The organism is Nocardia sp. NPDC056564, from assembly GCF_042793755.1.
In the GTDB taxonomy this organism is placed as follows: Bacteria; Actinomycetota; Actinomycetes; order Mycobacteriales; family Mycobacteriaceae; genus Nocardia.
This window is the reverse complement of the sequence record NZ_JBHTUR010000032.1, coordinates 1-54904: the sequence shown is the minus strand read 5'-3', so window position 1 is coordinate 54904 and position 54904 is coordinate 1. Positions and strand designations below refer to the sequence as shown.

Here is a 54904-nt window from a genome sequence, read left to right as displayed (position 1 = left end):
ACATGCGATACAGCGCGGTCAGTTCGCGCAGCCCCGCCGCGGCCACCGGTTCCTCGGCGGAGGTCATCCGCAGCGCCTTGCGCAGCAGCATCGAGTCCAGGTCATCGGGGGCGGGCCGGAATTCGAGCTTCGGCAGGTCCGGCAGCCGGGCCGAATCGCCGTACGGATCATCGACATCGGCGCTCGCCTGCAGATCGCGTTCGATGCCGCCGATGAGGGTATCCAGGTCCAGGCCGCGCAGCGCGAGGATCTCGCGGGGACGCTCGTCCAGGCGTTCGGCGAGCAGGTAGCAGACCGCGGCCACGTGCTTGCACGGCCACCCCGGATCCGGGCAGGTGCAGGTGAAATCCAGGTCGGCGGCGGTGGTCGGCAGCAGCAGCGGGCCGAGCGCGGTCGGCAGCGCGCCGGACGCGATCTCGGCGAGCATGCCCGGTGCGTCGCGGATGGTCTCGATGAGCAGCTCGAGTTCCTCCTCGCGCAGCGGACGAACGGTGAACACCGCGGTGAACGGACGCGGTTGGCTGCCTTGCACTTCCGCGGTCACCGAGCCGGGCTCGATCCGGTAACTCACCACCTGACCGGCCCGGGCGTAGGTGCGCCCGCGCGACATCCGCCCGGCGTCGGCCATCCGCTCGACCGCGTCGATGAGCGCCTTCCCCCACCAGGTCCGGCCGAAACCGCCACGGCGACTGCGGGCCTCGACCCCGCCGCGCACCGGGCGGCGCTTGCCGTACTCGTTGTAGTCGATGTAGGGACTCATTCGCCGACCGCCTCCGCACCGAGGGTGAACAGCTCACGCAGGTCGTCGGTGCTCAACTCGGTGATCCAGTTCTCCCCCGCGCCGACGGCCAGATCGGCGAGTTGTCGTTTGCCGTTGATCATCTCGTCGATCCGCTCCTCGATGGTGTCGACGCAGACCAGCTTGCGCACCTGCACGTTGCGCTGCTGACCGATCCGGTACGCCCGGTCGGTGGCCTGGTTCTCCACCGCCGGGTTCCACCAACGATCCAGGTGCACAACATGGTTGGCGGCGGTGAGATTGAGCCCGGTGCCACCGGCCTTGAGCGACAACAACATCAGCGGCGGGCCGTCCGGCTGCTGGAACCGGGTGACCATGGTGTCGCGGCGCGCCTTGGGCACCCCGCCGTGCAGGAACGGGATCTCCGTGCCGAACCGCTCGACCAGGTAGGGCGCGATCAGCTCGCCGAACTCGCGGAACTGGGTGAACAGCAACGCCTTCTCGCCGTCCGCGAGCACCGCGTCGAGCACGTCCTCCACCAGGGCGAGCTTGCCGGACCGATGGCTGCCCCGGTGCAGCACCCCGGAGCCGTCGCCGAGGAAGTGCGCCGGATGGTTGCACACCTGCTTGAGCCTGGTCAGCGCGCTGAGCACGGCGCCCTTGCGGGCCATGCCCTTCGCGTCCTCGAGCTTGGCCAGCATGTCGTCGACCACCGCCTGATACAGCGCGGCCTGCTCGACGGTCAGGTTGGCCCGCACCGTCATCTCCAGCTTCTCCGGCAGATCGGTGATCACCGCGGGATCGGTCTTCACCCGGCGCAGCACGAACGGCTGGGTGATCATCCGTAGCCGGCTGATCGCATTCTCGTCCCGCTCGCGTTCGATGGGCACGGCGAACCGGGCACGGAAGGTCTGCGGGCTGCCGAGCACCTTGGGCACCGCGAAATCCATGATCGAGCGCAGCTCTTCCAGGCGGTTCTCCACCGGAGTCCCGGTGAGCGCCAAGCGATGTCGCGCGGGCAGGCCGCGGGCGGCGCGGGACTGCCTGGTGCCCGCGTTCTTGATGTGCTGCGCCTCGTCCAGCACGATCCGGTCCCACGACTGCCGCTTCAGCTCGTCGAGGTCGCGCGCGAGCAGGGAGTACGTGGTGATCACCAGGTCGGCTTCGGCCACTGCGGCATCGAGTTCGTCACCCGAACGCCGGCCGGCCCCGTGGTGCACCCACACCCGCAGGTCCGGCGCGAAACGTTCGGTCTCGCGTTGCCAGTTGCCGACCACCGACATCGGGCACACCAGCAGCGTGGGACCCGGCATGCCGTCCGGCCGGACGGCTTCCGGGGCGTCGAACCGGACAACGCCCTGCTCCGCTCCGCCGGCCGACTTGCGCCGCCGCGCCTCGTCGAGCGAAATCACCACCGCCCCTTCGGCACTCGCGTCTACCGGGGTACCGGCACGACGCTTCGCCGTGCTCTTCTTCGGCGGCCCGGCACTCGCCGCCGCCTCACGCTCGTGCACCAACAGGGCGAGCACCTGAACGGTCTTGCCGAGCCCCATGTCGTCGGCCAGGATCGCGCCGAAACCCATGCGGCTCATGGTCGCCAACCAGGCGAGGCCGCGTTCTTGATAGGGACGCAGCTGAGCCTTCAAGCCGACCGGTGCAGCGATCGGCTCGAGCTCCCTGGTGCGATCCAGGATGTCGGCGGCCCAGCCGGTGGCGGTGACCTCGGTGACCGGGACCTGTTCGACGCGACCGCCGGCGAGTTCCCCGATCAGGTCGGCGAAGGTGATCTCCGAGGTGTCGGTGTGCGCGGCGACGTAGCGAGCCGCCGCGGCGAGCACCTTGTGGTCGGCCTGCACCCAGTCGCCGCGCAGCTGGACCAGATCGGACTTGCTGCGGACCAGCCGTTCCATCTCGGCCTTGGTGAGGATGGTGTCGCCGAGCGCGAGCTCCCAGCGGTAGGAGACGAGTCCCGGCATGCCGACGGTGCTCTCGGCGGCGGGCACCGCGCTCTCCACCCGCAGCCGCATGGTCGGCGCGCTGACGTTCCAGGCGCGCGGCAGCAGCAGCCGCACGCCTGCGGCCTGCAGCGCGTGCGCGCCGTGCTCGACCAGGTCGACCACGACCTCGGTCGGCAGCAACAGGTCCATCGAGCGCGGGTCGCTCGGCAGGTCGCGCAGTCGCGGATACGCCCGCTGCGCCTCGCCGAGCTTCTCCACCGCGATCCGCAGCAGGTTCGGATCGGCGTGCAGCAGAACAGGATTCGGCGCCTCGCCGTCAACCTGAAGGCATACCTCCAGCCGCCACAGCGCCACCGACTCGTCCGCGGTGCCGAGCTCGCCGTCCGGTTCCAGCAGGCGCAGCACCAGCTCCGGCTCGTCCCCGGTCAGGGTGGCGCGCCACTGCTCCAGCGTTTCGGCGACCCGATAGCTGCCCGCGTCCAGGGGGATATCCCGGACCAGCGCGTCCACCAGCGGGTGATCGGCGTCCAGCGGGTCGATCAGCGTTCGCGCGATCGGGTCGGTGAGTTCGGTGACCAGGTCGTCGAGCAGCGCGTTCGGCCGGCCGGCCACCCGCAGCGCGGCGGGCATCGCCACGGCCAGCTCGGCCAGCCAGGCCCGCTGCCGCTCGCCGCCGACCAGCCGCCAGCGCACCCACCACTGACCGTCCTCCCGGCGCAGCTCCGGCACGATCCGGCCTGCCCGCACCCAGCGCTCCACACCGTGTGCGACGTGCGCGAGAAAGCGCAGGTCACCCGCCACCGACTCGGCCGGGAGCCGCTGACGCAGGACCGTCGCCGCGGCCGCCGGGGCCAGCGCGTGCGCGCGCACCTGCTCGGTGCCGGTGCCGCCAGGACCGGTGACCAGCACGTCGGCCCGGTGCCGGAATTTGGACGCGCGCAATACGCCGCCCAACGGGTCGGGCAGCGGGACGGCGACCGGCGGGGTAGACGGATCCGGCGCGGTGCGGGACGCATCGTGCCAGAGCAGCAACCCCGACCCCGGCGACCACAGACCGTGCAGCATCAGCCCATCCAAGCAGGTGGGTCCGACACCGATCCACGCGCCGCGATCACACTTTTCTGGATTTCTCGACGCGGGCGGAACATACTTGAATATCCGCTGGTCAACGGAGGCAATCATGACGATTCTGCTCCAGGTCCTCGAGCAGAGCTTCACGCCGACGACGCCATGGGAACGGCGCAAATTCACCTTCATCAACGCCGAGAAGATCGTCGGCATGCGGCTCGACGGTCAGTCCGGCGTGTGGCTGGACCTGTCCCGCCCCGGTGAATCGCAGCGCCTGGCCAGAACCCCCGACTCGCACGACGCCATCGCCTTCCTGCTCGCCACCTTCGCCAAACTCGCCGAGTGCGAGGAGCGCGGCGGCTCCTGGCTGATCGGGCACGACGGCGCCAATTCCGAGTCGATCTCGGCCACCCGGTTCCCGCCGCGGGCAAGCGAGGTCGCCGACGACGACCTGCTGGCCCGCGCCTGGTTGTGAGGGTTGTGTCGCTCCAGCTCTGATCACCGCTCGCCCTTCAGGTATTACGAATGTCGGCCCCTGCGTGTACATCTGGCGCCATGGACATTCGGCGTTGGCTCGTCGGCGCGCTCGTGGCGATGTGCGCCGCCGGGTGCGCTCAGCTCGGCGCCGGCCCGGTCGCGCCCGCGCCGGGCAGTCCGACCAGGGCCGAGCTGGAGCAGTTGCTCGCCGGCGTGCGGGTGGTGCCGGACCGGCCGCATCCCGGCGGATACGACCGTGGCTGCAAGGCGGGACAGGGGTGTGTGTTCGGGCCGGCCTGGACCGACGACAACGACGGTCCCGGCGGGCACGATGGCTGCGATACCCGGAACAACGTGCTGGCCAGGCAGCTCGCCGGGGTGAGTTTCCGGCCGGGGACGCACGATTGCGTGGTCGTCGGGGGCACGTTGACCGATCCGTACACCGGCAAGCAGATCCCGTTCAAGAAGGCCGACGCCAACGACGTGCAGATCGATCACGTCTTTCCGCTGGCCGCCGCCTGGGATCTGGGCGCGGCGGGCTGGCCGCCCGAGCGGCGCATCCGCTTCGCCAACGATGTCGACTTCACCCTGCTCGCCACCGATGGGCGCACCAATGAGGCCAAGGGTGACAAGACCCCGGCAGAATGGCTGCCGCCCGCCCGCGCGAACCACTGCTTCTACGCGGGCAAGTACCTCTCCGTGGCCGTGCACTACGAACTGGCGCTGACCGAGGCGGACGCCAGGACATTGCAGGGCGTGGCGCGCACCTGCCCCTGAGCATCGGCGAACCAAGCGGTCGACATGGTCTTCCGCCGAGGGAATTCAACCGTGCGGTCGCGTGGTCGCCGAGTTCGGGACAGCGCAGAGATGTGCGGTGATCAACGTTTCGAGCAGTACGTCGAGGTCCGGCCACGGAAAGCTCGGCCGGTCCTGGCGCAGTGTGACCAGGCCGTGCATCGCGGCCCACAGGCAGATGGCGGTGGCGGTCGGATCCGCGCTGCCGCACGCCGCCACGGCGTCCACGAGCCCCTGGAAGACCGGCAGGCCCGGCAGCTGGGCCCCGGTCGGCTCCCAACCGGGTGTGCCCGCGGTGCCGAACAGAACTCGGTAGTGGCCCGGATTGCTCAGGCCGTATTCGCAGTAGGCACGGCATATTCGAGCAAGGCGAGCAGGCCCGTCCGCCGCGTCCGCGACCGAAAGCGCGGCCCGCAGCTCGGCGAATCGGACCTCGTAGACCGCCGTGAGCAGGTCGCGGCGGTCGGCGAAGTGCAGATAGACACTCTGCGGCGCGATACCCACCGCGCGCGCCACGGCACGCAGCGACAGTGCGTCCTGTCCATCCAGGGTTTCCAGCAATCCGCTTGCCGCGGTCACTATTTCATCGCGCAAGCGGGCACCGTCACCGCGCCGATTGCGATTCCGGGGAGCTTTCTCCGTCACCTTGACAGGATAACAAGACGGGTGTCCACTTACCACTATCAGTAGACACCCGTCTTGTTAGGAAATCCCATGTCCGTCAGCGTGACTCGCATCGTCCACGCCAGCGTCCTGCTCGATTTCGGTGGCGCCAAGATCCTCACCGATCCCTGGTTTTCCGAGCGCCCCTTCTACCACCAGGGCGAGCCGCGCAGCATCGCCGCGGCAGCCGAGTTGCCCGAGCTGGCCGGCATCGCGATCAGCCATGCCCACTACGACCATTGCGACCTGAACGCGCTCCGCGCCTACCCGGACAAGAACGTCCCGTTCGCGGTCGTGCGCGGGCTCGCGAAAGCGGTGCACGCGGCCGGATTCCGCAATGTCACCGAGTTGGACCCATGGCAACGAACCCAGCTCGGCCCCGTCGAAGTGACCGCCACACCCGCCAGCCACAGCGTCCCCGAACTGACCTTCGTCCTACGCGCCGATAACCGCAGCGTCTTCTTCGGCGCCGACACCCTGCGGATCACCGAGCTGGACGAAATCACGCAGCGCTTCCCGGCCTTGGACTTGGCCCTGCTCCCGATCAACGGGCTGCGCATCCGCCCCGCCTTCAACCGCAAGGTAGTGATGGACGCCGTCGATGCCGCCGATCTCACCCGCGCCCTGCGTCCCCGTCTGGCCGTCCCCATCCACTACGCCTTCACCAGCGGACCCCTCGGCGATCGCGTGATGACCAAAGCGACCCGCGATCCCGGGCGGTACCGCGACGCGGCCGCCGACCTGGCTCCCGACACCACCGTGCACATCCTCCCGCCGGGCCGGTCATTGCCACTGTGAGCGACGGCAGGAGCCGGGCATACCGAGGGGTGTTCAACCCCCGATGCTCAGCTTCCGGTCGCGACCGGTCGCTTCGGGTCGTTCGACCACTGCGACCACGATCCCGGGTACAGCGCCGCATCGATGCCGACCACCGCGAGCGCCGCGACCTGGTGGGCCGCGGTGACGCCGGAGCCGCAGTAGACCGCGACCGGTTCCGCGGTGAATCCGGCGAACCGGTCGCGCAATTCGGCCGGGGCGCGGAACCGCCCGTCGGCGTCGAGGTTTTCGGCGGTAGGCGCGCTGATCGCGCCGGGAATGTGCCCGGCGCGCGGATCGATCGGCTCGATCTCGCCGCGATAGCGCTCGCCCGCGCGGGCATCGAGCAGCACGCCGCGCCAGCGGGCGGCCGCGTCGGCATCGATGACCTTCAGGTGGCCCGGGCTCAGTTCGACGTCGCCGGGTTCCGGATCGGGCTCGGTGCCGGTCGCGAGCTCGTCGCCGGAGTCGGTCCAGCCGGGCAGCCCGCCGTCGAGGATGCGCACGTCGGCGATCCCCGCCCAGCGCAGCAGCCACCAGGCGCGGGCCGCGGCCATGCCGCCGGTCGCGTCGTAGACGACCACCGGATCGCCGTTGCGGATGCCCCAGCTGCGCGCGCATTTCTGCAACTGCGCGATGTCCGGCAGCGGATGCCTGCCGCGGGCCGGCGAGGGCGGCGCGGCCAGCTCGGTCTCCATGTCGACGAACACCGCGCCGGGGATGTGGCCGTCCAGATAGTGTTGCGGGCCGTCCGGGTCACCCAGCGCCCATCGGACATCCAGCAGGCGAACCCGCTTGTCCGACAACGCCTCCCGAAGCTCCACCGGCGAGATCAGTACCGCGCTCAACCCAGGCTCCTAGTCCAGTAATCGCACCTTCGCGCACCGAATACCCCTCACACTACGCATCTGAACTGGGCAATGTGGCTGCACCCCAGCGCTACTCGCCGGTAAGAACGGCCGGCGCGGGCGATCGGGCCGTCCATCGCCGGGACCGGCCGCGGCTGGCACCCCTGGTCGCGGACAGTCGGAAATTCGGTCCAGTTTCGGCCGACTGGCCCGTGACGACCAGTCCAGTCGCGGGCAGGATCGCCACAATGTCGAACGTTTCCCCGGCCACCGAGGCGCCCGCCGAGCCGGAATCCCCGGTCGTCCCCGAGGCCGGGTCCGCGCAGGCGGTTGGCGCCGGCGTGGTCACCGCACTCGTGGGCTTCACCAGTTCGTTCGCGGTGGTGTTGAGCGGACTGAACGCGGTCGGCGCGAACCCGGCCCAGGCCGCCTCCGGCCTGCTCGCGCTGTGCGTGACGCAGGCGATCGGCATGGTGCTGCTCAGCTACCGGTTCCGGATGCCGATCACGCTGGCCTGGTCGACCCCCGGCGCCGCGCTGCTGGCGAGCACCGGCGCGGTGGCGGGCGGCTGGGCCGCCGCGGTCGGCGCGTTCGCGATCGCGGGGGTGTTGATCGTGATCACCGGTGTGTGGCAGCGGCTCGGCCGGCTGGTGGCCGCGATTCCGGTGGAGATCGCCCAGGCCATGCTGGCCGGGGTGCTGTTGCCGCTGTGCCTGGCGCCGGTCAAGGCGGTGCCGTCCAGCCCGGCGGTGGTGATTCCGGTGATCCTGGTCTGGCTGGTGCTGCAACGGGTGGCCAAGCGCTGGGCGGTGATCGCGGCGTTCGGCACGGCGGCCATCGGCTCCGGCATCAGCATTGCCGTGCAGCACCGGCACCTCGACGTCGCCGCGATGGTGCCCTCGGTGGAACTGACGCTGCCACACTGGAATTGGCAAGCGATGATCGGTGTCGCGATCCCGCTCTACATCGTCACCATGGCGTCGCAGAACATCCCCGGCACGGCGGTCATGAAATCCTTTGGCTACCAGGTCCCGTGGCGGGCCGCGATGACCGTCACCGGCATCGGCACCATCATCGGCGCGCCCGCGGGCGGGCACGCGATCAACCTGGCCGCGATCAGCGCCGCCCTCTCGGCCGCCCCGCCGGCGCACCCGGACCCGAAGAAGCGCTGGATCGCCACCTTCACCTCCGGCATCGTCTACTTCGTCGTCGCCCTCGGTTCGGCAGCCCTGGTCACCTTCATCGCCGTCGCACCGAAGGGCGTCCTGGAGACCGTCGCGGGCCTCGCCCTGCTTGCCACGCTCGCCGCCGCGCTGACCGGCGCCCTCAGCTCCGAAAAGCACCGCGAGGCGGGCATCATCACCTTCCTGATCGCCGCCTCCGGCGTGGGCTTCCTCGGCGTCGGCGCGGCCTTCTGGGCGCTGATCGCGGGCCTGGTGGTGCGTAAGGTGCTCGCCCTTCGCGAGTGATCGGCGCCGGTCAGGCGGGCGCCGGAGCGGACGGGGCCGCGGTGGCGATGTCGCGGTGGACTTCCGGTTCGCTGCCGGTCGGCCGCTCGACCGTTGCCGGGGTGGAGCCGCTGCGCGCGAGCACGCCCAATGGGGTGTGGTTGAAGAGCAGGTTGAGCGTGAAAGCTGTTACGGCACCGAGGGTTATGCCGCTGGTGAGCAGGATCTGCGCGGACGACGGGAAGTGGACGAACATGTCCTTCGCCATGACCGGCAGGAGGCCAACGCCGAGCGCGGTGGCGACGATGGTGGCGTTGACCCGGTCGGCGAGGTCGGCTTTGCGCAGGGTGTCGACGCCGACGACGGCGATCGTGGCGAACAGCACCAGCCCGACACCGCCCACCACCGGCTGCGGCACCGCCGCGACGATCGCGCCGAAGCGAGGCAGCAGCCCCAGCAGCACCAGGATCGCGCCGCTGGTAGCGGTGACATAGCGGCTGAACACGCGGGTAGCCGCCACGGCGCCGACGTTCTGGTTGAAGATCGTGTCGACGAACGCGGTGAACACGCCGCCGAGCACGCCGGAGAGTCCGTCGCCGACCAGGCCGCGCGCCAGATCGCCCTTGCCGATCGGCTTTCCGGTGATCTCGCTGATCGCCAGCATGCTCGCCGTCGACTCGGCGAACACCACCGCCATCACCACGCTCATCGCGACCACCCCGGTGATCGGGAACTCCGGCGCGCCGAAATGGAACGGCTTCGGCAGGCCGACCCACGCGGCCTCGCCGATGCCGCCGGTATCGATCAGGCCCATCGGGGCCGCGATCACGATGCCGACCACCAGTCCGATCAGCACGCCGAGCTGGGCGACCATGCCGCGACCGAGACACAGGAACCCGACCGCGATCACGAAGACCACCGCGGCCAGGCCGATGTGCGACGGCGCGGCGAAATCGGGCGCCGCCGGGTTCTTGCCGATGATCAGGCCGCCCGCCACCCCGATCAGCGAGACCCCGACCACGGTGAGCACCGTCCCGGTGACCAGCGGCGGAAAGAACCGGACCAGCCGCGCGAACGGATACGCCAGCGCCACGCCGACCACACCGCCGATCATCATCGACCCATACACCGCCGGGAGCCCGTACTCCTTGGCGATCAGAATCATCGGATCGAGCCCGATGAACGTGGCACCGCAGATGATCGGCAACCGCGCCCCCGCGAGCTTCGCCACGCCCAGGCTCTGCACCAGCGTGATCACCCCGGCGATCAGCAGATCCGCGCTGATCAGCAAACCGATGGTGGCCCGGTCGAGCCCCGCGGCCGCCCCGAACACCAGCGGCACCGTGATGCACCCGGTGTACATGATCAGCACGTGCTGAATACCGAAGGTGAGCTGCCGCCCGAACGGCAACCTGGTATCGACGAGATGCGCTGCCTCAGCCATACCTAAAGAACTAGTCGGTCTTCTTTACATCGAGCGCCCGCAATGTTTCCCCTGCGTGACATCACACCTATATCTCAGCTGCGCAGGGCCGCCTGGAAGCGGCGCATGCCGTCGAGCCAGCGGTCGTAGTCCGTGCCCTTGTGGCGGTACATCTTCAGCACCTCGGGGTGCGGGAGGATCAGGAAGTGTTCGGCTTCGACGCCGGCGGTGATGACCTCGGCCACCTGGTCCGGCGAGAGGACCGCACCGGCGGTTTTGACCGCCTGCACGGCGAGTTCGGCTTCGGCGGCATGCTCGGCCGGGACCAGACCGCCGTTGAGGAGTTGGGTGTCGACACCCATCGGGCAGATGCAGCTCACGCGAATGCCCTTGTCTCCGTAGGTGACCGACAGCCACTCGGCGAAGCCGACGGCGGCGTGCTTGGAGACCGCGTACGGCGCGGATCCGAGTTGGGTGAGCAGGCCCGCGGCCGATGCGGTGGTGACGAAGTAGCCGGTCCCACGTTCCAGCCAACCGGGAACCAGCAGCCGCGCGGCGCGCACATGGGCGAGCACGTTGACCTCCAGCGCGGCCGCCCACTGCGCGTCGGTGCTGTCGAGCCCGGCGCCACCGCCGATGCCCGCGTTCGCGAAATACAGGTCCACCGGCCCGAATTCGGCCTCCGCGCGCTCGATCAACCCGCGAATCACTCGCTCGTCCGCGACGTCGCCGCCCACCGCAACCGCTGCGGCACCGAGGGATTCGGCAACCCGGGCCGCCCCGTCGGCATCGAGGTCGGCGAGCACCACCCGCGCCCCATCGGCAACCAGCTTGCGGGCCAGCGCCGCCCCGATCCCCGCACCGGCCCCCGTGACGATCGCAACCTTGCCCGAAATCTCCATCCCCGCACCCTAGCTTCAGCTACCGCGCGATAGTCGATTCAGCAGCGGAGCGGTACGCGGGCCGACCAATTCGCGCATCACCAGCGCCATGTTGGTCCGCTCCACGCCGGGAATCTTCAAGATCTGCCCGGCAATTCGGTACAGGTCGTCGGCGTCCCTGGCGACCACCCGCACCGTCAGATCGGTGAGCCCGGTCATGCCGCACACCTCGGTCACCTCGGGCACTTCCGCTAGTTCGTCTACCACAGAATCCAATTGGTGCTGATCGACCACCACCGCGACGAACGCCGCCAGCGGATAGCCGAGCGCGCGCGGCTGCACCCGGCGCTCGAAACTGCCGAGCACGCCGCCCGCCTCCCAGCGCGACAGCCGCGCCTGCACGGTGTTGCGGGACAGCCCGAGCCGGGCGGCCAGCTCCACGCCGGTGGCGCGCGGATTGGCGACCAGTTCCAGCAAGAGCCTGGCGTCGGTGGCGTCCAAGGTCACGTCGACGTTTTCTCTGGTCATGCAACGCAGTATGACATTGGCAAAGGGGTAAGAATTGAGCATTCTGCGCATTCGCGTGTCGATCACTTGCGCACATCGCATTATCGTGGATGCTGTGAGGTAGAGCACACCTGAATGGTGAGGAGGCGACCACCGATGCCAGACAAGGTCGAGTATCCGGTGCAACTGGTCCAGCCCGACGGTCGTCGTGTCCTCGACCGAGAACACGCCGCCCTGGTCGCCGACGTCGGCCCGGACAAGCTACGGGCGCTCTACGAAGACATGGTCGTCACCCGGCGGATCGACACCGAGGCAACCGCGCTGCAACGGCAGGGTCAGCTCGGCCTGTGGGCCCCGCTGCTCGGCCAGGAGGCCACCCAGGTCGGGTCCGCGCACGCCCTGCATCCCGACGACTACGTGTTCTGTAGTTACCGCGAGGCCGCCGTCGCCTACTGCCGCGGCGTGCATCCCACCGAGATCACCCGGCTCTGGCGCGGCGTCGCGCACTCGTGCTGGGACCCGAGCGCGGTCAACATGACCAACCCGAACATCATCGTCGGCTCGCAGGGCCTGCACGCGACCGGCTACGCCTTCGCCGCGCACCTGGACGGCGCCGAGATCGCGACCATCGCCTACTTCGGCGACGGCGCGAGCAGCCAGGGCGACATCGCCGAGGCGCTCGGCTTCGCGGCGAGCTGGAGCGCGCCGGTGGTGTTCCTGTGCCAGAACAATCACTGGGCGATCAGCGAACCGGTCCGGGTGCAGAGCCAGACCCCGATCGTGCGCCGGGCCTACGGCTACGGCATTCCCGGCGTGCAGGTCGACGGCAACGACGCGCTCGCGGTGCTCGCCGTGACCCGGCAGGCCGTGGCGCGCGCCCGCTCCGGCGGCGGGCCGTCGTTCATCGAGGCGCTCACCTACCGGATGGGTCCGCACACCACCGCCGACGATCCCACCCGCTACCGCGCGTCCGCGGAAACCGAGGAGTGGGCCCGCCGCGACCCGATCGACCGGCTGCGCAGGCTGCTGGAACGCGAATCGCTGTTCGACTACCAATTCGAACGTCAGGTCGCCGAACACGCCGACGAGGTCGCCCGGCAGGTGCGCACCTCGACCATCGAGATGCCGAACCCGGCGCCGATGGATCTGTTCGAGCACGTCTACACCACCCCGCACGCGCTCATCACCGAAGAGCGACGGGAGTACGCGGAATACCTGGCCGGCGATCCCGGCGAGGAGCCCGCGCGACCGGAAGGAGTCCCTTCATGATCACCACTTTCGCCGGCGCACTGAACACCGGGCTACGCCGCGCACTGGAGGACGACCCCAAAGTCATTCTCATGGGCGAGGACATCGGCCGCCTCGGCGGCGTCTTCCGGGTGACCGACGCGTTGCAGAAGGACTTCGGCAACAACCGGGTGGTGGACACCCCGCTGGCCGAATCGGGCATCATCGGAACGGCTTTCGGCATGGCGCTGCGCGGCTACCGGCCGGTGTGTGAGATTCAGTTCGACGGATTCGTCTATCCCGCCTTCGATCAGATCGTCTCGCACGTGGCCAAGATCCACTATCGGACGCAGGGAAAGGTCAACGCGCCCATCACGATTCGCATCCCGTTCGGCGGCGGGATCGGCTCGGTGGAGCATCATTCGGAATCGCCGGAAGCCTATTTCGCGCATACCGCCGGGTTACGGGTGATGACGCCGAGCAATCCCGCCGACGCGTATCTGATGATCCGCCAGGCGATCGCGCTGGACGACCCGGTGATCTTCTTCGAGCCGAAGCGCCGTTACTGGGACAAGGCCGACGTGGATTTCCTCGCGCTCGACCGTGACGGCGGGCTGCCGCTCGACCGGGCCAGGGTGTGCACCGTCGGCACCGATGCCACGGTCGTCGCCTACGGCGGCACCGTGGCCACCGCGTTGTCGGCTGCGAAAATCGCTACGGAGGAAGGGCATTCGCTCGAGGTGATCGATCTGCGCAGTCTTTCGCCGATCGACTTCGACACCATCGAGGAGTCGGTGGCCAAGACCGGCCGATTGATCGTCACCCACGAGGCGCCCGTCTTCGCCGGTCTCGGCGCGGAAATCGCCGCGCGGATCACCGAACGCTGCTTCTACCACCTGGAGGCGCCGGTGCTGCGCGTCGGCGGGTTCGACATCCCCTATCCCCCGGCCAAGCTCGAGAAGTTCCACCTGCCCGACCCCGACCGCATCCTCGCCGCGGTCGACCGAACGCTCGCCGCCTGACCGCCGGTCCGCCGTAGTGAGAGGTGCCCACGTGGAAGATCGTGCCCACCAGCCGGGGAATGTCCTGGAGTTCCGACTGCCGGATCTGGGTGAAGGGCTGGCCGACGCCGAGTTGGTGTCCTGGTCGGTCGGTGTCGGCGACGAGGTGCAGTTGAACCAGACGATCGCCGAGGTCGAGACGGCGAAGGCGGTGGTGGCGTTGCCTTCGCCATTCGGCGGACGGGTGGTGGAACTACTCGCGCAGCCCGGGGAGACGGTGCTGGTCGGGGCGCCGTTGATCCGGGTGCAGAGTGATGAGGCGCCGACCGGCCAGAGCAATGCGAAGAACGGCTCCGATGTGGTGAGTGATGCGCCGGGTGCCGGGCGGACCGCGGTTCTGGTGGGGTATGGACCGGAGGGGGAGGCGGTGTCGCGGCGGCGACGGGGTTCGGCATCCGTTGTGCGGGAATCGGATTCGAGGCAGCGGGCGGAGACGGCTGATGGTGGCGGTCGTGCCGTCGACCGATCCGGTGTTGCAGGACAGGGCGATCCACCTGCTGCGCAAACCGGTTCGCCCGCTGGGCAATCCGAATCGCCTACCGCGGAGCCCGGATCACCCGCAGCGCAGCCCGGTTCACCCGCAGCGCAGCCCGGATCGCCCGCAGCGCAGCTCGGATCACTCGCCGCGCAGCCCGGTTCACCCGCAGCGCAGCCCGGTTCACCCGCAGCGCAGCCCGGTTCACTCGCAGCGCAGCCCGGTTCACCCGCGGCGCAGCCCGGATCGCCCGCGGCGCAGCTCGGATCACTCGCCGCACAATCCAAATCTCCCGCCGCGCAATCTGAATCGATTGCCATGCAGCAGGATTCAGCCGATGCAACCGGTTCGCTCGATCCCGAATACCAAGCCGCAGAGCATATCTCGCGCAACCTCCGCCCGCCGTTGACCGCAACGAGGGCGGCCGCCACCCCTGCCGCCCGCCGACTGGCCCGCGAGTTGGGCATCGATCTGTGGTTCGTCGCGGGATCCGGGCCGGACGGCGCGGTCACCGTCGAGGATGTGCGCGGCGCAGTCGAACCAGCGCAGCCACGCACGGTGGCGAGTCGGTCGCAGGCCGCCCCCGCACCGGCCGTGACCGACACTGACACAGGCACCGACACAGGCGCGATCCGATCAACGTCGCGCGAGGTCCGCACCCCGATCAGCGGTGTCCGCAAGCGCACCGCCGCGGCCATGCTGGCCAGTGCCCGCACCATTCCGCAGGCCAGCACCTTCGTCACCGTCGACTGCACCGCGTCGATGGAACTGCTCGACCACCTGCGCGGCACCAAATCCTTTGCCGGACTGACCCTTACCCCGCTGGCACTGGTGGCGAAGTCGGCCCTGGCCGCGCTGGCCGAATTCCCGGAGATCAACTCCTACTGGGACGAGGCGAATCAGGAGATCGTCACCAAGCACTACGTCAACCTCGGCTTCGCCGTGGCCACCGACCGCGGCCTGCTGGTGCCGAACATCAAGGAGGCACAGTCACTGAGCCTGCGCGACCTGACCCGCGAACTCGGCCGGCTGGCCGAAACCGCGCGCTCGGGGGCCGCGAGCCCGGCCGACCTGCGCGGCGGCACCTTCACCATCACCAACGTCGGCGTCTTCGGCGTCGACACCGGCGTGCCCCTGGTGAATCCAGGCGAGGCCGCGATCCTCTGCCTCGGCGCAATCCGCAAGCGCCCCTGGGTTTTCCGCGACGAACTAGCCATCCGCTGGATAACCACCCTCGGCATCAGCTTCGACCACCGCATGATCGACGGCGAACTCGCCTCCCGCTTCCTCGCCACCACCGCCACCCTGCTCGAGGACCCCCTCACCCTCCTCAGCCGCATCTAACCCCCGCGGGTCAGTCGGTGATGAGGGTGGTGGCGGCGGTGCGGATTATGGCGGGGATTTCGATGGGCTTGCGGGTTTTCGCGTCTACGTAGACGTGGACGAAGACGCCGGTGGCGGCTAGTTCGAGGTCGCCGTCGGTGTCGCGGAAGATGGCCAGGTCGTAGGTGATGCTGGAACGGCCTAGGCGGGAGATGCGCAGGCCGATCTGGAGCTGATCGGGGAAGCTCAGGGAGCCGACGAATTGGCACGATGTCTGCGCGACCACGCCGAGGGCGGGCAGCTCACGGATGTCCGTGCCGGTGGCGTGCATCAGCCAGGCGTTCACCGCGGTGTCGAAGTACGAGTAGTACGTCACGTTGTTCACGTGACCGTAGTGGTCGTTGTCCGCCCAGCGGGTCGGCATCGGCCAGAGGACCGGATACTGCTGCGTCACCCGGCCGACGATAGCTCAGCGGGCGTGGCGCCCTGCCGGTGGTCGCGCGGGCTGACGCCGAAGTGGCGTTTGAACGCGGTGCTCAGCGCGAAGGCGCTGCCGTAACCGACTTGGCGGGCAATGGATTCGATGGTCGCGTCGGACTCGGCGAGCAGGTCGGCGGCCAGCGCGAGGCGCCATTCGGTGAGGAAGGACATCGGCGGCTCGCCGACCAAGTCGGTGAACCGGCGGGCGAGCGCGGCCCGGGACACCCCGACCGCCTCGGCCAGGCCGGCCACGGTCCAGCCGTGCGCCGGATTGTGTTGCAGCAGCCGCAGCGCCTTGCCGACCAGCGGGTCGCTGTAGGCGTGGTACCAGGCGGGTGCGTCGTTGCGGGCGAACCAGGCGCGCAGGGCGGCGATCAGCACCATGTCCAGCAGGCGGTCGAGCACGGCACCCTGGGCGGGCTCGTCCTTGATCGCCTCGTCGACCAGGATGTCGAGCAGCCGGGTGTCGAAGTCGCCGCGTTGCAGCACGATGACCGGCGGCAAGGCGCGCAGCAGCCGCTGGCTGGCCGCTCCGGCCGACTCGTAGGTGCCGGTGACCATCATGGTCGCGCCGTCGGCGTCGGTCCCCCACTGCCGCACGCCGAGACTCAGTGTCTCGCAGAGAACTTCGCCGTCGGGCGTCTTCGTCACGTTGCCGGGATGGATGATGATCTGCGGCTCGGTGGCCGGATCGTCGGCGACCGTGTAGTGGTCGGGCCCGCGGAAGATCGCGACATCGCCCTCGCTCAGCCGGCGCGGCGAGTTCTTGCCCAGCATCACCCAGGCGCCACCGCGCACCATCGACACCACGGTGAGCGGCGCCTCGTCCTGAATGTGCAACGACCACGGCGGCTTCAGCAACGAACACATCAGGAACGCGCCTCGGGCACGTGGACCTTCGAGCAGACTGGCGAGCGCATCCACCCCACCCACAGTAGACGATCACACATGGCCATGAGCTGCTGAACTATGTCCCGTCTCGCCCCAGACCGATGTACTCGAGTCATGACAAACAGCAACACAACCGGCCTCATCCTCGTCACCGGCGGGACCGGCAAGACCGGCAGCCGCGTCGCCGCCCAGCTCGAGCAGGCGGGGCATTCGATCCGGATCGGATCGCGCTCGGCGCAGATCCCGTTCAGCTGGGCGGACCGCGGCACCTGGTCGGCCGCGCTGGCGGGCGTGCGGGCCGTCTACGTCGCGTACCAGCCCGACCTCGCGGTGCCCGGCGCCCCCGAGACCCTGCGCGCGTTCGCCGCCGCGGCGAAGCACAGCGGCGTGCGCACCCTGGTGCTGCTGTCCGGCCGCGGCGAGCCGGAGGCGGTCGAGTGCGAGGAGATCGTGCAGGAGTCCGGCCTCGACTGGACCATCGTGCGGTGCAGCTTCTTCGCGCAGAACTTCAGTGAGGGCGCGTTCACCGAGTACATCCTGGCCGGGGAGGTGGCGCTGCCCAACGGCGCGGTGCCGGAACCGTTCGTGCACGCCGACGACATCGCCGACGTCGCCGCGCTCGCGCTCACCGCGGACGGGCATCAAGGGGAGATCTACGAGCTGACCGGGCCGCGCGCGCTGACCTTCGCCGAGGCGGTCGCGGAGATCTCGGCGGCGACCGGGCGCGACATCGCCTTCATCCCGGTCTCCCGCACGGAATTCGTTGCGGCACTGACCGACTACCAGGTGCCCGCCGACGTGGTCAGCTTGCTCGACTACCTGTTCGGCACGATCCTGGACGGACGCAACTCGAAGACCGCCGACGGTGTGCGCCGCGCGTTGGGCCGGGAGCCAAGGGATTTCACCGAGTACGCACGTGACACGGCATCGACCGGAATCTGGAACATCCAGGGCTAGTGCGGCGTTGGACCCAGTACAGGCTGTGCAGACGACCCGTGGAGCCGGATCGCAATGGAGCGATCCGGCTTCCGGACGGCGGGCCGAGGATGTTCCGCCCCGGATGCCGTGTGGTCGCGCCGGTCTGGGCCGACATCGAGGGGGTGGGGCAAAGATCGAACGATCATCGGTACCGTCGAGATAATGCTGACTCCGACTGCCGATCGACCGACGCGCGTCGCCAGGGCCGCCGTGTTCACGGTGTTCGGCCTGAACGGATTCCTGCTGGCCATGTGGGTCGTGCACATTCCGCCGATCACCGATCGGACCGGCGTCGCGAAATCGACGCTCGGGATGTTCATCCTGCTGATGGCCGGCGCGGGCATCGTCGGCATGCGCATCGCGGGCCCGCTCGCCGATCGGTTCGGCAGCCGGACGCTGGTCGCCGCCGCCGCGATCATCGCTTCGATCGCGGTGATCGGCCCCGGCCTGGCGACCGGGCCGGTCGGCCTGGCGATCGCGTTGGCCTGCTTCGGTTTCGGCAACGGCGCGCTGGACGTGTCGATGAATACCCAAGCGGTGCACGTGGAACGGGCGTACGGGCGGCCGATCATGGCGGCCTTTCACGCGCTGTTCTCCGGCGGCGGCCTGCTCGGGTCGCTGGTGGGCGCCGCCACGCTGCGCGCCGGGCTGGACATCCGAATAACGTTGACCCTCGCGGCAATCGGCTGCGTGGCGTTGACCGTTGCCGCGCTGCCGCGGCTACTGCGCGACACCGACCCCCAACCGTCGGTTGCCGAGCCACTCCCGGACGGCGTCGAACCCGCGGACCACGTCGCTACCGGCGCGCGCGAACACCGCCGGAAAGTACTGGCGCTGGCCATGATCGCCTTCGCCGTCCTGCTCACCGAGGGCGTCGCCGGCGACTGGAGCACCTTGCAGATGCGCGAGCATCTCGACGCCGACGCGGCCACCGCCGCGCTGGCCTTCGGCGCGTTTTCGGTCACCATGACCGCGGGCCGGCTGGCCACGGACCGGGTGAGCGGCGCCTTCGGCCGGGTCGCCGTGGTCCGCTACGGCATGCTCATCTCGGCGCTCGGACTGACCCTGATCCTGGTCTCCCCCTGGATCCCCCTGACCCTGCTCGGCTGGGCCTTGACCGGCCTCGGCCTGTCCGGCAGCGTTCCGCAGATCTTCACCGCCGCAGGCAATCTCGGCTCCGGCAAGGCCGCGACCGACATGTCCAGGGTGTTCAGCGTCGGCTATCTCGGCCTGCTCGCCGGCCCGGCCGTGATCGGCTGGCTGACCGCGGTGGTCCCCCTGACCACCGCGATCGCCGTGCCGCTGCTCGCGGTGCTGGTGTGCTGCCGCTATGCCGGGGTGGTCGCCCCGGCCCGCACCGAATCCGCCTGAGCCGCCGCCCCTTCGGCATTCCGTGCGGTCGCCGAGCGCCGACCGCGTCACAGGTAGAGGCCGGAATTGAGCGGATCTTCACGCACCGAGCGGATCTTGGCGTCGCCGTCGCGCAGCGCCACCAGCTCGGCCAGCGTCGCGCCGTCCGGGCAGACGGCGTCGGCCGGGGTGTCAGGGCGACGTTCCCTGGCCAGCCAGGCCGCCGACTCGGCGGGCGAGAGCCGGCCGACCTCGAGCTGGGCCAGGCACCGACCCGGCCGGGTCACCGCGGGGTGCAGCCGGGACAGGTCCTCGTTGGTGGTGATCGCGACCAGCACGTCCCGGCCCTGGCCGAGCATGCCGTCGGTCAGGTTGAGCAGGCGGGAAAGGCCCTGGCCCGCGGTCTCTTTCGCCTCGCCGCGGATCAGCTCGTCGCAGTCCTCCAGCACCAGCATGCGCCAGCGCTTGGCGCCCTCGTCGCCGTCGACGCCGGCCGCCACGTCCATCAGGTAGCCGGGCTTGCCGAACATCACCTCGGGGTCGAGCACACAGTCGAATTGGCACCACGGTGCCCAGGCCCGGGCCAGCGCGCGCAACGCGGTGGTCTTTCCGGTGCCCGGCGGCCCGTGCAGCAGCACCAGGCGACCGCGCACGTCGGCCGCGGTCAACGCCATCAGCCGATCCAGTGCGGTCGCGACGTCGGCGGGATAGTTGCCGCGGATGGCAGGCCACTCCGGCGCCGAGATGGCGTGTCCCCGGCGCTGCGGCCCGTGCCCGCCCATGTGCCAGAAGCCCATCTCGATGGTCTCGCCGATCTCCGGTTGCGCGGCCGCGCCCTTGATCGCCTCGGCGAGTATCGCGGCGGCCAGTTCGTCGGTCTCGGCGGTGACCTCGACCATCGCCGACCCGCCCGACCACTTCATCGCGCGCAGCGACCAGCCGGGGCCGACCACCAGGGTCGCGAGGCTGTCGTCCTCGCGCACCGACCGCACCACCCGGCCGTGCTCCGGGCGCAGCAGCGCCTCCGGATTGATCCGCTCGAAGCGCGCGATGTGCGCGCAGGGCTGATCGCCGCGCAGGAACGGGGCCACCGCGAGCGCGTCGATCGTGTCCCGGGTGGTGTAGGCGGAATCGACGGTGACAGCCCACGGGAGCCGCTCGGCGAGATCGGCCGAGGGCTCACTCGGGTCGATCAACCGAAGGGGCTCGTTACGTGCGGACACCTGGAGCATGATCAGGGTTACCGACCGGCCGTGTCCAGCGGATTAACTCGCGGACGATCATCTTCCGACCTCGCGCAGGCAGATCGTGGTCGGCTCCGGCGTCGAATAGACCAGGCCCCATTGGGCTCTGGTGTCGCGCCCGCACAGCAGGCGGTCCTGGGCGCCCGGGATGATCTTGCTCACCCGGTAGCTGCGGGGCGCGCAGGGCGTCTTCCGGCTGACGAACCCGGGCAGGTCCTCGAAGCAGTCGCCCTCGACCGCGTTGAGGGTCAGGCACAACCGGTAACCGTCCGGCCCGGCCATCTTGTAGTAGGCGTAATCCGCACTGGGGCAGGCGTCGACGTCGTTGTCCACCCGCAGCGCCACCCGATAGTTGGCCTCCGGATCGGTGCACGCGACCTGCGCGAGTTCGGCGGCGCTGGTCGTGCCCCACACCTTCGCGCAGCTGCCGGCGGTGATCTTCGCCTCGCCGGGAGCCGATTTCATGTTGACGACGACGCCGACGACCAGGCACACCACCACCCCGACGGCGAGCACGGCGAGCTTCACGATCCACCGCGCGTGCCACGGTTTCCGGCGCACCGGCACCGCGACCTCGAGACCCGCTGCGCCGGCACCGGTCTCGGCAGGCGGCGGAAAGGCTTGCGACATAGCTGTTTCCCCCTGAGGCGATTAGGTCCAGAAGAAACTATCTCACGATCGAAAACGACCCCCCGCCCCTGATCGGCGGAGGGTCGTTCGGGTGAATCCGTCTGCCCTACAGCGCCTTCAGTTCCTCGGTGACCGCGCCGACGGACTTCTTCGCGTCGCCGAACAGCATGGAGGTGTGGTCGGCGTAGAACAGCGGGTTGTCGATGCCGGCGAAGCCGGAGTTCATCGAGCGCTTGAGCACGATGACGCTCTTGGCCTGGTCGACGTTGAGCACCGGCATGCCGTAGATCGGGCTGCTGGCGTCCTCGCGGGCGGCCGGGTTGGTGACGTCGTTGGCGCCGATGACCAGGGCGACATCGGTGCGGGAGAACTCGCCGTTGATGTCGTCCATCTCCTTGAGCGCGTCATAGGAGACCTCGGCCTCGGCCAGCAGCACGTTCATGTGCCCGGGCATGCGTCCCGCGACCGGGTGGATGGCGTACTTGACCTCGACGCCCTTGGCCTCGAGCAGGGCCGCCATCTCCTTGACCGCGTGCTGGGCCTGGGCCACGGCCATGCCGTAGCCGGGGACCACGATGACCTGGTTGGCGTAGGCCATCTGGATCGCGGCGTCCGCGGCGGAGGTGGCCTTGGCCTGCTTGGCCTCGCCGTCCCCGCTCGCGCCGGGAGCCGTTCCGCCGCCGCCGAATCCGCCCGCGACGATGGCCGGGATGGACCGGTTCATCGCCTTCGCCATCAGGTTGGTCAGGATGGTGCCGGACGCGCCGACGATCATGCCCGCCACGATCATCGCCGTGTTGTTCAGCGCCAGACCCGCTGCGGCGGCCGACAATCCGGTCAGCGCGTTGAGCAGCGAGATGACCACGGGCATGTCCGCGCCGCCGATCGGCAGCACCACCGCGAGGCCGAGCACGCCGGCCAGCACGAGCACCGCGATCATCCACAGTTGGGAGACACCGTCATTGGTGGCGCCGATGCCGATCACCACGGCCGCGGCGATCGCGCCGATCAGCAGCAGCAGGTTCAGCGGCTGCTGCAACTTGCCGAGTCCGAGCGGGCGGCCGGGCAGGATCTCCTGCAGCTTGCCGAACGCGATCAGCGAGCCCCAGAACGAGATCGAGCCGATGATCGCGGCGAACAGCGAGCCGACCACGATGTGCACGGTCGGCTCTTCGTCGAAGTGCGAAAAGCCTTGGCTGTTGATGAATTCCGACCACGCGATCAACGCGACCGTGCCGCCGCCGACGCCGTTGAACGCGGCGACCAGCTGGGGCATGGCGGTCATCTTGGTGAACCTGGCCGGCGGCACGCCGAGGGCGATGCCGACCACCAGACCGGCGACGATCAGGATCCAATTGCTGGTGTGGCGCACCGAGATCAGCGTCGCGACCACGGCGATGAACATGCCGACGGCCGCGATCAGGTTGCCGCGCACCGCGGTCTTCGGGCCGGTCAGGCCCATCAGACCGTAGATGAACATGCCGAAGGCGATGATGTAGAGCCCGTTGACCAGGTAGCTCACATTGTCGAAGGTATGCATTACTTATCCGCCTTCACCGGGGCCGCTTTTTTGCCCTTGAACATGCCGAGCATCCGGTCGGTCACCACGAAACCACCGATGACATTGAGGGTTCCGAACACGACGGCGACGAACAGGATGATCTGGGTCAGGATCGACGGATCCTGCACATTGCCCAGGGTGACCAGCGCGCCGAGCACGACGATGCCGTGAATGGCGTTGGTACCGGACATGAGCGGGGTGTGCAGGGTGTTGGGCACCTTGGAGATGACGGCGAACCCGACGAACCCGGAGAGCACCAGGATCGCGATGTTCGCGAGGAGTTCGGTGTACATCAGGCCTCCACCTCACGGGTCACGCAGGAATCGGCGAGCACCTGATCACTGAAGTCCGGTGCGAGCTTTCCGTCGACCAGCATCAGTTCCAGCAGCGCCGAGATGTTCTTCGAGTACAGCTCGCTGGCGTGCTCGGGCATGGTGGCGGGCAGATTCAGCGGCGAGGCGATGGTGACCTCGTGCTTGACCACGACCTCGCCGGGCTCGGTGAGTTCGCAGTTGCCGCCGGTCTCCCCGGCCAGGTCGACGATCACGCTGCCGGGCTTCATGCCCTCGACCGCGGCGGCGGTCACCAGGCGCGGCGCGGGCCGGCCGGGCACCAGCGCGGTGGTGATCACCACGTCGAAGCCCTTGATCGCGTCCTCCAAAGCCTGCTGCTGCTTGGCCTTTTCCTCGTCGGTGAGTTCGCGGGCGTACCCACCCTCACCGGCGGCGTCGATGCCGAGGTCGAGCCACTGCGCGCCGACCGAGCGCACCTGGTCGGCGACCTCGGGACGCACGTCGTAGCCGGTGGTGCGGCCGCCCAGGCGCTTGGCCGTGGCCAGCGCCTGCAAACCGGCGACGCCGACGCCGAGCACCAGCACGGTCGCGGGCTTCACCGTGCCCGCCGCGGTGGTGAGCATCGGGAAGAAGCGGGTCGACTCGGACGCGGCCAGCAGCACGGCCTTATATCCGGCGACATTGGCCTGCGAGGACAGCGCGTCCATCACCTGGGCGCGCGAGATGCGCGGGATCGCCTCGACCGCGAAGGCCTGCACCCCGGCGGCTTTCAGCTTGCCGATCTGATTGTCCGCGTTGCGCGGGGCCAGGAAGCCGATCAGGGTCTGCCCGCCGGACAGCCTGGCCACCTCGGCGTCGCTGGGCGGGGCGACCTTGACGACCACCTCGGCCGACCACGGATCGCCGATCGTCGCGCCGGCCGCTTCGTAGGCGCTGTCGGGAATGAGCGCGCCGAGCCCGGCACCGGACTCGATCACCACCTGCACGCCCTGCTTCAACAGGGTCGGAATGATCTTCGGCACCAATGCGACACGTCGTTCGCCCGCGTTGGACTCGCGAACGACTCCGACACGCGCGCCGCGTGGCGACTCGTCGCCTACGCTCTGCGTTGTCTCCACTATGTCAGTTCCTTCTCGTGCTGAGCTTGCGGCATCAGATGGGACGACCGGACGATGTTACTTCGGAGTAAGGTCGCCCAAATCCTCGCAACTGTACCCGGCGCTTTGTACGGAACGCTGAGACGCCCGTCACAAGATCATGCCTGATTCCGCCGGTTTGCCGGATTCTCCAGTTGGCTGCGGACACTGTGGTCACCTCCCGCACTGTCAGCTGTTCGGATGAGCGCCGCTACTGATGGTTGTCGCTGCGAGTGCACTGAACAAGAGCGCACTCGGGGGTCTATTACTTACCCGTAGGTTCGACACCAGGTCAGGGCGCGGACGCGGTTGCGAGAAGTGACGTGCGTCATGCGCGATTCGCGGTCGGGGGGTGTTCCGCACCGCTCGTACGCCGTAAGGTCCTGCGGTGTGAACGACTGCGTCTTCTGCCGCATCGTGGCCGGCGAGGCCCCGGCGACGAAGGTATACGAGGACGACGTCCTCTGCGCCTTCCTGGATATCCGGCCCATCGCCCGCGGCCACATGCTCGTGGTGCCGAAACAGCACGCCACCGAACTCGAGGATCTCGACGCCGAATTGGGCGCGTACGTGTTCCGCGCCGGGCACCGGCTCACGCTCGCCGTGCGGCGCAGCACGCTCGCCGCCGACGGGGCGAACCTGCTGCTCAACGACGGTACCGCCGCCTTCCAGACCGTCCCGCACGTGCACCTGCACGTGATCCCGCGCAGGCACGGCGACAAGTTCCGGTTCGCCGCGGGCGTGCTGTTGCGCAGGCCGCACGACGCGCAGTCCACCGCGGCCGCCATCCGGGGTGGAATCGCCGCGCTGGAGCGCGACGAAAAGCCGGGTACCGGTGGAAAACTAGGCATGGATGCCCCGGACGAAGGAGCGCAGGGATGACCGACCCGACACTGGACCGGACCGAACTGTCCGCGCGCCTGTCCGAACAGTGGGACGCGATCGCCGCGCTGGTCGCCGACATCGACGAAAATCACTGGCGCGCATCGACTTCGCTGCCGGGCTGGACGGTGTTCGATGTGGTCGCCCATGTGGTCGGCACCGAATCGTGGCTGCTCGGCGAGCGCCCGCCGCCGCACGACCCGATCACGGTGAAGACCGATGTGAGCACGCTGCCGCATGTGCGCAACGAGACCGGGGTGTTCAACGAGATCTGGGTGGACCGGCTGCGGCCGATGCCGGGCGCGCGGTTGCTGGACGTGTACCGCGAGATCGTCGACCGCAGGCGGAAGGCCTTGGCCGCCATGGGCGACGAGGAGTGGCAGGCGCTGACGCAGTCGCCGATCGGGCAGGTCGCTTACGGGCGGTTCATGCGGGTGCGGCTGTTCGACTGCTGGATGCACGAGCTCGACGTCGCCGACGCCCTGGGTGTTCGGGTCGAGGAGGGCGGGCCGTGCGGTGAGCTGGCGTTCGCCGAATTCCTCGGCAGCGTGCCGCGGGTCGTGGTGAAAAAGGGTGCGGCGCCGGATGGTTCGCGGATCACGTTCACCGTGACCGGCTCGTTGGCCAGGACGTTGCACATCCAGGTGGCGGGCCGGGCCGGTTATGTCGACTCGTTCGACGAGCCGGCCGATGTCGAAATCCAGCTGCCCTCCGAGCTTTTCGTCCGTCTCGGCGGCGGCCGCACGACGGCCGACGAACACCTGGACGAGATCACCATCGGCGGCGACACCGAACTCGGGCAGCGGCTGGTCCGCAACCTCGCCTTCACCATCTGAGTTCCGGTGCGACTCTTCCTGTCCAGCTACCGGTTCGGGGCACACTACGACCGGCTCGCGGCCATGGTCGGCGAGCCGGGGCGAGTCGCGTTGATTCCCAACGCCTGTGATGCCTGGCCGGAGATGTGGGCGGGGGCGGTAACCAGCGACACGGTGCCGCTACGCAAACTCGGCTACGCCCCGGAGACCGTCGACCTGCGCGACTTCGTCGACAGCCCGGCGGAATTGGAGCGCACGCTGGCCGAGTTCCCGATGCTGTGGGTGCGCGGCGGCAACACCTTCGTGCTGCGCGCCCAATTCGCCCGCAGCGGCGCGGACCTCGTGCTGCCCAAGCTGCTGGCCGCCGACGCGCTGGTGTACGCGGGCTACAGCGCGGGAGCTTGCGTGCTGACGCCTGATCTGCACGGGATCGACACGGTGGACGATCCCGCCGAGGTCTTACCCACCTGTGGGATCGAACCGCGGTGGGACGGACTGGGTTTGGTCGATCGCGCGATCGTGCCGCACCTGGACTCGCCCACCGACCCGACCGGCGAATGCGGCGCGCTCGCCGAGTCCTACCGCGCGGCGGGCGTCGCCCACTGGGCACTCACCGACGACGACGCGATCATCGTCGACGGCGACCGGACCGAGGCACTGATCGGTCGAGCGGGGTCATGAGCGACCACACCCCGCGCGGGAGTCGCTGAGACCTCACGTCGTGTGCGGAGCGAGTTCGGGCTCGGGCTCGCGGCGGAACACGACCCAGCGCATCGCGCTGTACATGTAGACCGCCTCGCACCCGCCTGCCAGCAGCCTGGCCAGGTGGTACTCGAGGCCGAGCGCGGTCAGGCCGCTGCCGACGCCGAGGATGAACGCGACGTAGTTGATCGCGACGACCACGCCGTACACCGCGGCCTGCCTGCCGACCGGGGCGTGGGAGTGGAAATTGAAGGTGCGGTTGAGCACGAAGCTGAGGCCGAACGCGCAGATGTAGGCGATGGTGATCGACAGCCACACGGGCAGTCCCCACCAGCCGTGGAAGACGGTCAGCAGCACCAGATCGACGGCGAAGGTGAAGCTGTTGATCAGCGCGAAACCGAGGAAGGTCGGGGCGACCAGCCGATTCAGCCCCCACGGCAGCCACGCCACCACGGCGGCACACCATCGGGTGAACCGGTCCGCGACCGTGTCGGTGGTTCTCGCCAGCTCGTGCACGCGGCCAGCCTGCCAGCGCCAGGTGTCCGTCAGGTGATCACCCAGCGAACTGGGCGTTCAGCTGATCTGGGCCGCCGAGGTCGCCGTGGTGCCGCGGTCGAGGCCGGCCCAGGCGGTCAGGCAGCGGCGCGCGGTGACGTCGTCGGCCTCGGTGAGCAGCGTGTCCAGGAGTTCGCGCGGGTTGTCGTGCCACCGGGCGGTGAGGTCGGCGATGGCTTCCTTGCCGAAGATGCCGGAGCGGTCCAGGGCGGTCAGCCATTCAGCGTGGTCGCCGGCGTGGATGCGGCGGAGCGCCGCGGGGTCGATGCCGCCCTCGACGAACTCGCCGGCGAACATCGCGGCCACCAGTTCGCGGCGACCGTGCGATTCGTCCTGCATCCGAACATCCCTCCGAGTTGCGTTGCGGCGCTGCGTGGATCTGCACGGCAGGTCGCGGCACACGAAATCCGGCGCCCCGTCGGGTGGAGCCGGGAGAACCCGCTGCCCCGAACAACGAGCCCCTCCCGGCATTCTTATCCCGAACCCGCCCGAGCACCACTGTGGCGGGTGACATCACATTCGGCGGCTTGCGTGGCCTCGTCGCCCGGGCGGGTTAGCGTGGGGTGGTGGAGCTGCATGACCTGATCGACGGACTGCCCGATGGCGCCGTAGTCACCGACCCCGATCTGCTCGCGAGCTACCGGCAGGACTGGGCGCGCGATCCCGACGCCGGAACACCGCTGGCCGTGGTCCGGGCGACCGGCACCGAGGACGTGGCGGCGACGCTGCGCTGGGCGCACGAGCGCCGGATTCCGGTCGTGCCGCGCGGCGCCGGCTCCGGACTGTCCGGCGGCGCGACCGCGGTGGACGGCGGCCTCGTGCTGAGTACCGAACGGATGCGGGCGATCACGATCGACCCGGTCACCCGGACGGCGGTGGTGCAACCCGGACTGTTGAACGCCGAGGTGAAGCGCGCGGTCGCCGAGCACGGGCTCTGGTATCCGCCGGACCCGTCGTCGTTCGAGATCTGCTCGATCGGCGGCAACGCGGCCACCAACGCGGGCGGGCTGTGCTGCGTGAAGTACGGCGTGACAACCGATTACGTGCTCGGCATGGAGGTGGTGCTGGCCGACGGGACGGTGCTGCGGCTCGGCGGTCCGCGGCTCAAGGACTCGGCCGGACTGTCGCTGACCAAGCTGTTCGTCGGCAGCGAGGGCACGCTCGGCATCATCACCGAGCTGACGCTGCGCCTGCTGCCCGCGCAACCGCCGCAGAGCACGGTCGTCGCGACCTTCGCCTCGCTGAGCGCCGCGGTCGACGCGATACTCGCCATCACCGGTGAATTGCGGCCCTCCATGCTGGAATTCATGGATTCGGTGTCGATCAACGCGGTCGAGGACGAATTGCGCATGGGGCTGGATCGCGGTGCCGCGGCATTGCTGGTCGCCCGTTCCGACGCGCCGGGCGAATTCGCCAGGCGGGAAGCCGAAATCATGGTCGCCGCGTGCGAAAAGGCCGGCGCGGCGGAGGTTTTCCATACCGAGGATCCCGAAGAGGGGGAAGCCTTCACGGCAGCAAGGCGTTTCGCGATCCCGGCGGTGGAGAAGCTGGGCACGCTGTTGCTCGAGGATGTAGGTGTTCCGCTGCCGCGGCTGGGCGACCTGGTCACCGGCGTCGCCGCGATCGCCGAACGCAATGACGTGCTGGTCTCGGTGATCGCGCACGCCGGCGACGGCAACACGCACCCGCTGATCGTGCACGACCCGGACGACGCGGCCATGACCGAGCGCGCGCACCGGGCGTTCGGCGAGATCATGGACCTGGCGATCGCGCTCGGCGGCACCATCACCGGGGAGCACGGCGTCGGGCGGCTGAAGAAGGCGTGGTTGCCCGATCAGCTCGGCGCCGACGTGATGGCCCTGACCCACCGGATCAAAGACGCGCTCGACCCGAACGGCATCCTCAATCCGGGCGCAATTCTCTAGTCCACGGAACATTCCCGGTCGCGAAGGAGTTTCACCAGATCATGACCACCAGGCTCGAGCACAACGTCGACGACACCCGGTTCGAGATCTATCTCGACGACACCCTCGCCGGCTACGCCGACTACGCCCAGCGCGACGATCCGAAGGTGCGCGATTTCCATCACACGATGACGTTCCCGGAATTCCGCGGTCGCGGCGTCGCCGCCCAGGTGGTCGAATACGCGCTCGAGGACTCCAGGAAGAACGGGTACTCCGTGATCCCGACCTGCTGGTACGTCGAGAAGTACATCAGCGAACATCGCGAATACGCCGACCTGGTCGGCTGATTTCCCAGGTCACCCATTCGGTGACCGGTACCGCCCACGTAGCCCAATGGCAGAGGCAACGGATTCAAAACCCGTCCAGTGTCAGTTCGACCCTGACCGAGGGCACAACTATCCGCGGCTATTCCGCGTCGCGGTAACCGGGATGCACGCCGGGCGCCAGCTCCCGCGCGGCGACGAGACGATCGAGTAGGTCGGCGAATTGCCGATATTCCGCGTCCGACAGCGCGGCGGTCAGTTCCGTTTCGTGCGCCACCGCGACGGTGGCCAGGCGGGCCAGCAGCGCGCCCGCCGCCGGGGTGAGATGCAGTTCGTGGTTGCGGCGGTCGGTCGCACTGCGGCGACGTTCGATGAGGCCCTTGTCATCCAGCGGATCGATCAGCGCGACCACCCGGCTGGGAACCACGCCGAGTGCGGCGGCGAGCGCGCGCTGACTGCGGCCGGGTTCGGCGGCGATCATCCGCAGGATGCCGACTTCCGGTGGGGTGAGCCCGATTTCGGCGATGCGTTCGGAAAAGCGTTGCGTCGCATGCGCGCCCAGCTGGGCAAGGCCGAAGGCCACCGCGCGCATCGGGCGCGCCTGCTCGACAACCTCTTGCTCCGATTCGGCCACGCGGCTATCGTACCCATCGGATAATCGTTCACTTGCGAGAACGATTCATAGCCAAGAACGGATTGTCATGGCGCTTTCAGCACCCACTCCCCTGGATCGGCGCGCGATAAGCGTCGAACCACCGCTCGGTCTGCTCGCGGCCGTCGCCGCCGGGTTGTTCGTCGCCGGGCTCGTCCTCAGCACGGTCCTGGCCGGCGGCAGCCCGTTTCCGTCGCCGTTCGGATCGGCCGACGATGCGCTCGCCTACTTCCGCGACCATCCCGGCGCCGTCCGCACCGGCGCGGTGCTGCAATTCGCGAGCGCCATCCCGCTGGTCCTGTACGTGGCTGGCGTCAGCGCGCGGGTGCGGCGGATCGCCGACGGGTTCGCCCCTGCCCTGGCGCCGATCGGCGGCACGCTCGCCGCGGCCTTTCTGATCTGTTCCGCCGTGGTCAGCTGGGCGCTCACCGTGCCGGAGGTGGTCACCGACCCGGCGCTGGTTCGCGCGCTGCACACGCTCGCGTTCCTGTGCGGTGGACCCGGCAATGTCGTGGCGACCGGCCTGCTCATCGCCGGAATCGCGCTCAGCGCGCTGCCGCGACGGCGGCTGGCGCCGTGGCTGCTGATCGCGGGGCTGGTGATCGCGCTGATCGCACTGGGCACCACCGCCGCACTGACCGTCACCGCCGCCGCCTTCCTCCTGCCGATCGCTCGCTTCACCGGGATGGCCTGGCTGATCGCCGCGGGCTTCCTGCTACCTCGCTCATAGCTTCCCCGGGAAGGAACACCATGAACACCCAGATGGCGGCCAAGCTGGCCCGATTCCAGCGGCCGGAATTGTCGCTGCCGTTCCTGAATGGCATAGCCGACGCGCATATCGCCGCGCTGTTCGGCCTCACCGCCGACGAATATCACTCGCTGCGTGCGGGATTCGCCGAACAAGCGCGCACGGCGGCGGCCGGGCTGCTCACCGAGGCGTGGGTCGCGGGCCAGGTCGATCGCCTGCCCTTCGCGGCGGGCGATCACGTGGTCGCCCTCGGCGAGAGCAGCACCGCCGATCGACTGTCCTGGTTCGAGATCCTGCGGCACCTGCTCGAACTGCGGCGACCGGGCGACGGGATCGAACTCACCAACCTGGCCGTCTCGGGAGCCACGACTACCCAGACCCTGAAAGGCATTGCCGCGCTGGGCTTTCAGCGGCCGAACTGGGTGCTGTGCCAGCTCGGCGCCAATGACGCGCAACGCCTCGGCAGCGACGGGCCGCGCGTGGTCAGCGCCGAAGAGACGGCGCGCAACCTGACTCTGTTGCACGACGAGGGCGTGCGATCGAGTGACACCCGCTGGATCTGGCTGACCCCGCACGACATGGACGAGACGCTGATCGCCGCCTACCCGCCCTTCCAGCAGGCGCGGATCAGCTGGCGCACAGCGGATCACGGGCAGACCGCACAGCTCCTGCTCGACCGGCCGGAGCCCGCCGTCGACGTGCTCGCGGTCACGCGCCCCCGCCCTGGCCTGTTCGAACCGGACGGCGTACACCTCTCGGCGGCCGGGCAGGTCGCCGTCGCCCGGACCGTCGTGTCGGCGCTCGCCGAAATATCCTGACGGGCAACGAAAAAGGCGGTGCCGAGAACGAATCTCGGCACCGCCTCAACCGTCGATCGAGCCACTCAGCGCAGCAGCGCGCGGGACATGACCAGGCGCTGGATCTGGTTGGTGCCCTCGTAGATCTGGGTGATCTTCGCGTCGCGCATCATGCGCTCCACCGGGAAGTCGGTGGTGTAGCCGGCGCCGCCGAACAGCTGAACGGCGTTGGTGGTCACCTCCATCGCGACGTCGGAGGCGAAACACTTCGCGGCGGCGGAGATGAAGCCGAGGTTCTTCTCGCCGCGCTCGGCGCGAGCGGCCGAGGTGTAGACCATGAGGCGGGCGGCCTCGATCTTCATCGCCATGTCGGCGAGCATGAACTGGGTGTTCTGGAAATCGGCGATCGCCTTGCCGAACTGCTTGCGGTCCTTGGTGTAGGCGATGGCCGCGTCCAGCGCGCCCTGCGCGAGGCCGACGGCCTGCGCGCCGATGGTCGGGCGGGTGTGGTCGAGGGTCTGCAGCGCGGTCTTGAAACCGGTGCCCGGCTCGCCGACGATGCGGTCACCCGGCACCCGGCAGTTCTCGAAATACAGTTCCGCCGTGGGCGATCCCTTGATGCCGAGCTTGTGCTCGAGCGGGCCGACCACGAAACCCTCGTCGTCCTTGTGCACCAGGAACGCCGAAATGCCGTTGGCGCCCTTGTCCGCATCGGTCACCGCCATGACGGTGTACCAGGAAGACTTGCCGCCGTTGGTGATCCAGCACTTGGAGCCGTTGAGGATCCAGTCGTCGCCCTCCTGCTTGGCGCGGGTGCGCATGCTGGCGGCGTCGGAACCGGCCTCGCGCTCGGACAGCGCGTAGGAGGCCATCTCGCCGTTGACGATGTCGGCGAGCACCTTCTGCTTGAGTTCCTCGGAGCCGTTGAGGATCAGGCCCATGGTGCCGAGCTTGTTGACCGCGGGGATGAGCGAGGAGGAACCGCAGACGCGGGCGACCTCTTCGATCACGATGCAGGTGGCCACCGAGTCGGCGCCCTGGCCGCCGTAGGCCTCCGGCACGTGCACCGCGTTGAAGCCGGCGGCGTTGAGCGCGGTCAGCGCCTCCTCCGGGAAGCGGGAGTTGCCGTCGACGTCCTTCGCGTGCGGGGCGATCTCCTTCTCCGCCAGACCGCGGATGGCCGCACGCAGTTCGTCGTGGAAGTCCTCGAGCTTGAACAGGTCGAAATCGGGGTTTCCCGCCATGGGGCTCACTCCTGGTCGTCGGTACATGTCGGCACTCAGTGCCACACCGCCCTTGAGTATACGCCCAGGGATGGCCGCAACGTGCGGATACTTCCTGGCACTCAGTGTCAGATTGGTCGCACTGACCTCGATCAAAGACTACCGAGTTTGCGGGCGACGAGATCGGCGACCTGCCGGGGTGGGGTGTCGCGCGGGAACACCGCGAGCACCAGCTCGTCGACCGGGCGGCGGGGTGTGCCGCGCGGGATCGCGGCCAGTTCGACGCGCAGGTCCGCGGCGCCCGCGTCGGACTCGCCGCGCACCATGCGGCGCAGCAGGTAGTTGTGCGTCGCGGTCACCGCGGCGGTGTATTGCACCCGCGCCAGATCCGGCACCTCCGGCAGCCGATCCCGCAGGTAATCGGTGAACAGCCGCTCGTACCGGAACACCGTGACGATCTCCCGCTCCCGCAACGCGGGCACCCGTCGCACCACCTGGTACCGGCGCGCCGCGATCTCCCGCCACTGGGTGAACCGCTCGAACACCTGAACCACGGCCTCGCACACCGTCTCCCACGGATCCCCCGGCTCCCCCGCCAGGAACTCCGCCGCCTGCGCCAACTGCGACTCGTGATCGGCGAAGATCACATCCTCTTTCGACCGGAACTGCCGAAAGAACGTCCGCCGCGATATCCCCGCCGCCTCCGCGATCTCATCGACCGTCGTCGCCTCGTACCCCTTCTCGGCGAACAGCCGCAACGCCTGATCGACAACCGTCAGCCGAAACCGCGCGTTGTCGTCCCCGCTACGCGGGCGGATGTCACCAGTAGTCACGCCTTCACCGTAGCGAGACCACCCGCCACGCCAGGGCGGCGCGGCGAATAAGGAGGTGGTTGCGGTGAACATGAAGGCGGTGAAGCGCACCGAGCCCGGCAAGATCGACCCCGCGGTGGCCGACCGCGCGATGCGGAGGATCAAGGACTACCTCATGCGGCACCCCGCCGAGCAGAACATCCGGGTCATGCAGGAACACCCCGGCGAGGAGGCTCTGGTCCTGCCCAGAGAAGCCGTCAGCCTGCTGGCTTTCATCCTGGCGCAGGCCGCCGAGGGCCGTGGCGTATCGGTGGTCCCCTCGCATGCCGAGCTGACTACGCAACAGGCGGCGGACATGCTGAATGTTTCTCGGCCTTACGTGGTCGCGCTACTCGAGGGCGGTGAGATCCCGTTCCGTCTCGTCGGCAGGCACCGACGGGTCAGATACGAGGATCTCAAGGCATACCAACAACAGCACGAGGCCAAGAGCAAGGCCGCGGTGGACGAGCTGGCCCGCCTCGGTCAAGACCTCGGCATCTGAACATGGCCTTCGTCGCGGCGTGGACCCGCCGCCACAATCGAGGTGAGTCATATGGTCGCTAGTTGATCTTCCAAAACCACCATTCGACTCGACTCGATTCAGGCCATCTCGAGAACAGCACCACAGCCAGTCGCCCGTCGACAACACTCGCCTCGCCCACCCAAGCCGCGGGAGAGCAGGTCGGGGACCCCACCTGACGCGCCCAGCACTACCCGGGCATCCCCTCAGCCAGGCCACAAACACCGCGGATCGCCTGCCCCAGGACGTCTTTGAGTACGCATACCGAAACGGGACACCCCGAAACCCGAGAAAAGGGCTCCAAGTCGGAGAAGGGTGCGGATTTTGCTGTCCGCGTGGCCTTTTGGGACCACAGACCATTTCTTGTGCGGCGTTGATGGCGGGTGCGGCTTATGCCGCCTCGGCAGGGTATACCGCTGTTGCGCAGCGGGTTTCGGGTCAGCCGAGGAGTTTGGTGCGGAGGGCCTGGTCTTTTTCGAGGACCATCTTTTCGAGGCCGGCTTGGAAGTGTTCCATGCAGGTGCGGAGGGCGGGGTCGTGGGCGGCGAGGATGCGGACGGCCAGGAGGCCGGCGTTGCGGGCGCCGCCGATGGAGACGGTGGCCACGGGGACGCCGGCGGGCATTTGGACGATGGAGAGGAGCGAGTCCATGCCGTCGAGGTATTTGAGCGGGACGGGGACGCCGATCACCGGGAGGGGGGTGGCGGACGCGACCATGCCGGGGAGGTGGGCGGCGCCACCCGCGCCGGCGATGATCACCCGGAGACCGCGGGCGGCGGCGTCGCGGGCGTAGTCGAGCATGCGCTGCGGCGTGCGGTGCGCCGAGACGACGCCGACCTCGAAGCGAATGCCGAACTCCGCCAACGCTTCCGCGGCGGCCTCCATGGTGGGCCAGTCGGAGTCGCTGCCCATGATCAGGCCGACCTGCGGGCCGTTCTCGTGCTCACTCATGCGGATCCCATCCGTCGGTCCATACCGCGCGCGACATCCACTGCGCGGCTCGCTCGGCCTTCTCCCGCACCACGGCGACGTCGTCGCCGAGGATGTTGATGTGCCCGATCTTGCGGTCGGGGCGTTCGCCCTTGCCGTACAGGTGCACCTTGGCGTCGGGCATCCGCGCGAACAGATGATGCAGCCGTTCGTCCATCGACATGGCGGGCGCCTCGGCCGCGCCGAGAATGTTCGCCATCACGGTGACCGGGGCCAGCGGGCTGGTGTCGCCGAGCGGATAGTCCAGCACCGCGCGCAGGTGCTGCTCGAACTGTCCGGTGCGGGCGCCGTCCATGCCCCAGTGCCCGGAGTTGTGCGGGCGCATCGCGAGCTCGTTGATCAGCAGCGTGCCGTCGTGGGTTTCGAACAGCTCCACCGCCATCGCCCCGACGACACCGAGCTCCTTGGCCAGGTTGAGCGCGAGCCCTTCGGCCGCAGCGGCCAGATCGTCATCGAGATCCGGCGCGGGCGCGATCACCACGGCGCACTGACCGTTGCGCTGCACGGTCTCCACCACCGGCCAGGTCGCGGCCTGCCCGAACGGCGAGCGCGCCACCATCGCGGACAGCTCGCGCTTCAGGTCGACCTTCGCCTCGGCGAGCAGCCGCACGCCGTGCGCGAGCTGATCGGTCACGATCGCGGTCGCCTCGTCGGCCGACTTCGGCATCCACACGCCGCGACCGTCGTACCCACCGCGCACCGCCTTGAGCACGATCCGCCAGTCGTGCTCGGCACCGAACCGCAGCGCCTCGGCCACCTCGGTCACCGGGGTGAACGCCGGAATCGGCAGGCCGAGCTCGGCCAGCTTGACCCGCATGGCCAGCTTGTCCTGCGCGAAGATCAGCGCACGCGGCGGCGGCTGCACGTTCACCCCCTCGGCGACCAGCGCCTCCAGGTGCTCGGTCGGCACGCCCTCGTGATCGAAGGTCAGCGCGTGCGACCCGACCGCGGCCTTGCGCAGCGCGGTCAGATCGTTGTGGCTGCCGAGCACGACCTCGGGGCTCACCTGGGCAGCAGGATCGTCTGGATTCTCCGCGAGGACGCGTAGCCGCTGGCCGAGCGCGATCGCGGCCTGGTGCGTCATGCGCGCCAACTGGCCACCGCCGATCATTGTGACGGTGGGCATAACGGAGGGATCGAAGGACCGGCCGGGGCTCACGTTCGACAATATTGTCATAACCGGCGGAAATATCCGTCAGCGGGCGCCGCTGACCGAATTGTCCCCACTAGCGGCCCGCACCCGCGCGACCCGAGGCACCACCAGCGGGTAGCGGTACACTCGGCCCCGTGTCATTCGTCGACGACGTGGTGAGCGTCCTTCCCAAGCCGCTCGCGGAGATCGCGTACCGGCATCGGGAACTGATCAAGTTCGCCATCGTCGGTGCGACGACCTTCGTGATCGATAGCGGCATCTTCTACGCGCTGAAATGGACCGTGCTTTCCGAGAAGCCGGTAACCGCGAAGATTATCTCCGGCGTCATCGCGGTGATCGCGTCCTACATCCTGAATCGCGAATGGTCGTTCCGGAATCGCGGCGGCCGCGAGCGCCATCACGAAGCGCTGCTGTTCTTCGGGGTCAGCGGCGTCGGCGTGGTACTCGCGTTCATTCCGCTGTGGATCTCCAGTTACGTCTTCGACCTGCGCCAACCCGACGTGAGTTTCACCGTCGAGAATGTCGCGGACTTCATCAGCGCGTTCATCATCGGCAATCTGCTGCAGATGGCCTTCCGCTTCTGGGCGATGCGCCGCTGGGTGTTCCCGGACGAGATGAACGAGATCGCCGCCGAATTCGAGGATCTGGTCGAAGAGGAATTCCGGCGTAACTGACCGGCTCACCGCGGCTCGGTGACCACCGCGTTCTGCGTGCGATAGGCCGAGGACCCGAGGAATACCGCGAACAACGCCGGCCTGCGCCGTTGCAATTCGAGCCGCCCGCCGTCGGCCTCCACCAGCGCCCTGGCCAGCGCCAGCCCCACGCCGGTCGAGCCGCCCGCGGAGAATCCGCGATCGAAGATGTGCGGCGCGAGTTCGTCCCGCACGCCGTCCCCCTCGTCGGCGACCTCCACACACACCAGCGGATCCCGATCGACCCCCGGTCGCACGGTGCGCACCGAGACCGTGCAGGTCCCGCCGCCGTGCATCAGCGCGTTGTCCACCAGCACCGAAACCGCCTCGCGCAGCCGCGATCCGGTGATCGGCGCGAGCAACGACTCGTCCCCGATGAGCTTGAGCGCACGGCCCTTCTCGGTGAACGGATGCGTCCATTCGGCGACCACGCCGCGCAGTTCCGCCATCACCGGCACCGGATCGAGGTCGGCCGCGTCCTCGTCGCGCGAGGCGCGAACCAGGTCGTCGATGGCGTCGGTGAGCCGATCGACCTGAGCCATCGCCTCCTCGGCCTCGTGCACCACCTCCTGGTCGGCGTGCGTGGACAACTCGTCCAATCGCAGCCGCACCGCGGTCAACCGGCTGCGCAGCTGATGGGAAACGTCCGCGACCAGAGCATGTTCACGCTGCAACCGCCCGGCGATCTCGACCGTGGCCGAGTCGAGCACGTCGGACACCCGATCGAGTTCGGAAATGCCGTGCCTGCGCGGATCCGGCCGGAAGTCCCCCATCGCCAGCCGCGCGGCCCGCGCCGCCACATCGCGCAACGGATCGGCCACCCGGCGCGCGGTGATCACCGCCACCGACACCGCCGCCCCGAGCGAGGCCAGCACCGCCAAGGCCACCACCGCGACCGCCTGACGCTGCCTGGCGTGCATCGGCGCCGAGGGCACCTCCAGGCGCAGCGACCCCTTGGTGCCCATCGACAGCGACTCGACCAGGGGGTCGGACACCTGGTCGACGCCGACGTCCATGCGCGAGGCGTTGTCGTGCGGCGCCGGATAGATGATGGTGAGCTTGCCGTCCTGCGGTAGCAGCGGCTGCACCGAGCGGGTGTCGAGTTCGCCGAGCACCATGCCGTCGCTCTGTTCCTGCACGATGATCGCGGTGGCGATCCGCTCGAGTTTGCTTTGCAGGTCGTCGCGGGTGATGTCCTCGACCCACAGCCAGGCCGTGTAGATCAGCGGCAGGCCGAGCACCACCGTGGTCAGGGTCAGCACGGTCAGCATCGACCGCAGGATTCTGCGCCGCACGTCAGCCGGTGACTTCCATGCCTAAGCCCTGCGTGGTTACACCAGCTGCCGCCGCCGGCCTTGACCCACTCATGCGGTGTTCAGCCGGAAGCCGACCCCGCGCACCGTGACGATGCGCCGCTCGGCCATCGGGCCCTCGTCGCCGATCTTGCGCCGCAGCCAGGACATGTGCATGTCGAGGGTCTTGGAACCGCGCAGTTCGGCGTCGCCCCAGACCTCGCGCAGGATGGTCTCGCGCGGCACCACCTGACCCGCCCGATCGATCAGCACCTTCAGCAACTCGTATTCCTTGTTCGCCAAACCGATCTCGACGCCGTTCACCAGTACCCGGCGCGCGGCCGGTTCCAGCCGGATGCCGCCGACCTCCACCGTGTCGTCACCGATCCCGCTGCGCCGCAACAACGCTCGCACCCGGGCGAGCAGCTCGGCGAGGCGGAACGGCTTGCCCACGTAGTCGTCGGCGCCCGCGTCCAGCCCGACCACGAAGTCGACCTCGTCGGTGCGCGCGGTGAGCATCAGCACGGCCAGGTCGGCACCGCGGGCGCGGACCTGGCGGCACACCTCGAGCCCGTCCATGCCGGGCAGGCCGAGGTCGAGAATGAGCAGATCGTGGTGGCCCTCCAGGGCCCGCTCGAGCACGGCGGGACCGAAGCGCTCGACGGTGACCGAGTACCCCTCGCGCCCCAGCGCGCGCGACAACGGCGCGGCGATCGCCTCGTCGTCTTCAGCTAGCAGTACGGCCGTCATACGCCCAGGTTAACCGGCTCACCCGGTCCCCGCCCGCTTCCCCTCGTCGGCGCCGTCCGCGTTGCCGCTTTCATCGGTATTCGCCGCGCTCGTTCCAGTGCTCGCCCCGTCCGTTATCACCGTTTTCCACATCGAATACCTGGTGATACATCAGCGCGTGCACCTTCTGCACCGCCGGGATGTCGTCGAACTCGAGCGGCTCCGACGAGGACGATTCGATGATCAACGTGCCGGTGCCGAGCATCCGGTCGAACAGCCCGTGCCGGAACTGCACGCTCGAGATGCGACTCATCGGAATGTCGATGCCGGTGTGCGTGAGCACACCCTGGCGGACCAGCACCCGCCGGTCGGTGATGATGAAATGCGTCGACTTCCAGCTGAGAATCGGTGCGACACAACGCCACACGACGACGATCAGCCAGATCGCCAGCACCGTGATGAGCAGTGCCGTCCGTGCCGTCCCCTCGGCCTTGCGCGAAGCGAGTCCTCCGGCGAAACCGGCGAGCGCGGTGATGACGATCAACGTCACGATCGGCCAGAACAACATCTTCCAGTGCGGATGACGGTGCAGGATCAGCTGCTCTTCCGGCGCAAGCACATCCTCCGGATAACCCATGGCCGGAACACTACCGCGTGAAGATGCCGAAATGCCGGACACCGGACCGCGTCGTGCTGCACAATCGTCTGCCCGCGTGTGCCGAAACCGCGCACGGGGTTCTCCGCTCGATCTGGCTCGAACGCTCTGTCGCCAAGCAGTTCTGCTCGAACGAAGTCGCCGATTACGACCGTGGAGGAATGTGTGACCAAAGACCTGACGCAGCTGGAAATTCTCACCGAATTGCAGCCCGTGGCCGAGCAGAATCTCAACCGGCACCTGGCGCTGGCCAAGGACTGGCACCCGCACGACTACATCCCGTGGGACGAGGGCCGCAATTTCGCCGCGATGGGCGGGCAGGACTGGGCGCCGGAGCAATCCAGGCTGAGCGAGGTGGCCAAGGTCGCCATGATCACCAATCTGCTCACCGAGGACAACCTCCCCTCGTACCACCGCGAGATCGCCGAGAACTTCTCCCGGGACGGCGCCTGGGGCACCTGGGTCGGCCGCTGGACCGCCGAGGAAAACCGGCACGGCATCGCCATCCGCGACTACCTGGTGGTCACCCGCGGCGTCGATCCGGTCGCGCTGGAACAGGCGCGGATGATCCACATGACGAACGGGGTTGCCGCGCCGGACAACTGGGGCGGATTCCTGGAAAGCGTCACCTACGTGACGTTCCAGGAGCTGGCCACCCGCGTCTCCCACCGCAACACCGGCCGGGTGTGCGACGACCCCATCGCCGATCGCATGCTGCAACGCATCGCCGCGGACGAGAACCTGCACATGATCTTCTACCGCAACATGTGTGGTGCGGGCCTCGAGCTGGCGCCGGATCAGGCGATGATGGCGATCACCAAGATCCTGACCCACTTCATCATGCCCGGCGCGGGGATGCCCAACTTCCGCCGCAACGGCGTGCTGATGGCCAAGCACGGCATCTACGACCTGCGCCAGCACCTGGAAGACGTCGTCGCGCCCGTGCTCAAGCAGTGGAACATCTTCGACCGCAACGACTTCGGACCACGCGGCGAACAGGCCCGCGAGGAACTCGGCGTTTTCATCGAAAAACTCGAACAAGATGTGCTCAAGTTCGAGGAACAGCGTGACCGCATGTTCGCCCGCGAAGCCGCCAAGGCCGCGCTGCAACCCGTCTGATCACCAACGGCCGCACACCTTCCGATTTCCCGCACGCGGGTCCGCACGAGAATCGCCGTGCGAGAAATCAGCAGGTGTGCGGCTGTTTCAGTACTCGGCGCGCAGGTGGGTGACGTCGCCGGCGGAGACCGGGTGGTCGCCGATCAGCAGGCGGCCCGCGTCGTCGATGTCGGTGGCGATGCCGGTCAGCGTCCGGCCGCCGGGCAATTCGGCGCGCACGTTGGCGCCGAGCGTCGCGCACCGCTCGCGGTAGGCGGCGGCGAGATCCGTTGTCCGCCAGCCCGCGTCGCGCCACGCGGTGAAGCGCCGGGCGAATTCGGTCAGCACCGACTGCACGATCTGCGTCCGGTCGGTGTTCTCGGCGCCCGCGATGGTCAGCGAAATGGCGTGCGGCACCGGCAGTTCCGCCTCGGTGAGGCTGACATTCAGCCCCATGCCGATGACCACCGCCGGTGCGGCGTTGCCGGTCGCGACCTCGGCGAGGATGCCCGCCACTTTGCGGCCATCGATCAGCACATCGTTGGGCCACTTGAGATTCGCGGCCACACCGGCGGTCGCGCGCAGTGCGTCCACCACGGCGATGCCGGTGAGCAGCGGCAGCCAGCCGAGCACCGCGGGCTCGATCCCGTCCAGTCGCACCAGCAGCGACATCGAGATCTGCGCCCGCGGCGGGCTGATCCAGGTGCGTGCGTGCCTGCCGCGCCCTTGCTCCTGCGCCTCTGCAAGGAGTACCGCGCGGTCGGCGTCTGGTTCGCCGGCGCGCGCGATCAGGTCCGCGTTGGTGGACCCGGTCGACTCCACCACCTCGATGTGGCGGAAGAACGACAGCTCGGGCAATTCGGTGAGACTGCGCCGCAACTGCTCTGCATCCAAAGGAGACCTGGTCACAGGGGCAGGCTACTTGGTGCGCGGCCGCCTGCCGGACCAGGTCGGCACGGGACTAACCGACGAGGATGTACATCTCGTCGCTCGGCGCGCGGGCCGCACCGTCGGCGCCTTCGCCGTCCCCATGCGTGGCCTCGCTCCGATAGTCCGGATCCAGGATCGTCGGCTTCGGCTCGAGCTCGTGACAGCTCGTCCATGACGCCGCAGCCGCGTATTCCGCGACGGTTTTGCTCCATTCCCACATATCTGGGCTCCTCCCCCTGAGCACGAAAACCGGACTCCTCCAGACTATCTGGCCAACCACGTGGATTGATACCGATTTCCTACCGGCGCAAAGCCGCCAAAAGCGGTGGAGTTTCTTTTCGGCAACCCGATCTAGCTGCGCTTTTTACCCACTGGTAGCCCCTACTGGGTTAGTGGGAAGCACTGTCACTCGTTACACTCCGGAGCCATGACGAGTGTCCAGCAGCAGTCCGCGCAAGATCCAGCGGGCGCCCCCGACATCCACACCACCGCCGGGAAGCTGGCTGACCTGCGGAATCGGCTGGATGAGGCGCAGCACCCGATGGGTGAGGCCGCGGTCGACAAGGTGCACGCCAAGGGCAAGATGACCGCCCGCGAGCGGATCCTGGCGCTGCTGGACGAGGGCTCCTTCGTCGAGCTCGACGCGTTGGCCCGGCACCGCAGCGTGAACTTCGGTCTCGCGGAGAACCGCCCGCTCGGTGACGGCGTGGTGACCGGTTACGGCACCATCGACGGCCGCGACGTCTGCATCTTCAGCCAGGACGTCACCGTGTTCGGCGGCAGCCTCGGCGAGGTCTACGGCGAGAAGATCGTCAAGGTGATGGACCTGGCGCTCAAGACCGGCCGTCCCCTGGTCGGCATCAACGAGGGCGCGGGCGCGCGCATCCAGGAGGGCGTCGTCTCGCTCGGCCTGTACGGCGAGATCTTCCACCGCAACATCCAGGCCTCCGGCGTGATCCCGCAGATCTCGCTGATCATGGGCGCGGCCGCGGGCGGCCACGTCTACTCCCCCGCGCTCACCGACTTCGTGGTGATGGTCGACCAGACCAGCCAGATGTTCGTCACCGGACCCGACGTGATCAAGACCGTCACCGGCGAGGACGTCACCATGGAGGACCTCGGCGGCGCGCACACGCACATGGTGAAATCCGGTGTGGCGCACTACGTCGCCTCCGGCGAGCAGGACGCGCTCGACTACGTCAAGGACCTGCTGTCCTACCTGCCGAGCAACAACCGCGCCGAGGCGCCGCGCTTCCCGGCCACCGACCCGATCGACGGCGCCATCGAGGACTCGCTCACCGACGAGGATCGCGAGCTGGACTCGATCATCCCGGATTCGCCGAACCAGCCCTACGACATGCACGAGGTGATCCGTCGCCTGCTCGACGACGACGAGTTCCTCGAGGTGCAGGCCGAGCGCGCGATGAACATCATCGTCGGCTTCGGCCGGATCGATGGCCGCAGCGTCGGCATCGTGGCCAACCAGCCCACCCAGTTCGCCGGCTGCCTGGACATCGACGCCTCGGAGAAGGCCGCGCGATTCGTGCGCACCTGCGACGCGTTCAACATCCCGATCCTCACCCTGGTCGATGTGCCTGGCTTCCTGCCCGGCACCGGCCAGGAGTACAACGGCATCATCCGGCGCGGCGCGAAGCTGCTCTACGCCTACGGCGAGGCAACTGTGGGAAAGATCACGGTGATCACCCGCAAGGCCTACGGCGGCGCCTACGACGTCATGGGTTCCAAGCACATGGGTGCCGACGTGAACCTGGCCTGGCCGACCGCGCAGATCGCCGTGATGGGCGCCTCCGGGGCCGTCGGCTTCGTCTACCGCAAGCAGCTGGCCGACGCCGCGAAGAACGGCGACGACGTCGATGCGCTGCGGCTTCAGCTGCAGAACGAGTACGAGGACACCTTGGTGAACCCCTACATCGCCGCCGAACGCGGCTATGTGGACGCGGTCATTCCGCCCTCGCACACCCGCGGTCAGATCGTCTCGGCGCTGCGGCTGCTGGAGCGCAAGATGGTAACGCTGCCGCCGAAGAAGCACGGCAACATCCCGTTGTGATTCCGGCCGCAACACCCGGCGGTGCTCCAGCGATACGCTCGACAGGCCGCGCACACTGGATGTAGAGACGCAATGAGTGGATCCGAGGATGATCGCATCACCGGCCCGCTGATCGCGACCGAGGAACACGCCTGATCAGGCAAAGAAGGGATCTGGCACTGTGACGACCGTGGCAGAAGACGATGTTTTGACCGCCGCCGAACTGGACCTCACCGTCGGTACGATCACCGACCAGGTCGAGGTGGCCGACGCGAACGCGGCGGTCGCCGAGTCCGCCGTCGCGGCCGCCGCGCCGTTCTTCACCGTGGTGAAGGGCAACCCGAGCGACGAGGAGATCGCGGCACTGGTGTGCGTGCTCTCCGCCGCCGCGGACAGCGCCGCCGCCCCGTCCGGTCCGGCGGACCTGTGGGGCCGGCCCACGTTCATGCACCGGGGCACGTCCCCGTTCTCGCCCTACGCCTTCCCTCAGCTGTCGCACCTGCGCGGGTGACGAGGTTCGTTCTCGCCTCCGCGTCGCCTGCCCGCCGGGAAGTTCTCCGTTCGGCGGGCATCGATCCGATCGTCCGGGTGTCGGACGTGGACGAGGACGCCATCCAGGCCGCGCTGCCCGACGGCACCGCGCCCGAGGTGGTGGTCGTCGAGCTGGCCAAGGCCAAGGCCGCGGCGGTCGCCGCGACGATTCCCGAACTCGCCGCCGATTGTGTTGTCGTCGGCTGTGATTCGATGCTGCTGGTGGACGGCGAGCTACAGGGCAAGCCGCACACCGCCGAGGTGGCCAGGGCGCGCTGGGGCGAAATGGCCGGGCGCAGCGCCGATCTGGTGACCGGGCACTGCGTCCTGCGCCTGCACGACGGCCGGATCACCGCCGAGGCGATCGACTGTAGTTCCACCACAGTGCATTTCGCCAAGCCCGAGCCCGACGAACTGGACGCCTACATCGCCACCGGCGAGCCGTTGCAGGTGGCGGGCGCGTTCACCCTCGACGGACTGGGCGGCTGGTTCGTCGACCGGATCGACGGCGATCCGTCCAGCGTGATCGGGATCGGTCTACCACTGCTGCGCCGACTGCTTGGCGACGTTGGGGTCGCCGTTACGCAGCTGTGGGGCCACCCGGCCACCTGACGGCGGCGTGATCAGCGGCTCCGACCCGGCCGCATCCCCGGTCGCGGGCACCGTGACCACCTCACGCCCGTCCGGCTCGCGCCGCAGCTCCTGCTCGCGCCGCGCCATCATCTCCAGCCGGACCACGCACAGCTCCGGCTCGACGAACGGATGCAGGCGCACGTTCACGTCCCCGCGCGCGCCGCTGCGGTCGAGCACCTCTTTGATCAGGCCGAGGTGCACACCGCAGACCACCTCGGAGTGGGTGCGCGCGAGTTCGCGCAGCGGGCACGCGGTGAGCCGGATCAGCGCCTGCTCGCTGGTCTCGTTCGGATCGCGTTCCGGCGCGAAGCCCAGCTCCGAAAGCACCGTCATGGCGACGTCTTTGGCGTCCTCCAGCGATTCGACCCGATGATCACCGGCGTCGAGCTTGGCGCCCCAGGAGCGCCCGGCCGCGATGGCCGCCTCGGAACGGCGACGCGGATCGGGGCCGAGTTGATCGGCGAGCACCTGCGCGAGTTCCTGGTAACCGACCGATCGCTGCACCGCGCTGTATCCGATGCGCGGACGTCCGCGACCGCGGGGCGGTTGCTGAAATTGCCGCACCAGGGATTCCCTGGTGAGCACGTCCAGATGAAACCGAACCGTGGTGACGTGTTGTCCGGTGATTCTGGCCAGTTCCTGGGCGTCGAGAGGCTCGCTGGCGCCACGTAGGATCGCGAGCAGTCGCCGCCGCGGCCAAGAATCGGACATAGCTCACCCCTCCTCCCGGGAGACTTTATCGGATGCAGGTGCGATTTATTCGCTCATTCAGCCGATTTGTGATCTGAAACGAGAGCCACTAACGCCTCACACATACCATCGCTGTGAGACCCGAACCGCTGAAACCACCGTCTACCACGCGTGAAGGACCCACATCGTGCCCGCTGCTCCGGACCCTCATCCCGCATTTGGTTCTTACGCACATCCTCACCGACTAGTAACCACGGAGTGGCTGTCGGCAAACATCGGCACGTCAGGACTCAAGATCGTCGAGTCCAACGAGGACATTTTGCTCTACGACATCGGACATGTTCCCGGCGCTACCAAGATCGATTGGCGGGGCGATCTGAACGATCCGGTCACACGTGACTACATCGACGGAGCCCGATTCACCGAGTTGATGCGCGCCAAGGGAATCGAGCGAGACGATACCGTGGTGATCTACGGTGATCGGGGCAACGCGCAGGCGGCGCACACATTGTGGGTTTTCACTTTGTTCGGACACCCGGATGTGCGGTTGCTGGACGGTGGTCGCGGCGCCTGGATTTCCGAGGAGCGCGACACCACCTTCGACACCCCACACCTCACCCCCAGCGACTATCCGGCGGTCACCCGCGACGACGGCAGCGCCCGCGCGTTCCGCGAAGACGTGCTCGCCCACCTCGGCAAGCCGCTGATCGACGTGCGTTCGCCGGACGAGTACTCCGGCGAGCTGATCCAGCCGCCGATCAACCCGGAGGACGCGGCGCTGCGCGGCGGCCACATCCCCACCGCCGCGAACATTCCGTGGACCGAGGCGTTCAACAACGACGGCCGCTTCCGTTCACGCGCCGAATTGGACGCGATCTACGGCGCGCTGGGCAGCACGGACGACCTGATCGTCTACAGCAGGGTCGGCGAACGCTCCAGCCACACCTGGTTCGTGCTGACCTATCTGCTCGGCTTCGACACGGTGCGCAACTACGACGGTTCGTGGACCGAATGGGGCAACTCGGTGCGCATGCCGATCGCCAAGGGGACTGAACCCGGCGCGGCGCCGGCGGGCAGCGGACGCCGGGCCCGCGGCAGGTAACGCACGCAGGTACTTCCATCTGGATGGCATGGTTGTGATCCACGACCTACTGTTCAGTAGGACTGGCCGAGTTCGGCGTCTGTTGGCAGACTGCCTACACTCGCCCAGACGTAGTTTCGTCGACCACGGGGCGACCAAAAAGATTTCACACAGGAGGCTCAGTGCCCAGCCACGCCAGCGCACGGATCACGAAGGTACTCGTAGCCAATCGAGGCGAGATCGCCGTGCGCGTGATTCGGGCGGCCAAGGACGCCGGCCTCGGCAGCGTCGCGGTGTACGCGGAGCCCGACGCCGAAGCCCCCTTCGTGCAGCTCGCCGACGAAGCGTTCGCGCTCGGCGGCCAGACCTCGGCCGAGTCGTACCTCGTGTTCGACAAGATCCTCGACGCCGCGTCGCGCTCCGGCGCCGACGCCATCCACCCCGGCTACGGATTCCTCTCCGAGAACGCCGACTTCGCCCAGGCTGTGATCGACGCCGGGCTGATCTGGATCGGCCCGTCGCCGCAGTCCATCCGCGACCTCGGGGACAAGGTCACCGCCCGGCACATCGCCGAGCGGGCCAAGGCGCCGATGGCCGCGGGCACCAAGGACCCGGTGAAGAACGCCGACGAGGTCGTCGCGTTCGCCAAGGAGTACGGCGTGCCGGTCGCGATCAAGGCCGCCTTCGGTGGCGGTGGCCGCGGCATGAAGGTCGCGCACACCATCGAGGAGATCCCCGAGCTGTTCGAGTCGGCCACCCGCGAGGCGGTCGCCGCGTTCGGTCGCGGCGAGTGCTTCGTCGAGCAGTACCTGGACAAGGCCCGCCACGTCGAGGCGCAGGTCATCGCCGACCAGCACGGCAACGTCGTGGTCGCGGGCACCCGCGACTGCTCGCTGCAGCGCCGGTTCCAGAAGCTCGTCGAGGAGGCGCCCGCGCCGTTCCTGTCCGACGACGTGCGCGCGAAGATCCACGCCTCGGCCAAGGCCATCTGCCGGGAAGCCGGCTACTACGGCGCGGGCACGGTCGAGTACCTGGTGCAGGGCGAGACGGTGTCGTTCCTCGAGGTGAACACCCGCCTGCAGGTCGAGCACCCGGTCACCGAGGAGACCGCGGGCATCGACCTGGTGCGCCAGCAGTTCCGCATCGCCAACGGCGAAGAGCTGACCATCAAGGAAGACCCGACCCCGCGCGGTCACTCGTTCGAGTTCCGGATCAACGGCGAGGACGCGGGCCGCGGCTTCCTGCCCGCCCCCGGCCCGGTCACCGTCTACCAGGAGCCGACCGGCCCCGGCGTGCGCGTGGACTCCGGCGTGGTGCAGGGCAGCGTGATCGGCGGGCAGTTCGACTCGATGCTGGCCAAGCTGATCGTCACCGGCGAGAACCGCACCCAGGCACTGGAGCGGGCCCGGCGCGCGCTGGCCGAGTACCGGGTCGAGGGGCTGGCCACGGTCATCCCGTTCCACCAGGCGATCGTCGAGGACCCCGCGTTCATCGGTGACGGCACCACGTTCGACGTCTACACCAAGTGGATCGAGAACGAGTGGAACAACACCGTCGAGCCGTACACCGCCGGTGCGCCTGCCGACGAAGACGAGCAGCTGCCCCGGCAGAAGGTCGTGGTCGAGGTCGGCGGGCGTCGCGTCGAGGTGTCGCTGCCCGGGCAGTTCAGCCTCGGTGGTGGCGGCGCGGCCGCGGGCAACGGCGCCGGTGTGGTCCGCAAGAAGCCGAAGCCGCGTACCCGTGGCGGCGCCGGCGCCGGCGCGGCCTCCGGTGACGCGGTCACCGCGCCGATGCAGGGCACCGTGGTGAAGGTGGCCGTCGAAGAGGGACAGACCGTCGAGGCGGGCGACCTGATCGTGGTGCTCGAGGCCATGAAGATGGAGAACCCGGTGAACGCGCACAAGGCCGGTGTGGTCACCGGACTGGCCGTCGAGGCCGGCGCCGCGATCACTCAGGGAACGGTGCTCGCCGAGATCAAGTAGCCCGCGTAAACGCAGGGCGAACTCCGCTTCGAGCGGGCGCAGGACAATGACGTCCGCGCCCGCTCTGTCGTATCGTGGTCCGGTGACCAGTACGCAGACCGTCTCCGTTGTCGCGGAGATGATCCGCGCCCGTCGCGCGGCGAGTAACCGCGACGACGGCAACCGGCTGGTGCTCGTCATCGAGGGCGGCGGCAGTCGCGGCGTCTACTCCAGCGGCATGGTGTCGGCCATCGAGGAACTCGGCCTCGGCGCGGTCTTCGACGCGGTCTACGGCACCTCCGCGGGCGCGATCAACGGCGCCTGGCTGCTCGGCGGCCGCGCGCGCTCGGGCATGCGCTCCTGGACCGATCCGGCGATCATGCGCCGCGCCATCGACCCGGCCCGGCTGCTACGCGGACGGCCCGCGTTCGACCTGCGCTATCTGGTGCATCAGGTCTACGACGGAGTCGAGGGAATGAACTTCCCGGCGATCCTGGCCAACTCCACCACCTTTCACCCCATCGCCACCGACATCCGCACCGGTCACGCGGTCGACCTGCACCCGCACATCGTCGACAAACGCACCCTCATGCGCGCGCTACGGGCCTCCGCGGGCCTACCCATCCTGGCCGGGCCGCCGGTCGCGCTGGGCGACGCACAGTACTTCGACGGCGGGCTCACCGAGACCGTCCCGATCCGCACCGCGGTGCGCAGCGGCGCCACCCACGCGCTCGTCCTGCGCACCCGCCGGATCGACGAACAACGGCCCCCGGCCTCCCTGCTGCACCGGGTGGTCGGCGGCAGCTACCTACGAGCCATCGCCCCCGGCGCCTACCGCGCATGGGTCCAGCGTCCGCATCAGCAGGCGATCGAAGACAGCGCCCTCGCCGAACTCGGCGACGCCGTCCTGCAGATCCACCCGCCGCTCGGCTCCCCCGACATCGACAGCGCCGCCCGCGACACCACGTTGCTCGCCGCCGCGCTGGACATCGGCCACCGCGCGGTCATGTCGGTGCTGTCCGACGCCGCCCGCGTCGCCTGAGCAGGTCCCGGGGACCGCGCCGAAGCTGTTCATTCGCAATATGACTCGGGGTCCGTACCGGGAATAGAGCCCTGACGGCAGGTAATTTCGAAGCGGTGGCAACACTGCGGATCAGGGCGCATTGCTACAGCCGCTCGTATCCGCCCGCATGCGCATCCCGAGTGCGAATCCTGTTGTCCGCGTAGCGGGTTGGTGCGTACATCCGCTGCCTGCTGAGCGTGCTCGCGGCGAATATAGATCCGGGTACGCGAGTCAGTCCAAGCGGACCGAGACGCCATTGGAGAGGACGAAGTCGTGTAGCTCCAGATGGGTCGGGGCGGTGTCGGCGGGGACGTCGAAAACCAGTTGGGTGGTGGCGGATTCACCCGGGGGCAGCTCGAACGAATAGTTGAAGCTGTGCTGGGCGGACTGCCACATGGTGGCGGTGGCGTTGTGTTCGAAGGCGGTGCCCTGGGCGTCGAAGAGGCGCTGACCGACGGGGAGGAACCATTTCGACTCGGCGGAGATGTTGCGAACGTTCAAGGTGACGATCACGAACGAGCCCGTCGCCGACTGGAGCCCCACGCGGTGCACGCCGGTGTCGACATCGCTCACGACGAACTCGAACTTCCCGTCCCGCACCGGGGTGCCCGCCACCGGAAGTCCCGGCGCCTCGGGCCGGTCCGGCGGCGGTGCCGGGTTCTCCTCGGCCATCGCCGTGGGCGGCGGCGCACCGGTCCCACCCGAATCACCGGCGCGCGTGCCTGCCAGCAGCGCCATGCACCCCGCCGCCAACATGAACGGCGTCAGGAACATGACCACCAGCGCCCCGATCACCTTGGCCAGCACCCCGCCGCGCTTACGCCGCCGACGGCGCACCGGCACGCTCGGCCGCCGAGGATCGGAATACCGCTGATACCTGGGTGGTTTCGCCGGAGCCGGGAAAACCTTCCGCCCGTACCCGACCGGATAACGCTGCTGCGGCACACCCGGTCGCGACTGCGCCACCCGGCCTTCCGCCGCCGGTCCGACCGGCCCCGGCTTCGACGGAACCGAACGCGGCCGCACCAGCGCAAGCAATTCCCGAACCACGGACCCTGCCTGCTGCGCCATCGAACCTTGCCGCGGTGGAACCAGATTCGATGGGGTTGCGCCCCACCCCGCCGCACCGCGCTGCGGAACCACCGGATACGCGGACCCTCGATACGGTGAACCAGCGCGCGGCGACCCCGGAGGAGACTGCGGCGGAGGATAACTCGCACGCGGCACCTCGAGCCGAGTCGCCACCCGGGTCGGCGGCAGGCCCGGCTCGGGCATAACCTTCGTCGGCGCAAGCGGTTTCGCCTCCACCCGGGTAGGCGTAGGGCGGGATGATGGCACGCCCCACATCGCCCCGATCGACTGCGCGGGTTCCGCTCGACGAGTCTCGACCCGAGTGGGTGTGGGGCCGGATTCCGGCAAAACCTTGGTCAGCTCAGGCGGTTTCGGCGCAGCAGGCGGGCGGGTGCCGAGCGCGGCGTGCGCCGCGGCGGCGAAATCTCCTGCGGTGGAATAACGATCGTCCGGCTTCTTCGCCATGGCACGGGCAATGACCGCGTCCAGCGCGGCCGGGACCGCGGCGTTGCGGGACCCGGCCCGCGGCGGGTCGGTCATCAGGTGCGCATGCATCTGCCGCGCGGGATCGGTATCACCGTAGGGCCGCGCGGCAGTGAGGCATTCGTAGAGAACGCAACCCAGCGAATAGACGTCGGCTCGCGCATCGGCCTTACCGGTGAACCGCTCCGGCGCCATATAGGCCAGCGTCCCGATCGCCAATCCGGTTGTGGTGACCGCGGTGTGGCCGATCCCGTGGGCGATACCGAAGTCGATCAGATACGCGAACCCACTGGCGTGCACAACGATGTTGGACGGCTTGACGTCTCGATGCACCAGCCCGGCCCGATGCGCCACATCCAGCGCGACCGCCACCTGCCCGACGATCCCGACGGCCGCGGCGGGCGCCAGCTTCCCGGCGGCCACCATGCTTGCCAGATCATGCCCCTCGACGAACTCCATATCGATGAACAACCGCCCATCGATCTCCCCGAACCGATGGATCCGCGGAATATGCGGATCGCGCAGCTCGGCCACCACCTCGGCCTCGCGTTCGAATCGCTTGCGGTACCCCGCATCCGCCGCGAGCTCGCTCGGCAGCAGCTTCAACGCCACCCAGCGGGTACCGGCGTCGTCATACGCCAGCCAGACCTGCCCCATGCCACCCCGGCCGAGTAACCGCTCCAGCCGGTAGCCCCCGAATCGCACCTCCCCCATCGCGAACCTCCAGTCGTCGTCGACTTGCCCAGGCCCGGCCCGCCGGTCTCCGATCAGCCACGGCGACACCGGAAAACACCAGCTCACGCCGCGAACACCAGAGAACCCAACCTCCTTCGGAGCCTAACCCCGCCCCGCGCGACCGGCCAGTGTGTCGTCAGCAACACCCCGACCGTGCGCTATTTACCGTTGCCGTGTTTGCCATGTCCGTTCCCGTTCCCGTTGCCTTCGCCGGGCGGGTCCGCTCGCCCGGGCTTCGGCGAAGCGACCTTCGGCGGGTCCGCCTTCGGTAGGTCCGGCTTCGGCGCGGCTGCCGGGTTACCTGCCGTCGCCGGCCGCCAATTCGCGAGCCCGCCGCCGGCGGCGACGCATTGCAACGGCGTGCCGTCCCCAGCGAAGCCGCGCGCGTCCACCTCAGGGTCACACGACTGCCAGGCAACCGGCGCGGTCGCGACCACCGGAGCGGCCCGCACCGGCGTCGATACCTGTGTCGCCGGGGGTTGCGCGGGAACGACCTGCGGCCGGGACTCGGACGTCGGTCCGGCCACCGTGGTCGCCGGCGCCGCCGACTCCTGTCCGTGCGGTCCCGGCCGCCCGAACCACAGCGCGGCACTCACCGCCACCAGCAGCGCTGCCAGCACGGCGACCGCAAGCCGAGATCGCGTCCGCTGCCGTGCACCACTGCCCGAGCGCGCATCGGAAACCGAACGCGGACCGCGGGTTCCGCCCGCCGCGGGGTCGGCGGTCACCCCGCCGCCGCCCAGAGCACCGCGCATCGCGCCCGAACCGTTCGTCCCCATCATCGCCGTATCCGCCCCGCGAAATGCCTGCGGCAGCACCGCTGTCGTCGGCAACACCGCGGTCGTCGGCAGTGCCGCGGCCGCGATCTGCACCGTCGGCACGTCGAGCCCGGTGATCGCGGCGTACGCGGCCGAGGCGAACTCGCTCGCGCTCGCGCAACGCTGCTCGGGAACCTTGGCCATCCCCCTGGTGATGACCGCGTCCAATCCGGCGGGCACCGCCGGGTTCCAGTCCGCGGCCAGCGGCGGGGAGGTCATCAGATGCGCGTGCAGCGACTGCGCCGCGTCGCCGTTGCCGAAAGGCCGCTGCGCGGTGAGACATTCGTAGAGCACACAGGCCAGCGCGTATTGATCCGAGCGGGCATCGCCGGCGCCGACGAACCGTTCCGGCGCCATGTAGGCCAGGGTGCCGACCACATTGCTGCTCGTCGTGATCGCGGGCTGGTCGGCCCGGTACGCGGTGCCGAAGTCGATCAGATGCGCGAGTCCGGCGGCGTCGACCATGATGTTGGCGGGTTTGACGTCGCGATGCACCATGCCCGCCCGGTGCGCGACGTCGAGCGCCTGCGCGATCTGCACCACGATCGCCACCGCCCGCGCGGGCGACAGCTGCCCCTCGCGCCGGAGCAGGGTGGCCAGATCGGTGCCGTCGATGAACTCCATGTCGAGATAGAGCCTGCCGTCGAGCTCGCCGAACGCGTGGATCGCCGCGAGGTGCGGTCCGCGCACCTGGGCGGCCAGCCGCGCCTCCCTGGTGAACCGCTGACGGTAGGTCGGATTGTCGGCCACCGTGGCGGACAACACCTTCAACGCGACGACACGATCGGCGATGCTGTCGTGCGCGCGCCACACCTGTCCGGTGCCACCGCTGCCGAGCAATCGATCGAGGCGATAGTGGCCGAACCACGTCTCACCCATAGTGCTGAACCTCCCGCTAGCCTTTTCCTCATGGAGGACCTACCCGATATTCGTATCGGCACCGCGGAGCGTGAAGCGGCGATGCAGCGACTGTCCGATCATTTCGCGGCCGGACGGCTCAGTGTCGCGGAATTCGACGAGCGCAGTGCGGTTGTCGCGGCCGCGGTCACGCGCGGCGACATCACGCCGGTATTCGCCGATCTGCCGGATCCGCTGGTCAAGGCCGCCGCGGTGCCGGCCAAACCGGCGTCCGGATTCCTCTCCGAATGGCCGGAGCGGGTGATGGCGGTCATCCCGATCCTCGCGGTCATCCTGTTCTTCCTCACCGGCAGCTGGCTGTGGTTCCTGGCCATCCCGCTGATGGGCGCCCTGCTGTTCGGCAGCAGGCACAACCAGGACGACCGCGGCCGCGAGCGCCGACGGCACCGCGGCGACCGCGGAAACCGCGGCCAGGACGCCATCGACTGAGCGTCGAGCGCGGGGACGGCGGGATGCTCGCAACGTGTTCGACCGCGACGGCTAGCCTCGCGGTATGGAGCAAGCGCCCCCGAGGCACCGCGACGAGCGCGGACGCTGATGGAACCGATCGAGATCAACGCCGGTACCTGGTATCTGCGCGCCCTGCGCGCCGACGACCGCATCGATGATCGCCCCGCACTCGCCGCGGGCGGCATCACCGACCCCGGCTACGTCGCGCTGCGCACCGCCGGTTGGGCCGAGGAATCCCACTTCTCCTGGGCGGTCTGCGAACCGACGACCGCGGAAATGGTCGCCGAGGTAGTTGCGCGTCCCACCGGCGACGGCACCGCCGAACTCACCGGCTGGGCCCGCGCAGGCTACGAGCCCGCCCTCGAAGCGGGCCTGACCACCGTCCATCGCTTCGTCGAAGGCGCCCTGGGCCTGCGCGCCACCGCTCGCTGATCCCGCGCGTCGCCACGGCCGACGCGTGTCCAGCTGACGCCGCGAAATGTGCGCGGCGGCAACATCTACCGCATGAACCCGGTGGAGTACTGACTGCGGCCGGACGGCCAACCCGTGCACTCCCGTGCCGACGGGAATGCGCGCCAACAGATTCCGGCGCGGGGCTATCGACGAGCGGGATAAAGCCCCGCCCGGGCCCCGCCGCCCC

General features: G+C 68.8%; 55 protein-coding genes, 1 tRNA gene and 2 pseudogenes (1 of these 58 cut by a window edge). 29 read left to right on the top strand and 29 right to left on the bottom strand.

The annotated features are described in order from the left end of the window. Together ACFQ9K_RS43195 and ACFQ9K_RS43190 are read right to left on the bottom strand one after the other, a co-directional pair. Positions 1–760, bottom strand: partial view of an SWIM zinc finger family protein gene (locus ACFQ9K_RS43195; protein ID WP_378717257.1) — the 5' portion only. The gene continues 11 nt to the left of window position 1, outside the view; only the first 760 of its 771 coding nucleotides appear in the window; its start codon is at positions 758–760; the stop codon falls past the left edge of the window. Then, positions 757–3762: a DEAD/DEAH box helicase gene (locus ACFQ9K_RS43190; protein ID WP_378717259.1), complete on the bottom strand. Its 3006-nt coding sequence runs from the start codon at positions 3760–3762 to the stop codon at positions 757–759. The genes ACFQ9K_RS43195 and ACFQ9K_RS43190 overlap by 4 nt, the downstream gene beginning before the upstream one ends. Before the next feature lie 115 nt (positions 3763–3877). On the opposite strand from ACFQ9K_RS43190, the gene ACFQ9K_RS43185 reads away from it, so the two are divergent. Together ACFQ9K_RS43185 and ACFQ9K_RS43180 are read left to right on the top strand one after the other, a co-directional pair. After that, a complete protein-coding gene (locus tag ACFQ9K_RS43185; RefSeq protein WP_378717260.1) occupies positions 3878–4240 on the top strand; it encodes a hypothetical protein in 363 nt (120 codons plus the stop codon). Between the two features lie 80 nt (positions 4241–4320). Next, positions 4321–5019 (top strand): HNH endonuclease family protein, encoded by a 699-nt coding sequence (locus ACFQ9K_RS43180; RefSeq protein ID WP_378717262.1) that lies wholly within the window; start codon positions 4321–4323, stop codon positions 5017–5019. 45 nt (positions 5020–5064) lie between these two features. Here the strand turns inward: ACFQ9K_RS43180 and ACFQ9K_RS43175 are convergent, their stop codons facing one another. After that, complete coding sequence (locus ACFQ9K_RS43175) at positions 5065–5682, bottom strand: TetR/AcrR family transcriptional regulator (protein WP_378717263.1); 618 nt, start codon at positions 5680–5682, stop codon at positions 5065–5067. Positions 5683–5751: 69 nt separating this feature from the next. Between ACFQ9K_RS43175 and ACFQ9K_RS43170 the strand changes: the two genes are divergently transcribed. Beyond that, a complete protein-coding gene (locus ACFQ9K_RS43170) occupies positions 5752–6498 on the top strand; it encodes an MBL fold metallo-hydrolase (protein WP_378717264.1) in 747 nt (248 codons plus the stop codon). 47 nt (positions 6499–6545) lie between these two features. On the opposite strand, the gene ACFQ9K_RS43165 is transcribed toward ACFQ9K_RS43170, so the two are convergent. Continuing rightward, positions 6546–7364, bottom strand: coding sequence for a sulfurtransferase (locus tag ACFQ9K_RS43165; RefSeq protein WP_378717265.1), 819 nt, complete (start codon positions 7362–7364; stop codon positions 6546–6548). A 248-nt stretch (positions 7365–7612) separates the two neighbouring features. On the opposite strand from ACFQ9K_RS43165, the gene ACFQ9K_RS43160 reads away from it, so the two are divergent. Next, complete coding sequence (locus ACFQ9K_RS43160; protein WP_378717266.1) at positions 7613–8833, top strand: benzoate/H(+) symporter BenE family transporter; 1221 nt, start codon at positions 7613–7615, stop codon at positions 8831–8833. 10 nt (positions 8834–8843) lie between these two features. Here the strand turns inward: ACFQ9K_RS43160 and ACFQ9K_RS43155 are convergent, their stop codons facing one another. The 3 genes from ACFQ9K_RS43155 to ACFQ9K_RS43145 form a co-directional block, all read right to left on the bottom strand. Continuing rightward, positions 8844–10256, bottom strand: coding sequence for a uracil-xanthine permease family protein (locus ACFQ9K_RS43155; protein WP_378717267.1), 1413 nt, complete (start codon positions 10254–10256; stop codon positions 8844–8846). Positions 10257–10330: 74 nt separating this feature from the next. Continuing rightward, on the bottom strand, positions 10331–11137 hold the full coding sequence (locus ACFQ9K_RS43150; RefSeq protein WP_378717269.1) for an SDR family oxidoreductase: 807 nt from the start codon (positions 11135–11137) through the stop codon (positions 10331–10333). Positions 11138–11152: 15 nt separating this feature from the next. Continuing rightward, entirely contained in the window at positions 11153–11644 is a 492-nt protein-coding gene (locus tag ACFQ9K_RS43145) for an Lrp/AsnC family transcriptional regulator (protein ID WP_150407983.1), read from the bottom strand. A 135-nt stretch (positions 11645–11779) separates the two neighbouring features. Between ACFQ9K_RS43145 and pdhA the strand changes: the two genes are divergently transcribed. From pdhA to ACFQ9K_RS43125, 4 genes and pseudogenes are all read left to right on the top strand, one after another. Next, positions 11780–12892: a pyruvate dehydrogenase (acetyl-transferring) E1 component subunit alpha gene (pdhA, locus tag ACFQ9K_RS43140; RefSeq protein WP_378717271.1), complete on the top strand. Its 1113-nt coding sequence runs from the start codon at positions 11780–11782 to the stop codon at positions 12890–12892. Beyond that, complete coding sequence (locus ACFQ9K_RS43135) at positions 12889–13872, top strand: alpha-ketoacid dehydrogenase subunit beta (protein ID WP_150407985.1); 984 nt, start codon at positions 12889–12891, stop codon at positions 13870–13872. The genes pdhA and ACFQ9K_RS43135 overlap by 4 nt, the downstream gene beginning before the upstream one ends. A 16-nt stretch (positions 13873–13888) precedes the next feature. Continuing rightward, positions 13889–14095: pseudogene (locus ACFQ9K_RS43130) on the top strand (biotin/lipoyl-containing protein); the annotation flags it as partial. A 696-nt stretch (positions 14096–14791) separates the two neighbouring features. Then, positions 14792–15730, top strand: coding sequence for a dihydrolipoamide acetyltransferase family protein (locus ACFQ9K_RS43125; RefSeq protein WP_378717330.1), 939 nt, complete (start codon positions 14792–14794; stop codon positions 15728–15730). Positions 15731–15740: 10 nt separating this feature from the next. On the opposite strand, the gene ACFQ9K_RS43120 is transcribed toward ACFQ9K_RS43125, so the two are convergent. Together ACFQ9K_RS43120 and ACFQ9K_RS43115 are read right to left on the bottom strand one after the other, a co-directional pair. Further along, the gene (locus ACFQ9K_RS43120) at positions 15741–16133 is read right to left on the bottom strand and encodes an acyl-CoA thioesterase (protein ID WP_378717332.1); all 393 of its coding nucleotides are present in this window, start codon (positions 16131–16133) and stop codon (positions 15741–15743) included. A 26-nt stretch (positions 16134–16159) separates the two neighbouring features. After that, positions 16160–17113: an AraC family transcriptional regulator gene (locus tag ACFQ9K_RS43115; RefSeq protein ID WP_378717273.1), complete on the bottom strand. Its 954-nt coding sequence runs from the start codon at positions 17111–17113 to the stop codon at positions 16160–16162. A gap of 81 nt (positions 17114–17194) precedes the next feature. Here ACFQ9K_RS43115 and ACFQ9K_RS43110 point away from each other — a divergent pair, with 81 nt between their 5' ends. Next, on the top strand, positions 17195–18037 hold the full coding sequence (locus ACFQ9K_RS43110) for an NAD(P)H-binding protein (RefSeq protein ID WP_378717274.1): 843 nt from the start codon (positions 17195–17197) through the stop codon (positions 18035–18037). A gap of 183 nt (positions 18038–18220) precedes the next feature. Next, the gene (locus tag ACFQ9K_RS43105; protein WP_378717276.1) at positions 18221–19429 is read left to right on the top strand and encodes an MFS transporter; all 1209 of its coding nucleotides are present in this window, start codon (positions 18221–18223) and stop codon (positions 19427–19429) included. 47 nt (positions 19430–19476) lie between these two features. On the opposite strand, the gene ACFQ9K_RS43100 is transcribed toward ACFQ9K_RS43105, so the two are convergent. From ACFQ9K_RS43100 to ACFQ9K_RS43080, 5 genes are all read right to left on the bottom strand, one after another. Continuing rightward, entirely contained in the window at positions 19477–20640 is a 1164-nt protein-coding gene (locus ACFQ9K_RS43100) for a DUF5925 domain-containing protein (protein WP_378717277.1), read from the bottom strand. A 48-nt stretch (positions 20641–20688) separates the two neighbouring features. Further along, positions 20689–21282 (bottom strand): hypothetical protein, encoded by a 594-nt coding sequence (locus tag ACFQ9K_RS43095; RefSeq protein WP_378717279.1) that lies wholly within the window; start codon positions 21280–21282, stop codon positions 20689–20691. 106 nt (positions 21283–21388) lie between these two features. Continuing rightward, positions 21389–22804: an NAD(P)(+) transhydrogenase (Re/Si-specific) subunit beta gene (locus tag ACFQ9K_RS43090; protein ID WP_378717333.1), complete on the bottom strand. Its 1416-nt coding sequence runs from the start codon at positions 22802–22804 to the stop codon at positions 21389–21391. Between the two features lie 17 nt (positions 22805–22821). Continuing rightward, complete coding sequence (locus ACFQ9K_RS43085; RefSeq protein ID WP_069165014.1) at positions 22822–23136, bottom strand: NAD(P) transhydrogenase subunit alpha; 315 nt, start codon at positions 23134–23136, stop codon at positions 22822–22824. Continuing rightward, entirely contained in the window at positions 23136–24254 is a 1119-nt protein-coding gene (locus ACFQ9K_RS43080) for a Re/Si-specific NAD(P)(+) transhydrogenase subunit alpha (RefSeq protein WP_378717280.1), read from the bottom strand. The genes ACFQ9K_RS43085 and ACFQ9K_RS43080 overlap by 1 nt, the downstream gene beginning before the upstream one ends. Before the next feature lie 408 nt (positions 24255–24662). Here ACFQ9K_RS43080 and ACFQ9K_RS43075 point away from each other — a divergent pair, with 408 nt between their 5' ends. From ACFQ9K_RS43075 to ACFQ9K_RS43065, 3 genes are read left to right on the top strand one after another with little or no spacing between them, the layout of a single operon-like run. Further along, entirely contained in the window at positions 24663–25154 is a 492-nt protein-coding gene (locus ACFQ9K_RS43075; protein WP_378717281.1) for an HIT family protein, read from the top strand. Beyond that, on the top strand, positions 25151–25990 hold the full coding sequence (locus tag ACFQ9K_RS43070) for a maleylpyruvate isomerase family mycothiol-dependent enzyme (protein ID WP_378717283.1): 840 nt from the start codon (positions 25151–25153) through the stop codon (positions 25988–25990). The genes ACFQ9K_RS43075 and ACFQ9K_RS43070 overlap by 4 nt, the downstream gene beginning before the upstream one ends. Before the next feature lie 6 nt (positions 25991–25996). Further along, a complete protein-coding gene (locus ACFQ9K_RS43065; RefSeq protein WP_378717285.1) occupies positions 25997–26650 on the top strand; it encodes a Type 1 glutamine amidotransferase-like domain-containing protein in 654 nt (217 codons plus the stop codon). Between the two features lie 33 nt (positions 26651–26683). Here ACFQ9K_RS43065 and ACFQ9K_RS43060 read toward each other — a convergent pair whose 3' ends face one another. Next, complete coding sequence (locus tag ACFQ9K_RS43060; protein ID WP_378717287.1) at positions 26684–27187, bottom strand: GtrA family protein; 504 nt, start codon at positions 27185–27187, stop codon at positions 26684–26686. 57 nt (positions 27188–27244) lie between these two features. Then, the gene (locus ACFQ9K_RS43055) at positions 27245–27565 is read right to left on the bottom strand and encodes a hypothetical protein (protein ID WP_378717288.1); all 321 of its coding nucleotides are present in this window, start codon (positions 27563–27565) and stop codon (positions 27245–27247) included. 227 nt (positions 27566–27792) lie between these two features. Between ACFQ9K_RS43055 and ACFQ9K_RS43050 the strand changes: the two genes are divergently transcribed. From ACFQ9K_RS43050 to ACFQ9K_RS43040, 3 genes are all read left to right on the top strand, one after another. Beyond that, entirely contained in the window at positions 27793–29151 is a 1359-nt protein-coding gene (locus ACFQ9K_RS43050) for an FAD-binding oxidoreductase (protein WP_378717289.1), read from the top strand. Between the two features lie 41 nt (positions 29152–29192). After that, complete coding sequence (locus tag ACFQ9K_RS43045; protein ID WP_378717291.1) at positions 29193–29477, top strand: GNAT family N-acetyltransferase; 285 nt, start codon at positions 29193–29195, stop codon at positions 29475–29477. 32 nt (positions 29478–29509) lie between these two features. Then, a tRNA-Leu gene (locus tag ACFQ9K_RS43040) sits at positions 29510–29582 on the top strand. 13 nt (positions 29583–29595) lie between these two features. Here the strand turns inward: ACFQ9K_RS43040 and ACFQ9K_RS43035 are convergent. Further along, positions 29596–30087 (bottom strand): MarR family winged helix-turn-helix transcriptional regulator, encoded by a 492-nt coding sequence (locus ACFQ9K_RS43035; RefSeq protein ID WP_378717293.1) that lies wholly within the window; start codon positions 30085–30087, stop codon positions 29596–29598. A 67-nt stretch (positions 30088–30154) separates the two neighbouring features. Between ACFQ9K_RS43035 and ACFQ9K_RS43030 the strand changes: the two genes are divergently transcribed. Both ACFQ9K_RS43030 and ACFQ9K_RS43025 read left to right on the top strand, forming a co-directional pair. Then, positions 30155–30835, top strand: a complete 681-nt coding sequence (locus ACFQ9K_RS43030; protein ID WP_378717295.1) for a hypothetical protein — start codon at positions 30155–30157, stop codon at positions 30833–30835. Positions 30836–30855: 20 nt separating this feature from the next. Next, on the top strand, positions 30856–31671 hold the full coding sequence (locus ACFQ9K_RS43025) for an SGNH/GDSL hydrolase family protein (protein WP_378717296.1): 816 nt from the start codon (positions 30856–30858) through the stop codon (positions 31669–31671). 65 nt (positions 31672–31736) lie between these two features. On the opposite strand, the gene ACFQ9K_RS43020 is transcribed toward ACFQ9K_RS43025, so the two are convergent. Both ACFQ9K_RS43020 and ACFQ9K_RS43015 read right to left on the bottom strand, forming a co-directional pair. Beyond that, positions 31737–32894 carry an acyl-CoA dehydrogenase gene (locus tag ACFQ9K_RS43020; protein WP_150408003.1) on the bottom strand — a complete coding sequence of 386 codons (1158 nt, stop codon included), beginning with the start codon at positions 32892–32894 and terminating at the stop codon, positions 31737–31739. Between the two features lie 131 nt (positions 32895–33025). Further along, complete coding sequence (locus ACFQ9K_RS43015) at positions 33026–33706, bottom strand: TetR family transcriptional regulator (protein ID WP_378717299.1); 681 nt, start codon at positions 33704–33706, stop codon at positions 33026–33028. Between the two features lie 70 nt (positions 33707–33776). On the opposite strand from ACFQ9K_RS43015, the gene ACFQ9K_RS43010 reads away from it, so the two are divergent. Further along, positions 33777–34226, top strand: a complete 450-nt coding sequence (locus tag ACFQ9K_RS43010) for a helix-turn-helix domain-containing protein (protein WP_378717335.1) — start codon at positions 33777–33779, stop codon at positions 34224–34226. 456 nt (positions 34227–34682) lie between these two features. On the opposite strand, the gene purE is transcribed toward ACFQ9K_RS43010, so the two are convergent. Both purE and ACFQ9K_RS43000 read right to left on the bottom strand, forming a co-directional pair. Continuing rightward, the gene (gene purE / locus ACFQ9K_RS43005) at positions 34683–35195 is read right to left on the bottom strand and encodes a 5-(carboxyamino)imidazole ribonucleotide mutase (RefSeq protein WP_378717301.1); all 513 of its coding nucleotides are present in this window, start codon (positions 35193–35195) and stop codon (positions 34683–34685) included. Continuing rightward, positions 35188–36360 (bottom strand): 5-(carboxyamino)imidazole ribonucleotide synthase, encoded by a 1173-nt coding sequence (locus ACFQ9K_RS43000; RefSeq protein WP_378717303.1) that lies wholly within the window; start codon positions 36358–36360, stop codon positions 35188–35190. Before ACFQ9K_RS43000 ends, purE begins: the two co-directional genes overlap by 8 nt. 161 nt (positions 36361–36521) lie before the next feature. Between ACFQ9K_RS43000 and ACFQ9K_RS42995 the strand changes: the two are divergent. Then, positions 36522–37046: pseudogene (locus tag ACFQ9K_RS42995) on the top strand (GtrA family protein); the annotation flags it as partial. 20 nt (positions 37047–37066) lie between these two features. Here ACFQ9K_RS42995 and ACFQ9K_RS42990 read toward each other — a convergent pair. The 3 genes from ACFQ9K_RS42990 to ACFQ9K_RS42980 form a co-directional block, all read right to left on the bottom strand. After that, positions 37067–38374, bottom strand: coding sequence for a sensor histidine kinase (locus tag ACFQ9K_RS42990; RefSeq protein ID WP_378717304.1), 1308 nt, complete (start codon positions 38372–38374; stop codon positions 37067–37069). A 69-nt stretch (positions 38375–38443) separates the two neighbouring features. Next, entirely contained in the window at positions 38444–39121 is a 678-nt protein-coding gene (locus ACFQ9K_RS42985) for a response regulator transcription factor (protein WP_378717306.1), read from the bottom strand. A gap of 70 nt (positions 39122–39191) precedes the next feature. Next, positions 39192–39737 (bottom strand): PH domain-containing protein, encoded by a 546-nt coding sequence (locus ACFQ9K_RS42980; RefSeq protein ID WP_378717307.1) that lies wholly within the window; start codon positions 39735–39737, stop codon positions 39192–39194. 183 nt (positions 39738–39920) lie between these two features. Between ACFQ9K_RS42980 and ACFQ9K_RS42975 the strand changes: the two genes are divergently transcribed. Further along, positions 39921–40874 (top strand): acyl-ACP desaturase, encoded by a 954-nt coding sequence (locus ACFQ9K_RS42975; protein WP_378717309.1) that lies wholly within the window; start codon positions 39921–39923, stop codon positions 40872–40874. An 87-nt stretch (positions 40875–40961) separates the two neighbouring features. On the opposite strand, the gene ACFQ9K_RS42970 is transcribed toward ACFQ9K_RS42975, so the two are convergent. Both ACFQ9K_RS42970 and ACFQ9K_RS42965 read right to left on the bottom strand, forming a co-directional pair. Further along, positions 40962–41762, bottom strand: a complete 801-nt coding sequence (locus ACFQ9K_RS42970) for a biotin--[acetyl-CoA-carboxylase] ligase (protein WP_378717311.1) — start codon at positions 41760–41762, stop codon at positions 40962–40964. A gap of 52 nt (positions 41763–41814) precedes the next feature. Beyond that, entirely contained in the window at positions 41815–42003 is a 189-nt protein-coding gene (locus ACFQ9K_RS42965) for a hypothetical protein (protein ID WP_378717312.1), read from the bottom strand. A gap of 207 nt (positions 42004–42210) precedes the next feature. Between ACFQ9K_RS42965 and ACFQ9K_RS42960 the strand changes: the two genes are divergently transcribed. From ACFQ9K_RS42960 to ACFQ9K_RS42950, 3 genes are all read left to right on the top strand, one after another. Beyond that, entirely contained in the window at positions 42211–43851 is a 1641-nt protein-coding gene (locus ACFQ9K_RS42960; RefSeq protein ID WP_378717313.1) for an acyl-CoA carboxylase subunit beta, read from the top strand. A 169-nt stretch (positions 43852–44020) separates the two neighbouring features. After that, complete coding sequence (locus ACFQ9K_RS42955) at positions 44021–44341, top strand: acyl-CoA carboxylase subunit epsilon (RefSeq protein WP_378984477.1); 321 nt, start codon at positions 44021–44023, stop codon at positions 44339–44341. Then, positions 44338–44973, top strand: a complete 636-nt coding sequence (locus tag ACFQ9K_RS42950; protein ID WP_378717316.1) for a Maf family protein — start codon at positions 44338–44340, stop codon at positions 44971–44973. The genes ACFQ9K_RS42955 and ACFQ9K_RS42950 overlap by 4 nt, the downstream gene beginning before the upstream one ends. On the opposite strand, the gene ACFQ9K_RS42945 is transcribed toward ACFQ9K_RS42950, so the two are convergent. Next, complete coding sequence (locus ACFQ9K_RS42945) at positions 44899–45705, bottom strand: helix-turn-helix transcriptional regulator (RefSeq protein ID WP_378717318.1); 807 nt, start codon at positions 45703–45705, stop codon at positions 44899–44901. The two genes, ACFQ9K_RS42950 and ACFQ9K_RS42945, sit on opposite strands and share 75 nt — an antisense overlap. Positions 45706–45871: 166 nt before the next feature. Here ACFQ9K_RS42945 and ACFQ9K_RS42940 point away from each other — a divergent pair, with 166 nt between their 5' ends. The 3 genes from ACFQ9K_RS42940 (at position 45872) to ACFQ9K_RS42930 (ending at position 49768) form a co-directional block, all read left to right on the top strand. After that, the gene (locus tag ACFQ9K_RS42940; protein ID WP_378717320.1) at positions 45872–46786 is read left to right on the top strand and encodes a sulfurtransferase; all 915 of its coding nucleotides are present in this window, start codon (positions 45872–45874) and stop codon (positions 46784–46786) included. 161 nt (positions 46787–46947) lie between these two features. Then, a complete protein-coding gene (locus tag ACFQ9K_RS42935; RefSeq protein ID WP_378717321.1) occupies positions 46948–48747 on the top strand; it encodes an acetyl/propionyl/methylcrotonyl-CoA carboxylase subunit alpha in 1800 nt (599 codons plus the stop codon). Between the two features lie 82 nt (positions 48748–48829). Continuing rightward, positions 48830–49768, top strand: coding sequence for a patatin family protein (locus ACFQ9K_RS42930; RefSeq protein WP_378717322.1), 939 nt, complete (start codon positions 48830–48832; stop codon positions 49766–49768). A gap of 252 nt (positions 49769–50020) precedes the next feature. On the opposite strand, the gene ACFQ9K_RS42925 is transcribed toward ACFQ9K_RS42930, so the two are convergent. Next, positions 50021–52057, bottom strand: a complete 2037-nt coding sequence (locus ACFQ9K_RS42925; RefSeq protein WP_378717324.1) for a protein kinase — start codon at positions 52055–52057, stop codon at positions 50021–50023. 179 nt (positions 52058–52236) lie between these two features. Next, a complete protein-coding gene (locus tag ACFQ9K_RS42920; RefSeq protein WP_378717326.1) occupies positions 52237–53775 on the bottom strand; it encodes a protein kinase in 1539 nt (512 codons plus the stop codon). 30 nt (positions 53776–53805) lie between these two features. Between ACFQ9K_RS42920 and ACFQ9K_RS42915 the strand changes: the two genes are divergently transcribed. Together ACFQ9K_RS42915 and ACFQ9K_RS42910 are read left to right on the top strand one after the other, a co-directional pair. Next, a complete protein-coding gene (locus tag ACFQ9K_RS42915) occupies positions 53806–54243 on the top strand; it encodes a DUF1707 domain-containing protein (protein ID WP_378717327.1) in 438 nt (145 codons plus the stop codon). Between the two features lie 108 nt (positions 54244–54351). After that, a complete protein-coding gene (locus tag ACFQ9K_RS42910) occupies positions 54352–54696 on the top strand; it encodes a hypothetical protein (protein ID WP_378717329.1) in 345 nt (114 codons plus the stop codon). Positions 54697–54904: the final 208 nt, after the last annotated feature.

Bases quoted from the DNA above. Each gene is read 5' to 3' on its own strand.
- ACFQ9K_RS42980 (WP_378717307.1), bottom strand. From the start codon at position 39,737: ATGGGTTATCCGGAGGATGTGCTTGCGCCGGAAGAGCAGCTGATCCTG.
- ACFQ9K_RS42915 (WP_378717327.1), top strand. From the start codon at position 53,806: ATGGAGGACCTACCCGATATTCGTATCGGCACCGCGGAGCGTGAAGCG.
- purE (WP_378717301.1), bottom strand. From the start codon at position 35,195: ATGAGTGAGCACGAGAACGGCCCGCAGGTCGGCCTGATCATGGGCAGC.
- ACFQ9K_RS43185 (WP_378717260.1), top strand. From the start codon at position 3,878: ATGACGATTCTGCTCCAGGTCCTCGAGCAGAGCTTCACGCCGACGACG.
- ACFQ9K_RS42920 (WP_378717326.1), bottom strand. From the start codon at position 53,775: ATGGGTGAGACGTGGTTCGGCCACTATCGCCTCGATCGATTGCTCGGC.
- ACFQ9K_RS43105 (WP_378717276.1), top strand. From the start codon at position 18,221: ATGCTGACTCCGACTGCCGATCGACCGACGCGCGTCGCCAGGGCCGCC.
- ACFQ9K_RS42960 (WP_378717313.1), top strand. From the start codon at position 42,211: ATGACGAGTGTCCAGCAGCAGTCCGCGCAAGATCCAGCGGGCGCCCCC.
- ACFQ9K_RS43160 (WP_378717266.1), top strand. From the start codon at position 7,613: ATGTCGAACGTTTCCCCGGCCACCGAGGCGCCCGCCGAGCCGGAATCC.
- ACFQ9K_RS43180 (WP_378717262.1), top strand. From the start codon at position 4,321: ATGGACATTCGGCGTTGGCTCGTCGGCGCGCTCGTGGCGATGTGCGCC.
- ACFQ9K_RS43045 (WP_378717291.1), top strand. From the start codon at position 29,193: ATGACCACCAGGCTCGAGCACAACGTCGACGACACCCGGTTCGAGATC.
- ACFQ9K_RS43095 (WP_378717279.1), bottom strand. From the start codon at position 21,282: ATGTCGCAAGCCTTTCCGCCGCCTGCCGAGACCGGTGCCGGCGCAGCG.
- ACFQ9K_RS43120 (WP_378717332.1), bottom strand. From the start codon at position 16,133: ATGCCGACCCGCTGGGCGGACAACGACCACTACGGTCACGTGAACAAC.
- ACFQ9K_RS43020 (WP_150408003.1), bottom strand. From the start codon at position 32,894: ATGGCGGGAAACCCCGATTTCGACCTGTTCAAGCTCGAGGACTTCCAC.
- ACFQ9K_RS42985 (WP_378717306.1), bottom strand. From the start codon at position 39,121: ATGACGGCCGTACTGCTAGCTGAAGACGACGAGGCGATCGCCGCGCCG.
- ACFQ9K_RS43170 (WP_378717264.1), top strand. From the start codon at position 5,752: ATGTCCGTCAGCGTGACTCGCATCGTCCACGCCAGCGTCCTGCTCGAT.
- ACFQ9K_RS43025 (WP_378717296.1), top strand. From the start codon at position 30,856: ATGAACACCCAGATGGCGGCCAAGCTGGCCCGATTCCAGCGGCCGGAA.
- ACFQ9K_RS43010 (WP_378717335.1), top strand. From the start codon at position 33,777: ATGAAGGCGGTGAAGCGCACCGAGCCCGGCAAGATCGACCCCGCGGTG.
- ACFQ9K_RS42945 (WP_378717318.1), bottom strand. From the start codon at position 45,705: ATGTCCGATTCTTGGCCGCGGCGGCGACTGCTCGCGATCCTACGTGGC.
- ACFQ9K_RS43100 (WP_378717277.1), bottom strand. From the start codon at position 20,640: ATGCTCCAGGTGTCCGCACGTAACGAGCCCCTTCGGTTGATCGACCCG.
- ACFQ9K_RS43085 (WP_069165014.1), bottom strand. From the start codon at position 23,136: ATGTACACCGAACTCCTCGCGAACATCGCGATCCTGGTGCTCTCCGGG.
- ACFQ9K_RS43155 (WP_378717267.1), bottom strand. From the start codon at position 10,256: ATGGCTGAGGCAGCGCATCTCGTCGATACCAGGTTGCCGTTCGGGCGG.
- ACFQ9K_RS43070 (WP_378717283.1), top strand. From the start codon at position 25,151: ATGACCGACCCGACACTGGACCGGACCGAACTGTCCGCGCGCCTGTCC.
- ACFQ9K_RS43190 (WP_378717259.1), bottom strand. From the start codon at position 3,762: ATGCTGCACGGTCTGTGGTCGCCGGGGTCGGGGTTGCTGCTCTGGCAC.
- ACFQ9K_RS42925 (WP_378717324.1), bottom strand. From the start codon at position 52,057: ATGGGGGAGGTGCGATTCGGGGGCTACCGGCTGGAGCGGTTACTCGGC.
- ACFQ9K_RS43030 (WP_378717295.1), top strand. From the start codon at position 30,155: ATGGCGCTTTCAGCACCCACTCCCCTGGATCGGCGCGCGATAAGCGTC.
- ACFQ9K_RS43145 (WP_150407983.1), bottom strand. From the start codon at position 11,644: ATGACCAGAGAAAACGTCGACGTGACCTTGGACGCCACCGACGCCAGG.
- ACFQ9K_RS43110 (WP_378717274.1), top strand. From the start codon at position 17,195: ATGACAAACAGCAACACAACCGGCCTCATCCTCGTCACCGGCGGGACC.
- ACFQ9K_RS43000 (WP_378717303.1), bottom strand. From the start codon at position 36,360: ATGCCCACCGTCACAATGATCGGCGGTGGCCAGTTGGCGCGCATGACG.
- ACFQ9K_RS42965 (WP_378717312.1), bottom strand. From the start codon at position 42,003: ATGTGGGAATGGAGCAAAACCGTCGCGGAATACGCGGCTGCGGCGTCA.
- ACFQ9K_RS42910 (WP_378717329.1), top strand. From the start codon at position 54,352: ATGGAACCGATCGAGATCAACGCCGGTACCTGGTATCTGCGCGCCCTG.
- pdhA (WP_378717271.1), top strand. From the start codon at position 11,780: ATGCCAGACAAGGTCGAGTATCCGGTGCAACTGGTCCAGCCCGACGGT.
- ACFQ9K_RS43135 (WP_150407985.1), top strand. From the start codon at position 12,889: ATGATCACCACTTTCGCCGGCGCACTGAACACCGGGCTACGCCGCGCA.
- ACFQ9K_RS43055 (WP_378717288.1), bottom strand. From the start codon at position 27,565: ATGCAGGACGAATCGCACGGTCGCCGCGAACTGGTGGCCGCGATGTTC.
- ACFQ9K_RS43150 (WP_378717269.1), bottom strand. From the start codon at position 11,137: ATGGAGATTTCGGGCAAGGTTGCGATCGTCACGGGGGCCGGTGCGGGG.